Annotated in this window: 48 protein-coding genes, 1 riboswitch and 1 other annotated feature; of the genes, 43 read left to right on the forward strand and 5 right to left on the reverse strand. The window is 54.0% G+C overall.

The genetic code is table 11. The features are described from left to right. The 7 genes from AB4Z33_RS19965 to AB4Z33_RS19995 all read left to right on the forward strand — a co-directional run. The coding region (locus tag AB4Z33_RS19965; protein WP_442051577.1) for a DEAD/DEAH box helicase at positions 1-909 on the forward strand (909 nt) is incomplete at its 5' end. Beyond that, complete coding sequence (locus tag AB4Z33_RS19970) at positions 906-2,957, forward strand: helicase-associated domain-containing protein (RefSeq protein WP_442051578.1); 2,052 nt, start codon at positions 906-908, stop codon at positions 2,955-2,957. The genes AB4Z33_RS19965 and AB4Z33_RS19970, both read left to right, overlap by 4 nt. A gap of 73 nt (positions 2,958-3,030) precedes the next feature. Further along, a complete protein-coding gene (locus tag AB4Z33_RS19975) occupies positions 3,031-3,522 on the forward strand; it encodes a YlbF family regulator (protein ID WP_442051579.1) in 492 nt (163 codons plus the stop codon). Between the two features lie 26 nt (positions 3,523-3,548). After that, complete coding sequence (locus tag AB4Z33_RS19980; RefSeq protein ID WP_337098748.1) at positions 3,549-3,812, forward strand: YlbG family protein; 264 nt, start codon at positions 3,549-3,551, stop codon at positions 3,810-3,812. Between the two features lie 201 nt (positions 3,813-4,013). Then, a complete protein-coding gene (locus AB4Z33_RS19985) occupies positions 4,014-4,451 on the forward strand; it encodes a hypothetical protein (RefSeq protein ID WP_442051580.1) in 438 nt (145 codons plus the stop codon). A gap of 134 nt (positions 4,452-4,585) precedes the next feature. Further along, on the forward strand, positions 4,586-5,497 hold the full coding sequence (locus tag AB4Z33_RS19990) for a selenium metabolism-associated LysR family transcriptional regulator (protein ID WP_442051581.1): 912 nt from the start codon (positions 4,586-4,588) through the stop codon (positions 5,495-5,497). Beyond that, positions 5,488-6,357: a PHP domain-containing protein gene (locus AB4Z33_RS19995; RefSeq protein WP_442051582.1), complete on the forward strand. Its 870-nt coding sequence runs from the start codon at positions 5,488-5,490 to the stop codon at positions 6,355-6,357. Before AB4Z33_RS19990 ends, AB4Z33_RS19995 begins: the two co-directional genes overlap by 10 nt. Positions 6,358-6,439: 82 nt before the next feature. On the opposite strand, the gene AB4Z33_RS20000 is transcribed toward AB4Z33_RS19995, so the two are convergent. Then, a complete protein-coding gene (locus tag AB4Z33_RS20000) occupies positions 6,440-8,176 on the reverse strand; it encodes an Rqc2 family fibronectin-binding protein (RefSeq protein WP_442051583.1) in 1,737 nt (578 codons plus the stop codon). A gap of 200 nt (positions 8,177-8,376) precedes the next feature. Here AB4Z33_RS20000 and AB4Z33_RS20005 point away from each other — a divergent pair, with 200 nt between their 5' ends. The 20 genes from AB4Z33_RS20005 (at position 8,377) to spoVM (ending at position 29,603) form a co-directional block, all read left to right on the forward strand. Further along, positions 8,377-11,157, forward strand: coding sequence for a calcium-translocating P-type ATPase, SERCA-type (locus AB4Z33_RS20005; RefSeq protein WP_442051584.1), 2,781 nt, complete (start codon positions 8,377-8,379; stop codon positions 11,155-11,157). Between the two features lie 118 nt (positions 11,158-11,275). Beyond that, a complete protein-coding gene (gene dapF / locus AB4Z33_RS20010; protein ID WP_442051585.1) occupies positions 11,276-12,106 on the forward strand; it encodes a diaminopimelate epimerase in 831 nt (276 codons plus the stop codon). Between the two features lie 31 nt (positions 12,107-12,137). Beyond that, positions 12,138-14,027 (forward strand): bifunctional homocysteine S-methyltransferase/methylenetetrahydrofolate reductase, encoded by a 1,890-nt coding sequence (locus AB4Z33_RS20015; protein ID WP_442051619.1) that lies wholly within the window; start codon positions 12,138-12,140, stop codon positions 14,025-14,027. Positions 14,028-14,357: 330 nt separating this feature from the next. After that, entirely contained in the window at positions 14,358-14,618 is a 261-nt protein-coding gene (remA, locus tag AB4Z33_RS20020) for an extracellular matrix/biofilm regulator RemA (protein ID WP_005548256.1), read from the forward strand. A gap of 19 nt (positions 14,619-14,637) precedes the next feature. Further along, positions 14,638-15,249, forward strand: a complete 612-nt coding sequence (gene gmk, locus AB4Z33_RS20025) for a guanylate kinase (RefSeq protein ID WP_442051586.1) — start codon at positions 14,638-14,640, stop codon at positions 15,247-15,249. Positions 15,250-15,265: 16 nt separating this feature from the next. Beyond that, a complete protein-coding gene (gene rpoZ / locus AB4Z33_RS20030; RefSeq protein WP_442051587.1) occupies positions 15,266-15,478 on the forward strand; it encodes a DNA-directed RNA polymerase subunit omega in 213 nt (70 codons plus the stop codon). Positions 15,479-15,580: 102 nt separating this feature from the next. After that, entirely contained in the window at positions 15,581-16,120 is a 540-nt protein-coding gene (locus AB4Z33_RS20035; protein WP_442051588.1) for an NUDIX hydrolase, read from the forward strand. Between the two features lie 85 nt (positions 16,121-16,205). Further along, positions 16,206-16,733 carry a YfiT family bacillithiol transferase gene (locus AB4Z33_RS20040; RefSeq protein ID WP_442051589.1) on the forward strand — a complete coding sequence of 176 codons (528 nt, stop codon included), beginning with the start codon at positions 16,206-16,208 and terminating at the stop codon, positions 16,731-16,733. Between the two features lie 14 nt (positions 16,734-16,747). Then, positions 16,748-17,965, forward strand: coding sequence for a bifunctional phosphopantothenoylcysteine decarboxylase/phosphopantothenate--cysteine ligase CoaBC (gene coaBC, locus AB4Z33_RS20045; protein WP_442051590.1), 1,218 nt, complete (start codon positions 16,748-16,750; stop codon positions 17,963-17,965). After that, a complete protein-coding gene (gene priA / locus AB4Z33_RS20050) occupies positions 17,962-20,466 on the forward strand; it encodes a primosomal protein N' (protein WP_442051591.1) in 2,505 nt (834 codons plus the stop codon). The genes coaBC and priA overlap by 4 nt, the downstream gene beginning before the upstream one ends. A gap of 82 nt (positions 20,467-20,548) precedes the next feature. Next, complete coding sequence (gene def / locus AB4Z33_RS20055) at positions 20,549-21,034, forward strand: peptide deformylase (protein WP_442051592.1); 486 nt, start codon at positions 20,549-20,551, stop codon at positions 21,032-21,034. A gap of 4 nt (positions 21,035-21,038) precedes the next feature. Continuing rightward, on the forward strand, positions 21,039-21,989 hold the full coding sequence (gene fmt / locus AB4Z33_RS20060; protein WP_442051593.1) for a methionyl-tRNA formyltransferase: 951 nt from the start codon (positions 21,039-21,041) through the stop codon (positions 21,987-21,989). Further along, positions 21,986-23,479, forward strand: coding sequence for a 16S rRNA (cytosine(967)-C(5))-methyltransferase RsmB (gene rsmB, locus AB4Z33_RS20065; protein WP_442051594.1), 1,494 nt, complete (start codon positions 21,986-21,988; stop codon positions 23,477-23,479). The genes fmt and rsmB overlap by 4 nt, the downstream gene beginning before the upstream one ends. A 98-nt stretch (positions 23,480-23,577) precedes the next feature. Then, complete coding sequence (gene rlmN / locus AB4Z33_RS20070) at positions 23,578-24,624, forward strand: 23S rRNA (adenine(2503)-C(2))-methyltransferase RlmN (protein WP_442051595.1); 1,047 nt, start codon at positions 23,578-23,580, stop codon at positions 24,622-24,624. Between the two features lie 11 nt (positions 24,625-24,635). Then, complete coding sequence (locus tag AB4Z33_RS20075) at positions 24,636-25,406, forward strand: Stp1/IreP family PP2C-type Ser/Thr phosphatase (protein ID WP_442051596.1); 771 nt, start codon at positions 24,636-24,638, stop codon at positions 25,404-25,406. Beyond that, complete coding sequence (gene pknB / locus AB4Z33_RS20080; RefSeq protein WP_442051597.1) at positions 25,403-27,532, forward strand: Stk1 family PASTA domain-containing Ser/Thr kinase; 2,130 nt, start codon at positions 25,403-25,405, stop codon at positions 27,530-27,532. Before AB4Z33_RS20075 ends, pknB begins: the two co-directional genes overlap by 4 nt. Continuing rightward, positions 27,477-28,463, forward strand: a complete 987-nt coding sequence (rsgA, locus tag AB4Z33_RS20085) for a ribosome small subunit-dependent GTPase A (RefSeq protein WP_442051598.1) — start codon at positions 27,477-27,479, stop codon at positions 28,461-28,463. Before pknB ends, rsgA begins: the two co-directional genes overlap by 56 nt. 6 nt (positions 28,464-28,469) lie before the next feature. Beyond that, positions 28,470-29,114, forward strand: coding sequence for a ribulose-phosphate 3-epimerase (gene rpe, locus AB4Z33_RS20090; RefSeq protein ID WP_442051599.1), 645 nt, complete (start codon positions 28,470-28,472; stop codon positions 29,112-29,114). A gap of 11 nt (positions 29,115-29,125) precedes the next feature. After that, complete coding sequence (locus AB4Z33_RS20095) at positions 29,126-29,401, forward strand: hypothetical protein (protein WP_442051600.1); 276 nt, start codon at positions 29,126-29,128, stop codon at positions 29,399-29,401. A gap of 121 nt (positions 29,402-29,522) precedes the next feature. Continuing rightward, positions 29,523-29,603: a stage V sporulation protein SpoVM gene (gene spoVM, locus AB4Z33_RS20100; protein ID WP_040711006.1), complete on the forward strand. Its 81-nt coding sequence runs from the start codon at positions 29,523-29,525 to the stop codon at positions 29,601-29,603. 98 nt (positions 29,604-29,701) lie between these two features. On the opposite strand, the gene rpmB is transcribed toward spoVM, so the two are convergent. Beyond that, the gene (rpmB, locus tag AB4Z33_RS20105; protein WP_337098770.1) at positions 29,702-29,890 is read right to left on the reverse strand and encodes a 50S ribosomal protein L28; all 189 of its coding nucleotides are present in this window, start codon (positions 29,888-29,890) and stop codon (positions 29,702-29,704) included. A gap of 269 nt (positions 29,891-30,159) precedes the next feature. Here rpmB and AB4Z33_RS20110 point away from each other — a divergent pair, with 269 nt between their 5' ends. From AB4Z33_RS20110 to AB4Z33_RS20130, 5 genes are all read left to right on the forward strand, one after another. Next, positions 30,160-30,519 carry an Asp23/Gls24 family envelope stress response protein gene (locus AB4Z33_RS20110; RefSeq protein WP_442051601.1) on the forward strand — a complete coding sequence of 120 codons (360 nt, stop codon included), beginning with the start codon at positions 30,160-30,162 and terminating at the stop codon, positions 30,517-30,519. A 56-nt stretch (positions 30,520-30,575) separates the two neighbouring features. After that, entirely contained in the window at positions 30,576-32,318 is a 1,743-nt protein-coding gene (locus AB4Z33_RS20115; protein ID WP_442051620.1) for a DAK2 domain-containing protein, read from the forward strand. 35 nt (positions 32,319-32,353) lie between these two features. Continuing rightward, the gene (locus AB4Z33_RS20120; protein ID WP_442051602.1) at positions 32,354-33,211 is read left to right on the forward strand and encodes a DegV family protein; all 858 of its coding nucleotides are present in this window, start codon (positions 32,354-32,356) and stop codon (positions 33,209-33,211) included. A gap of 4 nt (positions 33,212-33,215) precedes the next feature. Beyond that, the gene (gene recG, locus AB4Z33_RS20125) at positions 33,216-35,291 is read left to right on the forward strand and encodes an ATP-dependent DNA helicase RecG (protein ID WP_442051603.1); all 2,076 of its coding nucleotides are present in this window, start codon (positions 33,216-33,218) and stop codon (positions 35,289-35,291) included. A 65-nt stretch (positions 35,292-35,356) separates the two neighbouring features. Further along, entirely contained in the window at positions 35,357-35,644 is a 288-nt protein-coding gene (locus tag AB4Z33_RS20130) for a stage VI sporulation protein F (RefSeq protein WP_442051604.1), read from the forward strand. Between the two features lie 234 nt (positions 35,645-35,878). On the opposite strand, the gene AB4Z33_RS20135 is transcribed toward AB4Z33_RS20130, so the two are convergent. Beyond that, positions 35,879-36,577, reverse strand: a complete 699-nt coding sequence (locus AB4Z33_RS20135) for an SOS response-associated peptidase (RefSeq protein ID WP_442051605.1) — start codon at positions 36,575-36,577, stop codon at positions 35,879-35,881. A gap of 165 nt (positions 36,578-36,742) precedes the next feature. Here AB4Z33_RS20135 and AB4Z33_RS20140 point away from each other — a divergent pair, with 165 nt between their 5' ends. After that, positions 36,743-38,071 carry a DUF2515 domain-containing protein gene (locus tag AB4Z33_RS20140; RefSeq protein ID WP_442051606.1) on the forward strand — a complete coding sequence of 443 codons (1,329 nt, stop codon included), beginning with the start codon at positions 36,743-36,745 and terminating at the stop codon, positions 38,069-38,071. Here the strand turns inward: AB4Z33_RS20140 and AB4Z33_RS20145 are convergent. Further along, positions 38,068-38,394, reverse strand: coding sequence for a YolD-like family protein (locus AB4Z33_RS20145; RefSeq protein ID WP_442051607.1), 327 nt, complete (start codon positions 38,392-38,394; stop codon positions 38,068-38,070). The two genes, AB4Z33_RS20140 and AB4Z33_RS20145, sit on opposite strands and share 4 nt — an antisense overlap. Beyond that, positions 38,391-39,656 carry a DNA polymerase IV gene (locus AB4Z33_RS20150; protein WP_442051608.1) on the reverse strand — a complete coding sequence of 422 codons (1,266 nt, stop codon included), beginning with the start codon at positions 39,654-39,656 and terminating at the stop codon, positions 38,391-38,393. Before AB4Z33_RS20150 ends, AB4Z33_RS20145 begins: the two co-directional genes overlap by 4 nt. Positions 39,657-39,945: 289 nt before the next feature. Here AB4Z33_RS20150 and AB4Z33_RS20155 point away from each other — a divergent pair, with 289 nt between their 5' ends. From AB4Z33_RS20155 to AB4Z33_RS20200, 10 genes are all read left to right on the forward strand, one after another. Then, a complete protein-coding gene (locus AB4Z33_RS20155) occupies positions 39,946-41,493 on the forward strand; it encodes a spore germination protein (protein WP_442051609.1) in 1,548 nt (515 codons plus the stop codon). An 18-nt stretch (positions 41,494-41,511) separates the two neighbouring features. After that, the gene (locus AB4Z33_RS20160; RefSeq protein ID WP_442051610.1) at positions 41,512-42,732 is read left to right on the forward strand and encodes a Ger(x)C family spore germination protein; all 1,221 of its coding nucleotides are present in this window, start codon (positions 41,512-41,514) and stop codon (positions 42,730-42,732) included. Between the two features lie 16 nt (positions 42,733-42,748). After that, positions 42,749-43,861, forward strand: coding sequence for a GerAB/ArcD/ProY family transporter (locus AB4Z33_RS20165; RefSeq protein WP_442051611.1), 1,113 nt, complete (start codon positions 42,749-42,751; stop codon positions 43,859-43,861). 73 nt (positions 43,862-43,934) lie between these two features. After that, a riboswitch (TPP riboswitch) is annotated at positions 43,935-44,050 on the forward strand. Between the two features lie 222 nt (positions 44,051-44,272). Further along, a complete protein-coding gene (locus tag AB4Z33_RS20170; RefSeq protein ID WP_442051612.1) occupies positions 44,273-45,319 on the forward strand; it encodes an ABC transporter substrate-binding protein in 1,047 nt (348 codons plus the stop codon). A 28-nt stretch (positions 45,320-45,347) separates the two neighbouring features. After that, entirely contained in the window at positions 45,348-45,650 is a 303-nt protein-coding gene (locus AB4Z33_RS20175; protein ID WP_442051613.1) for a thiamine-binding protein, read from the forward strand. Further along, positions 45,640-46,422, forward strand: coding sequence for an ABC transporter permease (locus AB4Z33_RS20180; protein ID WP_442051614.1), 783 nt, complete (start codon positions 45,640-45,642; stop codon positions 46,420-46,422). Before AB4Z33_RS20175 ends, AB4Z33_RS20180 begins: the two co-directional genes overlap by 11 nt. A 2-nt stretch (positions 46,423-46,424) precedes the next feature. Further along, on the forward strand, positions 46,425-47,288 hold the full coding sequence (locus AB4Z33_RS20185; protein WP_442051615.1) for an ABC transporter ATP-binding protein: 864 nt from the start codon (positions 46,425-46,427) through the stop codon (positions 47,286-47,288). Next, complete coding sequence (locus AB4Z33_RS20190; RefSeq protein ID WP_442051616.1) at positions 47,272-48,099, forward strand: TatD family hydrolase; 828 nt, start codon at positions 47,272-47,274, stop codon at positions 48,097-48,099. The genes AB4Z33_RS20185 and AB4Z33_RS20190 overlap by 17 nt, the downstream gene beginning before the upstream one ends. Positions 48,100-48,299: 200 nt before the next feature. Then, complete coding sequence (locus AB4Z33_RS20195) at positions 48,300-49,070, forward strand: glucosaminidase domain-containing protein (protein WP_442051617.1); 771 nt, start codon at positions 48,300-48,302, stop codon at positions 49,068-49,070. A 58-nt stretch (positions 49,071-49,128) separates the two neighbouring features. After that, positions 49,129-49,387: a binding site (T-box leader), on the forward strand. A gap of 95 nt (positions 49,388-49,482) precedes the next feature. Continuing rightward, on the forward strand, positions 49,483-50,070 hold a 588-nt coding region (locus AB4Z33_RS20200), incomplete at its 3' end, for a glutamate--tRNA ligase family protein (RefSeq protein ID WP_442051618.1).

Consider the following 50,070-nt stretch of genomic DNA (forward strand, 5'->3'; position numbering starts at 1 on the left):
CAGTATTGCGGGGCATTGAAGCAGGTGCGTCCCGTCACGATTGCAACCTATAATATTTTGACCCATCGAAAGTCGAAGGATGAGCCCTTCTCACATATGAAGCTGTTCTCGGAGCGGGATTGGGGACTCATTATTTACGACGAGGTGCATCTGCTTCCCGCGCCGGTGTTCCGGATGACGGCGGACATTCAAGCTACAAGGAGACTCGGCCTAACGGCTACGCTCGTGCGCGAGGATGGCTGCGCGGAGGACGTATATTCGCTTATTGGGCAGAAGCAGTTCGATCTGCAATGGAAAGCAGCCGAACGGGACGATTATATAGCTGCCGTCACCTGTGCAGAGATAAGAGTACCTCTGACGCCAGCCTATGAGGATGAATATAACATCGCGGGAGCACGTTCGCGCTTGCGCCTTGCAGCGGAAAATCCAGGCAAGATGGAAGCGTTGAAGAAGCTTTTGGGAGAGCACGCAGGCAAGCCGACGCTTATAATCGGCCAATATTTGAAACAGCTGCGTGACGTATCGCAGAAGCTTAATGCTCCTTTACTCACAGGGGAAGTGCCGCATGTCGAGCGGCAGAAGCTCTATGATCGGTTCAAGTCGGGCGAGATTGGGGTGCTGATTGTATCCAAGGTGGCCAACTTTGCCGTTGATTTGCCGGACGCGGCAGTTGCGATCCAACTGTCGGGCAGCTTCGGGTCCAGACAGGAGGAGGCGCAGCGCATTGGAAGGCTGCTGCGTCCCAAGGCAGCCGCGAACGAGGCATGGTTTTATACGATCGTTACCGATCACACGAAAGAAACGGAATTCGCGTTGAAACGTCAGTTGTTCATGCTTGAACAAGGCTATACCTATGATCGACTGCTGCTCTCTGATCTGGATGCCAATAAGGAGGTTGTAAACCAGTGAAGCTGAGCGAGTTGTCCAAGAAGTTAACGAAACAGCAACAAATGGACTTCATTAATCATCGCGTCTGGTCGGACGCTAATCGAAGGCGGATGGACTGGGCGGAAGCTGCATCGAATCTTCAAGCAGTAAGGGAGGCTGCGGATAAGCTGTCTTCTCATGCCGCGATGCTGCTTACAGAAATGATCAGGGCATTCGGGGCAGAGCCGATAACCGAGGAGCGTCTTATAAGAGAAGTGCGGAGGCGAACGATGATGTCGGGCGCGGAATGCGATATGGCACAGGCGGAGCTGGAGCAAGCCGGCATTCTGTTCGCTGTCGTTAAAGTATGGGGCGAGCGGATATGCTTCCTGCCTAGAGACAGCTTCCTGCCATGGCAGCAATCGTTGTTTCCGGCCGAAGTGCAGCAGGTCTCGTCTAGCGATATGCTGTTATCAGGCGCAGTGACGGCAATGCCGGTCAACAAATCGCTTGGCAAGCAGTTAATGGATGCGCTGGCTGCGATGGGGCAAAGCAGTATGTCGTTGACAGCAAAAGGCGTATTAGTGAAAAAAACAGTTGCCGCTATCGTGCAGAAGGCGGTGTTCGATGAGCATACGTTGATGGCCTCCGGATTAAGCTGGTCTAAGCGAGAGCACTATTCCTTGAAGGCGGCATTCCTCTTAGAAGCAGCAGCGGCATTCAATTTGATTCGAATCGATAATGATATGGTCCGTTGGAGCGAGGATCGTCTAGCCGCTTGGCTATGGCAAGACGAAGAAGAACGAGAATGGAGTCTGCTGCAATGGTGCTTGGATCTGCTGCTGCCCGTGGATGCCGCATCCGCGCATCTTGTTTCTGCCCTATGTGCGCTGGAAGTCGGCAAATGGTATCGAACCGATGATATTCGAGGTTTGCAGATTCAATGGAAGCTGGATAAGGAAGCGGGAGGGAAGACGCTTGATTGGCCGACGCTGCTGCTAGCATTCGGATGGATGGAAGCAGCCCAAGCAACGTCAAGCGGAAAGACAACGGAGTTTATTAGATGGAAGCTGAACGCAAATGCAAGGAATATAGATGCAGTGGAGGGATCTGCTGCTAGTGTCAATTATGGTGATCGCCAGCTGCGTGTGCAGCAGAATGGTGAAATCATCGTAGAGCCTGGCTGCCGCTTGGCGGTTCATTGGGAGCTCGCGCTTGTCGCTGAGCTGGTCGCTGATGAAACGGTTGCTATATATCGATTGACAGCAAGCTCCGTGACGCGTGCGCTGGAGTTCGGGCGAACGAAGCTGTCAATGATCTCATGGCTGGAGCAGCAGAGCGGACAATCGGCGCTGCCCGAAACCGTCGGTGTGATGCTAGAGGAGTGGACGAGCAGAGCTTGCCGCACTTGGTTCGAAGAAGTAACACTGCTGCGATGCGATAATAAGCAGATGGCAGATTGGGTTCGTATGAGCAGTGAGCTTGCCCCGATGGTTGTGCATGAAATCGGCTCAACCGATTTCATAGTGGATGCATCACTAGTTCCTGATATCAGAAAGCTGTTGCAGCGTGCCGGTTATCCGGCGCAGAAGGCGCTGCGCTCTAAGGAGACAGTAGCATCTTACGTATCAGCCTTGTATCCTGTTATTAGCGAGGCGGTATCCGGTTCGGATAAGGAAGCCGAAGCGGATGATGCTGAAGCAAGACGCACTGGCGCGTATTCGTTCCTATACGAGCCGAGCACGCTCGCGCACTTTGAGCTCGCGAGCGCTAAGGTACGACTGAACGATCAATTGCATTCGCAGGAGCAGACTGTGCCTGCAATGTGGACGAAGCAACTGCGCGCATACCATCATTCCACGCGCAAGGAGCTTATTGAGAGAGCGTTAGCCTGGCAATCTCCTCTTCAGCTTCGGATGGACAACGAGCTGCATTCATTCGTTCCTGAACGTCTCGAGCAGCAAGGCGGAGACTGGGCAGTTGTGGGCATACTCAGAAATGATAAGGCGACGGATCATAAGCCGATAAGGCTGACACCGGATATGTGGGACGAGATGAGGATCGTTATTCCTGGCCGTCCATATCCATAATAATCTCTACCTATTGGCTAAGCGGTTATGATATGATAGTGTAGAAGTAAGCAAGTGGAAAAGAGGTGGACGAATGCCAACTGTCGAAGGGGTGCAGGAGACTCTGTATGAGCAGCCCGAAAGCGGCGTGTCTTCGCTCGATATGGCGTCGCTGCTGCTTTGTGCCTATGAATTAGGTGATTGGATCAATGAATCGGCGGAAGTTGCCGAATATTTATATTGGAAGTCGGCTGTGAATGCCGACGAGCAAGTGAAGCAAATGTCCAGGCAGTTCGCGAAAGCGAAGGAGCTGTTCGAGGAATGCGAGCGCTTCGGAAGATTCCATCCGGATTATAATGCCGCTAAGGACAAAGTAAAGTTGATCGAGCGGAGCTTAGGCGATATTGAGAGCGTACGCAATTTCAAGCTTGCCGAGCAGGCAGTCGACGAAATGCTGTATGAAGTGTCGCGTATGATCGCCGAATCGGTATCCGAGAATATCAAAGTGCCTAGCAACGAGAAAGCGTCTGGCGGCGGCTGCGGAAGCGGCGGCTCTTGCAGTTGCGGAAGCGGCGGCTGCGGTTAATATATGAAGCAGGAGGTAAGCGAGCGATGCTGCCGGAGAGAACAGGTTATATCGTATGGGTAAGTGATTTGAAGGCGGCAAGGTCGCTGGAGCGCTTCGGAACGGTTCATTATATGTCGCGCAAGATGCATTACGTAGTGATGTACATGAATGCCGACCGTGCAGAGGAAGCGGTGCGCCAGATGGATAGATTGCCTTATGTCCGCAAGATCGAGCGCTCCTACCGCAATGAGATCAAGACGGAATACAGCAAGGATAGCGAAGATAAGACAAGATCCTATAGCCTGTAAGCGGATGAGGTATAAGTAGAATAGAACGCGTCTAGCATCTTAAAGTTGCTAGACGCGTTCTTTTTTGTTAGGGTAGATTTACATATAATTACATATATGTATCGTCTTTAATTTAATGTTGAAAAATCGGACGAGCGTGTTAGAATGGAATTAAATTCATAGTAAAAAAGCCCTGGTTCGTTAGGAGGAGTAGGTTGCGTAATGAAGGATAAAATGACGAGAAGATGGAATACATATGAGTCGTTTTATTTCGGTCTTGGCGATAAAAAAGTAGCTGATATCGTAATTACGAATCACGCCAAAAGCCGCTGGATCGACCGTATTGAGAGTGAGAAGACCGGATTTGAAGATATTGCCGAGTATTTGTGGGAATGTCTTAAGAACGGACGGATCGAGCCGTACTACCGCAACGAGCAGGACGTTTATTTGATTGATGACGATTTAGTATTTGTGGCCGAATTCGCAGATTCCTTCACGGAAACCGATATTACGGGCCGCCCGCTGCAGAAGATGATTGTTGTGACGTTTCTAGGACGCATGTCGGAGACAATCGAGCTGCGTGACCTTAAGTCCTATTACTCGTGGCTGCGTCATTCGCGCCGCATGACTTTAGTGAAGAACAGCAGAAAGCGCAAGTAATGGCAACAACATAGATGTACAGCCCTCAGGCATGCGATCTTTTACGGATTGCATGCTTTTTTTGCATATACGATACGACTATGCAAACGCTTTGTAGTATAATAACGGGAATACAAAGGAAGGATGACTTACCAATGGCGCTTAATTTTCATCAATTGCATATTTTCTTTACGGTTGCGGAGAGGGGCAGCTTCTCGGCAGCGGCACAGGCGCTGCATATGACCCAGCCGGCCGTGACGATGCAGGTGCAGTCGCTTGAGGATTACTTCGGGACGAAGCTGCTGCAGCGTTCGACCAAGCGAATCGATCTGACCGAGGCGGGCCGAGCGCTTATGCCTTACGCGGAGCGCAGCATTGATTTGATACGAGATACCGATCAGGCGATGTCAGCCTTCACGAAGCAGTTGAAAGGAAGACTGCAGCTAGGCTCAAGCTTAACGATCGGAGAGTATATATTGCCGAGGCTGCTAGGGCCGTTCGGTCAGGAATATCCGCATATAGCAATCAGCATGAAGGTTATGAATACCTCTCAAATAATGGAAGATATTTTGAATCATCAATTAAATTTCGGCCTAATCGAAGCGCCTGTTAATCATCCCGATATGCATATGGAAGCGGTGATGAGCGACGAGCTGCGGCTTATCGTCTCGAAAGATCATCCGCTTGCGGACCGAGAGTCGGTAGCGCTTGAGGAGGTCATGGAGTATGCGTTCGTCTTGCGAGAGCAGGGATCGGGAACGCGGATTGTCATGGAAGAGCAATTGAAGCGGAAGAAGATTGATCCGGCAAGCATGAAGATCGTAATGGAGCTCGGGAGCACAGGTGCAGTGAAGTCGGCGGTGGAAGCGGGTCTTGGCATCTCGTTCCTCTCTGCGTCGTCAGTCAAGCACGAGGTAGCGCTTGGACTTATCCGGATGATAAAAATTCCTGATGCCAACTTCCAGCGGCAATTTTATTCGATCTATTTGAAATCGGCGCTGCTGCCAATCTCAGCGGTTACTTTTTTGACGTTTCTGAGAGAGAGGGACTTGCAGCAATGGTTATAAAAGATGGGTTAGCTGATCTTCATACACATACGACGGCATCGGACGGCCTGCATTCACCATCGGAAATTGTTCAGTTCGCTAAGGCTGCTGGACTGGCTGCTGTCGCGATAACCGATCATGATACAGTGGCTGGAGTAGACGAAGCGCTGGCCGAAGGCGAGCGTCTTGGCATAACGGTCGTGCCGGGCGTGGAAGTAAGCACCGTCGCAAGCGGCAACGATATTCATATTCTCGGCTACTTCACGAATGGATCGGATGCAAAGTGGCTCGCGAGGCTGGAGAGCTTAAGAGATGTCCGTAATCGCAGGAATGATATGATCGTTAATCGGCTGAATGAGCTCGGTGTAGACATTACGATGGACGATGTGCGTGAAGCAGCACGGTCCAAGCAGGCTTCAAGCGAGGCCTCGGCAAAGGCGTTCAGCATTGGACGGCCGCATATTGCGGAGGTGCTCCTTCGCCTAGGTGTCGTCTCTTCGATGAGCGAGGCGTTCGATAAGTATTTGGGGAGCGGCGCTGCCGCTTATGTCAATCCACCTCGGCCTACGCCTTTTGATGCGGTCGATTGGATACGTGAAGCCGGCGGAACGAGTGTTATCGCACACCCAGGTTTGTATGGGGACGATGAGCTTGTTGAAGCTATTGTGAAGCACGGAGTGAACGGAATCGAAGTGTTTCACTATGATCACGGAGAGAAGGAAAAGTCCCGGTTTGCTGCAATGGCGGCTCAATATAACCTGATCGTTACAGGAGGCTCGGACTTTCACGGCTCTAGGCAAGGGAAAGTGTTCCATGGCGCGGTCGGCAGCCGTACAGTAGATGCAGGCACGATTGCATATTTGCGTCGACCGAACGTATGAAGGATCCATAACGCCAAAAAAAATCACGGCAGCTTGTTCAGTAGAACAAGTCCGTGATTTTTTTTGCGATGATGGTGGAAGGTTAGCTGCTTACGGATACCAGGCTCTTGATCCGCTCTTCATCCGGCGTAATAAACAGCGTTTTCTGATTATCGTAAATGACGAAGCCCGGCTTAGCGCCATTCGGCTTGCGGACATGACGGATGAACGTGTAGTCGACCGGAATCAAGCTCGAGTCTCGCGCTTGGCTATAATGCGCCGCAAGCATTGCCGCTTCCTCAAGTGTCGCATTGCCGAAGTCTCCGCCCCGAATGACGACATGGGATCCGGGAATATCCTTTGTATGCAGCCAAGTGTCGGACGGAGAGGCTAGACGATTCGTTAAAAATTCGTTTTGCGTGTTGTTTTTGCCAACGTATACTTCTACGCCCTCAGAAGAAGTGTAGCGCAGCAGCGTAGGCTTAAGCGATTTTTTCTTCTTAGGGCCTCGCCGGCCGCGTTCCTTCATATAACCTTGCTCTACGAGCTCATCGCGTATTTCTTCAATGTCGGTAATGGCCGCATTATCGAGCTGTTGGAGCAGCGATTCGAAGTATTCAATCTCCTTCTGGGCGATCTCCATTTGCTCGGCGACGATCGTGAGACTGTTCTTATGTTTCGTATAACGTCTAAAGTAGCGCTGAGCATTGTCTGAAGGGGTGAGCTGCGGATCAAGCTCGATCGTAACGACGGCTTGCTCCTCGTCATAGAAGTTGACAAGCTCGATTGTCGTATCGCCCCGCTTTATCTGATGCATATAAGCGGTCAGCAGTTCGCCGAGCACTCTATATTTCTCCGCATCCTTCGCTTCTACGAGCGTATCTTCCAGCTTCGTGATCTTTGAGATGTTCTTCGCTTTCTCATTCTGTACGAAGCGGATCAGATCGGCTGCGCGTTGCTTGACAGTATCCCGCTGCGCCTTGTCCCCAAAGAACGCCTGCAGACATTCGCTAACGGCCGGATAGGAGGCCAGGGCACCGTTAATATGATTTAGTTCGGTAACGGAGAAAAACATTTTGCCGCTCGTTTCATCGGTCTTGATGACGGGGGAGTATCGGTGCGCTCTCATTTCACCTATAAACGACTCGAAGCTGCGCCATATTGCGCCCGTGTCCTCCGCCTCTGTTCCAGCGCGATAAGCGATTTCCTTGGCGATAAGCGGGCTTAATCCGCTGAATGCTTCAACAAGCCTTTTGCCTGCTGCCGAGCCTTCCGTTGTATGTTCGTACGCTTCTCGGAATTGTTCCTCGCTGTTAATGACGAACGGATTTGTCTTGCTTTGGTCAGGCGGCGGTGTATAGTTGCTGCCCGGCATGACGATCCGATAGCTGCTGATCGAGGGCGTGACATGATGAATGCCGTCGTGAATCGTTTGTGTGGCAGGGTCCACTAAGATGATATTGCTATGACGGCCCATTATTTCGATAATAATCGTCTTGACTGAAATATCGCCGAGCTCGTCCCGATGCTTCACATCGATATGAATGACACGCTCGTTATCGATTTGGCGAATGCCTTCTATAATGCCGGATTCACAATATTTGCGGAGCAGCATGCAAAACATCGGCGCTTCCATCGGATTCAAGTAGCTTGAAGTCGTCCAATGCACCCTCGGATATGTCGGATTCGCCGACAGCAGCAGCTTGCCTTGCACGCCCGCACCTCTGATGCTGAGTACAAGCTCATGCTCGGTTGGTTGATGGATCTTATGTATACGCGCTCCTATGCAGCGCTGCAGGTCATGGGTTATTGCTCTGGTGACAATGCCGTCTAAAGCCATAGCTGTTATTCCTCTCTTCCTTCGCGTAAGTCTTCTCCTATCATGCCATAGTTAAGCCAAAAACTTAAGTCCCTTTTGGGATAATTTCCGGGATGTCCGAATACATTTACCCTAGAAAGGCTGTCCGAAGGGCCGGCGTCGGCCATTACGCTGCTTCGCTTGCAGCGGGTAGCGGGTACAATATGGGAGGGAGTTATACCATGGAACAAAAGAATTGGCATCAAATGGGGACAAGCGAGCTTGTCGACATGCTGTCCATCTCCCCTGAGAAGGGGCTGACCGCGTCCGAAGCGGCGCAGAGGCTGGAGGAGAACGGGCGCAATGAGCTGTCTGAGGGAAAACGCGTTTCTCCGATCATTCTATTTCTAAATCAATTCAAAGACTTTATGGTGCTTGTGTTAATGGGCGCAACGCTTATATCGGGGTTGCTCGGCGAGTACTTGGACGCTATTACGATTATCGCCATTATTGTCATTAATGCGGTGCTCGGATTTGTGCAGGAATTTCGGGCGGAACGTTCGCTGCGCGCGCTTAAGGAGTTATCTGCCCCGGCAGCCAAGGCGATGCGCGGAGGCGAATGGGTTACGATACCGGCTAAGGAGCTTGTCGTCGGCGATATCGTCAGTCTGGAGAGCGGGGACCGTATTCCGGCCGACCTGCGGTTGATCGAAGCAAACAGCTGTTATGCGGAGGAGTCGGCGCTCACCGGCGAATCGGTCCCTGTCGGCAAGCATGCCGGCGCGATCGATGACGATGAGCTGCCGCTGGGCGATCAGCGCAATATCGGCTTCATGGGCACGATGCTGACGCGCGGAACGGCCAAAGGCGTTGTCGTCCGAACGGGCATGAATACCGAAATGGGCAAAATCGCCGATTTGATCCAGCAGACGGAGTCGATGGAGACGCCGCTGCAGCATCGGCTGGAGCAGCTTGGGAAGCTGCTTATCATCGTCGCCATAGGGCTAACGATTATGGTCGTCGTTGCAGGCATTTTGCACGGTCAAGAGCCTTACGGCATGTTCCTTGCAGGCGTCAGTCTTGCAGTCGCAGCTATTCCTGAAGGACTGCCGGCCATCGTGACGATTGCGCTTGCTCTTGGCGTACAGCGGATGATAAAGCGAAAGGCGATCGTGCGCAAGCTGCCTTCCGTTGAGACGCTTGGCTGCGCCTCTGTCATCTGTTCCGATAAGACGGGTACGCTGACGCAAAATAAAATGACGGTTACGCATGTCTGGCTTGGAGGCCGCCAATTGGAAGTGAGCGGCGAAGGCTATGAGCCGGTCGGCAACATATACGAGGACGGCAAGGCGCTTGACGTGAAGCATGACCAGTCGGTCAAGCGGCTGCTGCAAGTTGGCGCGTTATGCAATAATGCGCAGGTTGTGAAGGTTGAGGCGGAGGAGACGAAGCGCCGCAAGAGCAAGGAGCCGCAGGAGGAATGGGTTCTGAAGGGCGATCCGACAGAAGGAGCGCTTGCCGTTCTTGCCGCGAAGCTAGGCTCATCGGCGAAATCGTTGGAAATGCTCTATAAAAGGGAGCAAGAGTTTCCGTTCGATTCCGAGCGCAAACGAATGTCTGTCGTTGTATCTCATCAGGGCGGCAGGCTTGTATGCACGAAAGGCGCGCCGGATATGCTGATGGAGCTGTGCAGCTACGTACTGTGGGACGGCAAGGTCGTGCCGTTCACGCAGACGCTGAAGCGCAAGTGCGCGGATGCGGGAGAAGTGATGGCGCAATCGGCGCTTCGCGTATTGGGCTTCGCTTACCGCGACCTGCGAACGACCGACAAGTGCGATTCGGAACAAGATGTCGAGAGCCAGCTCGTGTTCGTTGGTTTGACCGGCATGATCGATCCGCCTCGCCGCGAGGTGAAAGACGCGATTGCAACTTGCCGCCGCGCGGGCATCAAGACGGTTATGATTACAGGCGATCACCAATTGACGGCGGAAGCTATCGCCGGGCAGCTTGGCATTATGCCGCGCGGAGGTATCGCAATGAGCGGCAAGCAGCTTGAAGCGATGACTGACGAGCAGCTTGATCGACTCGTCGATAACACTTACGTCTATGCGCGAGTATCGCCTGAGCATAAGCTGCGTATTATTAAGTCGCTGCAGCGTCAAGGCCATGTCGTGGCGATGACCGGCGACGGAGTGAACGATGCTCCTGCAATCAAGGCGGCCGACATCGGCATTGCGATGGGCATAACGGGCACGGACGTATCGAAGGAAGCTTCGGCGCTCGTGCTGAGCGATGACAACTTCTCCACAATCGTAGCTGCTATCGAAGAGGGCAGGGGCATCTATGAGAACATTAGAAAGTTTATTCGTTACTTGCTCGCATCCAACGTTGGCGAAATACTCGTTATGTTCCTTGCGATGATGGCGGGTCTGCCGCTGCCGCTCGTGCCGATCCAAATCTTATGGGTCAACCTCGTAACCGACGGCCTGCCTGCCATGGCGCTTGGCGTCGATCAGGCCGAGAAGGATCTGATGCAGCATAAGCCGAGAACGTCCAAGGAAAGTATATTTGCCCGCAGGTTAGGCTGGAAGATCATAAGCAGGGGCATTCTGATTGGCGTCTGTACGCTGGGCGCTTTCTGGATTACGCTCAGGGAGGCGCCAGGAAGCGCCGACCACTTGATAAAGGCGCAGACAGTCGCATTCGCCACTCTCGTTATGGCCCAGCTCATTCACGTATTCGATTGCCGCAGCTCGCGCTCGATTTTCCACCGCAACCCGCTGCAAAACAAATATTTGGTGCTGGCCGTGCTCTCGTCGCTCATCCTTATGCTAGGCGTACTCTATATCGACGCGTTGCAGCCGATCTTTAAGACCGTTCCGCTTGGCTTCCGCGAATGGTGTCTCGTCTTCGTCGCGGCAGGCATTCCTACCTTCCTCATGGGTATCGGCAGCGTCATGGGCACGCGAAAAAACAAGTCGCAATCGAAGACGCCATTCCGTCCGCAAACGGCAGCCAGATAACGGAATAATGCAAATGATGATACAAATTATGAATAGCCTTTCTCCTTTCTTTACGGTATGCTAATAGCATTATTAATAGCTTATTAGACATACGTAAGGTTAAGGAGAGGGCTAATAGATGAACTTTACAAAGATGAACGGACTAGGAAATGACTTTATCGTTGTCGCAGGCGAGCAGCAGCTTCCAGGCAACGCTGCTGAACTTGCTGCCCAGCTATGCAACCGATTTTTCGGTGTCGGGGCAGACGGTCTCGTCTATATTTTGCCATCAGAAATCGCTGATTTCCGTATGCGCATCATTAATTCGGACGGCTCAGAGGCCGAGCAATGCGGCAATGCGATTCGTTGCGTCGCGAAGTACGTCTACGATAACGGTCTTACGAATAAAGAAGAGATTACGATCGAGACGCTGGGCGCAGGGGCACAGAAAGTGCAACTGACGGTTAGCGACGCTAAAGTACAAAGCGTACGCGTCGATATGGGCGAGCCGATCCTGAATGGTCTGCAAGTGCCGACGACGGTAGACGCAGAGCGCGTTATCGAGCATCCGATCGAGGTTGACGGACGCGAATTCCGCTTTACTGCCGTATCGATGGGCAATCCGCATGCCGTGATCTACGTGGACGATGCGGTGAACTTCGATCTGAATACTTGGGGACCGAAGCTGGAAACGCATCCGATGTTCCCGCGCAAGATCAACGTGGAATTCGTTACGGTCAATTCGCGTACGCAAACCGATATGCGCGTATGGGAGCGCGGCGCAGGTCCAACGCTCGCTTGCGGAACAGGAGCATGTGCGACTGTCGTAGCGTCCGTGCTTAACGGAGCGACAGACCGCGAGGCAACCGTATCGCTTAAAGGCGGCGATCTGTTCATTGAATGGAATGAAGCGGACAATCACGTATATATGACAGGACCTGCTGCGGAAGTTTTCCGCGGGACGCTGTAGGCGTCCGCGCAGGATGGGTGAAAGAGAAAAGATGAAGCCGGATTTGCGACAAGCTCTGCAAGAGCGCATATTGACCGGAGACGGCGCGATGGGAACCTATCTGTATCAGATGGGGTTCCCTGTTGGCGTTTCTTACGAGGAATTCAATACGCTTAGACCTGATGTCATTGAACATGTTCACCGCAGTTATTATGAAGCGGGCGCAAGAGTGATTGAGACGAATACGTTCTCGGCCAATACCGAGAAGCTGTTGAAATACGGCCTTGAGGCAGAGATGGAAGCGATTAACCGCGCAGGTGTCCGAATCGCGCGTTCGGCCGTCGGAGCGGATGCGTATGTTGTCGGCGCTGTCGGCTCGATCCGCGACGGCAAGCTGAGAAACATGCGTACGGCGATCGTAAGCGAATCCTATGAACGCCAAATCCATGCTTTGCTTGAGGAGGGCGTGGACGGCCTCTTGTTCGAGACGTTCTACGATTTGGACGAGATGCTGCTTGCCCTGCGGATTGCAAGAAACGTGTCGAAGCTGCCTATTATTTGTCAATTCGCAGTTGACGATATCGGCCGCACGCAAGACGGCATCGGCCTAAAGGATGCCTATGAGACGCTTCGCCAGGAAGGCGCAGACGTTGTTGGCCTTAATTGCCGAAGCGGCCCTAACGGGATAATGCGGGCGATCGATACGATAGACGGTCCGATCGGACTTCCTTTGTCCGTATTTCCGAATGCGGGCTTCCCGGATTATGTGGACGGCAAATATACGTACTCGGCAGGACCGCAGTACTTTGCCGAGACGGCGCTTCGCTTCGCGGACCGCGGCGCGCGTATTATCGGCGGCTGCTGCGGTACGACGCCGGAGCATATCGCCGCTATCGCGCAGGCGTTAGACGGCTATGTGCCGCAGAGCGGAAACGCTGCCCCGCTGCGTACGCCTGCGGCGCCGCAAACAGAAACGATCACACCGCGAACCGCTAACGACGGAGCGTCTCAAGAGCAGCCGGCTGATCAGTCGGCGGTTGAACGCGAGCCTTCGATCGTAGATCTCGTTAAGCAGCGGCATACGGTCATCGTGGAGCTTGATCCTCCGCGCGATCTAGACATTCGCAAGTTCATGGACGGTGCGGCGGCGCTTAAGGCGGCGTCCGCGGACGCCGTTACGATGGCGGACAACTCGCTTGCGGTTACGCGAATGAGCAACATCGCATTGGCCGCGCTCGTTCAAGAGCGGGTCGGCATCCGTCCGCTCGTTCATATTGCCTGCCGAGACCGCAATCTGATCGGCACGCAGTCGCATATGATGGGACTTGATGCGCTGGACATCGACCATGTGCTCGCCGTAACGGGCGATCCGGCACGCTTCGGCGATCTGCCTGACTCCAGCTCGGTGTATGACTTAACATCGTTCGAGATGATTCGAATGATTAAACAGCTTAACGACGGAACGGCATTCAGCGGCAAGCCGCTGAAGCAGAAGGCGAAGTTCGTGGTCGGAGCGGCGTTCAATCCGAACGTCAAGCACTTGGACAAAGCGGTTCAGCGACTTGAAAGGAAGATTGCTTCCGGCGCCGACTATATCATGACGCAGCCTGTTTATGATCCCGATCTGATCGTGAAGGTTGCGGAAGCGACGAAACAACTGTCCGTGCCGGTATTCATCGGCATCATGCCACTGGCCAGCGGACGGAACGCCGAATATTTGCATAACGAAGTGCCGGGCATTCAACTGTCGGACGAGGTGCGGCAACGGATGGCTGGGCTCGAAGGCGAGGCAGGCCGCGCGGAGGGTGTTAAGATCGCAAAGGAGCTGCTTGATTGCGCTTTGCCTCATTTTAACGGCATTTACTTGATTACTCCGTTCATGTTCTATGACATGGCGGTTCAATTGACGGAATATGTATGGCGCAAAACAGAGAAACAATGAGCACCATTGCCTAAGAGAGAGCGAATATGAGCATTTTGTGCTCTTTTCGCTTTTTCCCTTGTTCGTAAGCGGAAAATCAATTAGAATATAATAAAGTTTGGATACCGTTGCCATGCTCCTTCCAATTCAGACAAGCACGAACATGTGCCCCAGCACGAAGCGGGCAGCAACCGTATCACGTATGCTCCGAGGTTTTTTCGTCAACAATAGTGCAGTAGTTCTGTCGGTATTTGGCAAGAACGCAAACTTCGTCGTATTCACATTATTAATAATAGAAGTTTATTAGAGGCAGAAGCATAAGGATTAGTGGGGGCGAAGGGGGAACCTGGGTTGGCTATAAAGCTTATTAATATCGGGTTTGGCAACATTGTATCGGCAAATCGCATTATTTCGATCGTAAGCCCGGAATCGGCGCCTATTAAGCGGATCATCCAAGAAGCGCGCGACCGTCACATGCTTATCGATGCGACATATGGACGCCGGACGCGTGCCGTTATTATTACGGACAGCGACCATGTCATTTTATCGGCTGTACAACCGGAGACGGTGGCACACCGGTTATCCACCAAGGATGACGATAACGACGAATAGTACGGGGAGTATTAAGAATATGGGATTGCTAATTGTTTTATCCGGACCGGCCGGTGTCGGCAAAGGAACGGTGTGTACGGCTCTTCGGAGCAAGATGCCGGATATCGTCTACTCTGTGTCAGCTACTACGAGGCAGCCGAGACAGGGAGAGGTTGACGGCGTCAACTACTTCTTCAAATCGAAAGAGCAGTTCCAGGACATGATCGCGCGCGACGCGTTGCTTGAACATGCCGAGTATGTAGGCAACTACTACGGAACGCCAAGAGACTTTGTCGAACGCACGCTTGCGAGCGGCAAGGACATTATTCTGGAGATTGAAGTGCAAGGCGCCCTTAAGGTGAAGGAGAAGTTCCCGCAAGGGATATTTATTTTCCTAATGCCTCCTTCCATGGAGGAATTGAAGCAGCGTATTACGGGCCGAGGCACGGAATCGCAGGATACGATTAATCATCGGATGAACGTTGCAGTGGAAGAGATGAACCTGCTTCGCCATTATGATTATGCAGTCGTGAACGATCAGATCGACTCGGCTTGCCATCGTATTCAGAGCATTGTTGTCGCTGAGCATTGCCGCAGTGAGAGGGTTATGCCTTACCTAGCGGAAGCGCAAGCGGCTATTGAGAAAGCATGAGTGAGGAGAATGAATAATGTTATATCCGTCCATTGACGAAATGGTTAAGAAGGTAGACAGCAAGTACACGCTGGTCGTTGCGGCTTCCAGACGCGCACGCATGCTTCGCAACGGTGAGAAATCCGAGCTTCGCAACCCGCGTTCCCGCAAATATGTTGGTGTAGCGCTTGAAGAAATTTATAACGATATTTTAATAGTGGAATCCAACGTCACCAAAGACGAGCAATAAGGCACGGAATATGGAGGCTGTCCGATGGTCATTGACCTTCGGACAGCTTCTTTGTATTTTCATAGAGTCGTCGCGTAATAAAGAGGGCAGGAGGAAAAACGAATGTACACAGACTTGGAGCAGTATAAAGCTTTATCGCAGCCTATTGTATGGGGAGCGGTAGAAAATTGTTTTACGCTGGATATGGAGATCGATGAATCGCTTGTAAGCAACATTAGCATCATACCGACAGTCGGTGAGCATTACGCGGTCATTCAGCTTGAGGATGGACGGTGGGAGCTCGCGGGGGGGACGCTTGAGCCCGGCGAGCATTATCAGGATGCGCTTGTGCGGGAAGTGCGGGAGGAGCTTGGAGCCGAGCTGAAGTCGTATACGCGGTTTGGCTGCTTCAAATGCCGATCTTCGGCTGCCCAGCCATATCGGCCGCATATTCCGCACCCTAGCTTTATTAGGCTTGTCGGCTATGGCGAGGTAGAGCTTGTCGGCAAGCCGCTGAACCCGCCGGATGGGGAACAGATTGCCGTCGTCGACGTCGTAGATATTGATGAAGCCGTGCGGCGTTTCGAGGAGATCGGGAGACATGATATCGCCGAACTTTACTTGCTGGCGCATCAATTAAGGCAGGCGGAAAGACGTCTGTAATCGGCCAAAAAAAGATGAAAGCGCAGTTAGATTTTAAATCGGCATATGGTATGATAGGGAAAATAGGTGTCAGGAGGCGAAGCGAATGGAAAAGCTGCGTTACCCGATTGGCAGATATGTGTACGAAGGTATGACGACGAAGCAGAAGGATCAATGGATTTCCGATATGGAAAAATTGCCCGGTCAGCTTAGAGAGGCGTTATCCGGATTGACCGAGGAAGGGCTTGATACCGCTTATCGAAGCGGAGGCTGGACAGCCCGTCAAGTCGCACATCATCTTGCAGACGCCGCAATGAACTCTTTCTCCCGCTTCAAGCTTGCCTTGACGGAGAAAAATCCGACCATTAAGCCATTCGACGAAGAGCAGTGGGCGGAAACAGCCGATAGCTTGAACGCATCGCCGGATATTAGCCTGGCAATCGTCGAAGGCATTTATGCGCGCTGGGTGCTGCTGCTTCGTTCAATGGAGCGTTCCGATTACGATAAACAGTTTTATCATCCCGGGGAAGGTAAGCAGATCGGTCTTGCTTATTTCCTAGGTTTCGTAGCCTGGCATGGCAAGCATCATGTAGCGCATATCAATATAGCGAAAGAACGGACGAATGGGCAGTGACAGGAGACATAAGCATGCTAAGAGGAAAATCTATTATTCTTGGAATTACCGGCGGAATCGCCGCTTATAAGGGAGCAGCGCTATGCAGCAAGCTTGTGCAGGCTGGCGCTAACGTTCGCGTCATCATGACGGAGTCCGCGACGAAGTTCATTACGCCGCTAACGTTGCAAACGCTGTCGCGAAATCCCGTATATATCGATACGTTCGATGAGCGCGACCCGGCTGTCGTCTCGCATATCGACCTCGCCGATCATGCCGATCTTATTATTATTGCTCCAGCGACCGCGAATGCGATTGCCAAGCTTGCAGGAGGGCATGGAGACGATATGCTGAGCACGACGCTGCTCGCTGCGACGTCTCCGATCGTTATTGCTCCGGCCATGAATGTGCATATGTATGAGCATCCGGCCGTTGTTGCGAATATGGAGCTGCTTGCCTCGCGAGGCGTTATGTTCGTCGAGCCTGGTACCGGGCAGCTCGCTTGCGGTTATGTCGCGAAGGGGCGTCTTGCCGAGCCGGAAGATATTGTGGCAGCGGTTGAAGATTGGCTCTCCAGCGGCAGCCTGCTTGCCGGCAAGCGGGTCATCGTGACGGCTGGCGGAACGATGGAGCGACTTGATCCCGTTCGTTATTTGACGAATGATTCCTCCGGCAAGATGGGCTTCGCTATTGCAGAGGCTGCCCTGCTGATGGGCGCGGACGTGACGCTCATTGCGGGCAGAACGTCTGCCGCCCCGCCTGCGGGGGTTAAGCTCGTTAGAGTAGAATCAGCCGAGCAGATGCTGGCTGCCGTTACTGCGGAATACGACGAGGCTGATATTGTCGTGAAGGCGGCGGCTGTGGCCGACTATCGACCGGTCGTTGTCAGCGGACAGAAGATTAAGAAAAACGGGGACCGGCTCACGCTTGAGCTGGAGAGGACAACCGATATTTTGCAGAAGTTAGGCGAGAGGAAGCGGCATCAATTTCTTGTTGGCTTTGCTGCCGAGACGGAGCAGCTGGATCATTATGCAATGGACAAGCTGCAACGCAAAAACTGTGATCTGATCGTAGCGAACGATGTGAGCGAGAGCGGAGCGGGCTTCAACGGAGAGACGAACATCGTTAAGCTGTTCGATGCCGGAGGGCTCGTGGAATCGTTGCCGTTGCAATCGAAACGGTCGATCGCCCGCAGGCTTCTAGAGGTTGTCGCGGAACGGTTGCCGCGCAGCAGCGGGGGAATGAAGTCATGATTGCCAAAGTGATCGTAGACGTGCCGAGCCGCCAGACGGATCGGCCGTTTGACTATTTGGTCCCATTCGAGATGGAGACGTGGATCGAGGTCGGCAGCAGAGTCGGCGTGCCGTTCGGCGGACGCGTGCTGCAAGGCTTCGTTGTTGGACTTGCCGGTGAGGCGGATATTGATCCGAAACGTCTTAAAGCCGTGTCTGAGCTGCTTGATCCGATGCCGCCGCTGCTGCCTGATCTAGTAGAGCTCGCGAAGTGGCTTAGCGATAAATACTGCTGCTCATGGACGACTGCTCTGCAAGCGATGGTACCGGGAGCCCTGAAGGGGAAAGCCGAACGTGTAATCGAGCTAGGGGAGACTTCCGAGGAAGACGAGCAGGAGCTTCCGGATGAATTGGTGGACTGGCTGAACTCGCAAGGAGGCGCAGCGAAGCTTGATTCGCTGCTCGCGCTGTTCCCTCACTATGCGAAGGAAGTGAAGAACGGACTTCGAGCTGGCGAGCTCATCGAGCACGCCTCAATTAAAGATCGGTTATCTATTAAGAAAGTGTTAACCGTCTTCCTCGGCACAGCGGGAGAGGCGGCCATTAGGGCCGCAGCAGAGGAACTGCCCGCAAGAGCGGCGAAGCAGCGCGATATGCTGCTTTATATGCTCAGTCATGGCAAGCCGCTCCAACTGCAGGCGTTAATTGCGGCGACCGGAGGTTCGGCATCGACTGTTCGGGCACTGGAGGGCAAAGGGTTGCTCGAGCTTCACGAGGTTGAGCAGCAGCGCGATCCATATGCCGGCCGCGAGTTCGAGCGCACGAAGCCGTTGCCGCTCATGCCGGGGCAGCAAGCGGTGTTCGAGCGTATTGTTCGCTCGGTACAATCGGGCGAGCCGGATACGATGCTGCTGCACGGCGTAACGGGCAGCGGCAAGACCGAGGTCTACCTGCAATCGATTCAATATTGCTTGGAGCTCGGCAAGCAAGCGATCGTGCTCGTGCCGGAGATATCCTTGACCCCGCAGATGGTGGAGCGGTTCAAGGGACGCTTCGGCGATGCGGTAGCCGTTATGCACAGCCGGCTGTCGAATGGCGAGCGGTACGATGAATGGCGCAAAATCCGCAGCCGCCAAGTGCAGGTCGCCATCGGCGCACGATCGGCGATCTTCGCTCCCTTCGAGTCGATCGGTCTTATCATTATCGACGAAGAGCATGAATCCTCCTACAAACAAGAGGAGAGTCCGAAATACCACGCGCGCGATGTTGCGGTGCGCAGGGCGAGGCAGCATGGCGCAGCCGTTGTGCTTGGTTCGGCTACGCCTTCGATCGAGTCTTTCGCGGCAGCGAACCGTTCTGCGCAGCTATCGGGTACAACTGGCGGCCGGGAGCCGGCGCTGCTGCCGATGCCGGAGCGGGTAGGCGGACGTCCGCTTCCGCCGGTTGAGGTCATCGACATGCGCGAGGAGCTTCGCGAAGGCAATCGCTCGATGTTTAGCCGCAAGCTGCACGAGCTGCTGACCGATCGTCTAGAGAAGGGCGAGCAATCGGTGCTGCTGCTTAATCGGAGGGGCTACTCGACCTTCGTGATGTGCCGCTCCTGCGGGTACACCGCGCAATGTCCGCATTGCGATATTTCTCTTACATATCATCAGAAGACGCGCGTCATGCGCTGCCATTATTGCGGCCATGCCGAACAAGCGCCTGCCAATTGTCCTTCTTGCGAGAGCGAGCATATTCGCTACTTCGGAACAGGCACGCAACGGGTCGAGGAGGAGCTTGCCAAGCTGTTCCCCGGCATACGCGTAATTCGGATGGACGTGGATACGACGACTGAGAAAAACGCCCACGAGAAGCTGCTTAAGCAGTTCGGCGAGCGCAAAGCCGATGTGCTCCTAGGCACGCAAATGGTAGCCAAAGGGCTGGATTTTCCATACGTTACACTAGTGGGCGTTATCGCGGCCGATACGTCGCTTAACTTGCCTGACTTTCGCGCGGCTGAGAGGACGTTCCAGCTGCTTACACAGGTGGCGGGACGCGCGGGGCGGCATCATTTGCCCGGGGAGGTCGTCATTCAGACGTATTCGCCTGAGCACTATGCAGTTACAACCGCTCAGCACCACGATTATGCTGCGTTCATCACTGAGGAACTGCGCCATCGCGGAGCAATGGGATATCCGCCTTATTGCCGCTTGATCCTCATAACGATGTCGCATGAGCAGCTTACGCTGCTGTCCTCGGTAGGCGAACAATTCGCTTCGCGCCTGCGCGATCTGGCGGAAGAGCAGGGCATTCTCGTTCCGCTCAGCAGCGGCTTGCAGAGAGCTTTCGACGTGCTTGGACCGGTCGCATCGCCAATCTCTAGAATGAAAGATCGCTACCGTTTTCAATGTGTGATAAAATATCGTGGTAGCATTGACGCTTCCGCGCTTATTAAGGAGGCGCTCGCACCGTTTAGCGACGGTCCGCCCCAGCGTCAGGTGCAATTCAGCGTCGATGTGGATCCGCAAGTTATTTTATAAACATAAGCATGTTCAAGATTTACGTCCATACCATATAGACGTTATATTCTCACTATTAACATGAGTAAAGGAAGGGAATACCATGAGTATCCGTATCATTGTGAAGGACCCAGATCCTGTATTGCGGGAAGAGGCAAAGGAAGTAACGAAGTTTAATCCGAACTTGAAAAAATTGCTCAAGGATATGGCGGAGACGATGTACGATGCGGAGGGCGTTGGCCTTGCTGCGCCGCAGATCGGCATTTCGAAGCGCGTTATCGTTGTAGACATAGGCGATGAGACAGGTCTGATCGAGATGGTTAACCCGGTAATCGTCGAGCAAGAGGGCGAACAGCTTGGACCTGAGGGCTGTCTAAGTATCCCGAACTTGAACGGCGAGGTTATGCGCGCCGATCGCATTGTCGTGAAAGGGCAAAACTCCGACGGCGAGTACTTTACCGTAGAAGCCAGCGGCTACTTGTCACGCGCCTTCCAGCATGAGGTCGACCATCTGAACGGCATTTTGTTCACCGATCTTGCCGAGAGCATTTACGACATTTCGGAGAGACCAAGAAAAGGCGGCGAGTAGATTCATGCGTATTGTATTCATGGGAACGCCTGAGTTTGCCGTTCCCTCCTTGAAGCTTCTGCTGGAGCAGAACTACGAGGTTGTTGCTGTCGTATCGCAGCCAGACCGGCCGAAGGGCCGCAAAAAAACGCCTACGCCGCCGCCTGTGAAGGAAGCGGCGTTGTCGCTTGGACTGCCTGTGCTGCAGCCGGAGAGGATGCGTAGCGCAGAAGCGGCAGCTGCGATTGCCGAGCTGGCGCCTGATCTGATCGTTACGGCAGCTTATGGGCAAATACTGCCGAAGGCCGTGCTTGATGTTCCGCGTCTCGGCTGCATTAACGTGCACGGCTCGCTGCTTCCGAAATACCGCGGAGGAGCGCCGATTCAGCGTTCGATCATTAACGGCGAGGACAAAACCGGCGTTACGATCATGTATATGGCTGAAGGGCTGGACACCGGCGATATGATCAGCTCGGTAGAGGTAGCTATCGAAGAACATGACACTTCGGGTACATTATTCGAGAAGCTAAGCGCGGCAGGAGCAGAGCTGCTGGGCAGAACGCTGCCTTCTATCGTGGACGGTACGGCAGTTGCCGTACCGCAAAATAACGAAGAAGCGACCTACGCCCCCAATTTGACCCGCGACGACGAACGTATAGATTGGAGCAAATCAGCTCGAGCGATATACAATCAAGTGCGCGGACTTTCGCCGATGGCGGGGGCTTTCACTTATTTGGGCGGTGAGGTGTTCAAAGTTTGGTCTTGCTCTCCTGCAGCGAACGGGGACAAGGCTGGAGCAACGCCGGGAACGATTATTCGTACCGATAATACGGGAATTACCGTTCAGACGGGACAAGGCCAGCTGCTGCTTACTAACATCCAGCCAGCAGGCAAGAAGGCGATGGCTGCCGCAGAGTGGCTGAAGGGAGCCCGCATCGAAGCTGGCAGCAGCTTTGATGACGGAGGTGCGCAATGACCGGTGCAAAGAACGGCAAGCCCCAAGGCAGACGGCAAAGTGGCGGCCATTCGCCTCGGAAGGCTCCGCAAGGAGCGGCTGTCTCTTCATCAGCGGCTCCGCAGACGCAATCCCGCAAGGCGAAGTCGCCCCGTGAATTGGCGATGGACGTTCTCGTCAAAGTAGCCGAGACCGGCGCATACAGCAATCTGCAGCTTAATCGTACGCTGCAGGATGCGAAGCTGGAACGCGCTGACGCAGGACTTGTTACCGAGCTTGTCTACGGCACGATCCAGCGTCAGCTGACGCTCGATTATTGGCTCGATAAGTTCGTAGCCAAAGGAGTAAGTAAGCTGCAGCCTTGGGTGCATCAGCTGCTTCGCCTGAGCGCTTATCAGCTTCTCTATCTAGACCGGATTCCGCCGCATGCAGCGGTGAACGAAGCGGTTACGATTGCGAAGAAACGCGGACATATGGGGATCTCCGGCATGATGAACGGCGTCTTAAGAAGCATGGATCGCGGCAAAAGCGACCTAACGCCTGACCATATTAAGCATGATGATCCGGCTGTGCAGCTGTCGCTTCGCCATTCGTACCCGGAATGGCTCGTTAGACGGTGGCTGGCTTCATACGGCGCAGAGACGACGGAAGCCATATGTGCGGCAGGCAATGAACAGCCGCATTCCAGCATACGCGTCAATACGCTTCGGTCTACCCGCGAAGCGGCGCTTGAACTGCTGCGCGAGAGCGGTTACGACGCCGAAGCGTCCAAGCTTGCTCCGTCCGGCATTAACGTGGGCAAGGGCGGCAATCTGGCCGATACGATCGAATTCCGTGACGGATTATGGTCGGTGCAGGACGAGAGCTCCATGCTCGTCGCCGAAGTTGTTGCTCCAGAAGCGGGCATGAAGGTGCTCGATTGCTGCGCGGCGCCGGGAGGCAAGAGCACGCATCTTGCGGAGCTTATGGGCGGCAAAGGCAAAGTATGGGCGAATGATCTGCACGAACACAAGCGTGAGCTGATCGTATCGCAGACGGAGCGCCTGAAGCTGCGCAACGTCGAAGCGATTACGGAGGATGCAACAAAGCTGTCCGAACGGTTCGCACCGGGGTCGATGGATGCGGTGCTGCTGGACGCGCCTTGCTCCGGGTTCGGCGTCATTCGAAGAAAGCCGGAGATCCGGTGGACGAAGACGGCGGGAGATGTTGCAGAGATTGCAGCGGTGCAGCATCGGCTGCTCGATGCGGTATGCGGGCTTGTACGCATAGGCGGCGTATTCGTCTATAGTACGTGCACGATGGAGGCGGAAGAGAACGAGGAGCAGGTTGCGGCATTTTTGCAGCGTCATCCTGAATTCAAGCTCGATGCGGCCGGCTGGAATGAAGCTATCGTGGACAGCCTGCGGGAGGCGCGAGCAATCCGCGAAGATTTTGACGGGCAGGCACAGCTTCTTCCGCATCATTTTGGCAGTGACGGATTTTTCATTGCGAGGATGATTCGGCGCGCTTAGGACGATTATGGCTGAATATGGGCGTTTGTGGTAAAATAAATCGATGGCGGCTCGCAATAGTTCGAAGCCGCCCTACTTTAAGGTACAGGTGTGATGAGATGAAACCGTTCATTTATGACTATACGCTCGAGCAGCTTCAAGAATGGGTGAAGGAAAATGGTGAGCCTGCGTTCCGCGCGGGACAACTGTTTGACTGGCTCTACGTGAAGCGGGTCAAGAGCTTCGAAGATATGACCAACTTGCCGAAGCAGCTTCGCGATAAGCTGGAGGATCAATTCCAATTCGTGACGCTGACGGAGATTACGAAGTTCGAATCGAAGGACGGCACCGTTAAGTTTCTGTTCGGCCTTCATGACAACCATGCAATCGAGACTGTAATTATGAGACATAATTACGGCAACAGCGTATGTGTAACGACACAGGTTGGCTGCCGTATCGGCTGTACGTTCTGCGCATCTACGCTCGGCGGACTGAAGCGCAATCTGACTGCAGGCGAGATTATCGCACAGGTTGTTACTGCGCAGCAGATGCTCGACGCAACAGGAGACCGCGTATCCAGTATCGTTATTATGGGCTCTGGCGAGCCGTTCGAGAATTACGAAGCAACGATGACGTTCCTTCGTAATATGATTCATGAGAAGGGGCTCAATATTGGCCAACGCCATATTACCGTCTCCACGAGCGGTATCGTGCCTAGCATGTACAAGTTCGCGGACGAGAACACGCAGATCAATCTGGCGCTCTCGATCCACGCGCCGAACGATACGCTTCGCTCGAAGCTGATGCCGGTTAACCGCCGCTTCCCGTTCGAGGACGTAATGGCCGCTTGCCATTACTATATTGCGAAGACGGGACGCCGAATTACGTTCGAATACGCTTTGATCGGCGGCGTCAACGATCGTCCTGAGCATGCGCAAGAGCTGGCAGACGTGCTTCAAGGCATGTTGTGTCACGTCAATCTAATTCCGGTCAACCATGTGCCGGAGCGCAATTACGTGCGGACACCGCGTGAGGATATATTCGAATTCCAACGCATCTTGGAGCGCAATAAGATTAACGCGACGATCCGCAGAGAGCAAGGCCATGATATAGCGGCCGCATGCGGCCAATTAAGAGCCAAACATATGGAGTCCCAAGCGAGGTAGGTGAAGATCGATTGTTGACTGCAAATCGCAGCGATATTGGACGAGTTCGGCAAGTTAATGAAGATTATTCATGGGTGAGCCAATTCAATAACGGAGTTACGCTTGCCATTGTGGCCGACGGCATGGGAGGACACAAAGCGGGCGACGTTGCCAGTCAGAAGGCGGTTGACGCCTTCCGCAGCACGGTCGAGCATGGCGCAGCCAAACCCGATCTATCGCTGCAGGAGGGCAAGATGCTTATTCGACAGGCGATTTCGTCTGCGAACGAGGCTGTCTATGACTTGGCCTCCCGAAACGAGCAATATTCCAATATGGGCACGACGATCGTAGCGGCGCTTGTAAAGAGCGACAATGCGATCATCGGCTATGTCGGCGACAGCCGGGCCTATAAGATTGCCGAAGGTGACATTACGCAATTGACGGTCGATCATACGCTTGTCAATGAGTTGGTCAAGTCGGGACAGCTAAGCGCCGAGGAAGCGGCTCATCATCCGCGCCGCAACGTGCTGACGCGCGCAGTGGGAACGGATTCCCATGTAGATATTGATATTCAAACGGTTGATTTGTTGCAAGGTGACGTATTGCTGCTATGCAGCGACGGTCTCACGAATATGGTTACCGATCAGCAGATGCTGGAGACAGTAATGAATGAGCATTTAGAGCTGGACGCGAAGGCGGAGCATCTCATTTCGCTGGCGCTGCATGCAGGTGGAGACGACAATATTACGATTGTTCTTCTACAGGATGCGGCTGGTGCGAATCGAGAGGAGCGAGTTGGATGATCGGACATGATCTAGGCGGACGCTATGAGATACTGACTAGAATCGGCGGCGGCGGCATGGCGCTCGTATATAAGGCGCATGACGTGCTTCTGAACCGCAAGGTGGCCGTTAAAGTGCTGCGGCAGCAGTTCGTGCACGACGAAGAGTTTATTCGCCGTTTTCGCCGCGAGGCGCAATCGGCTGCGGCTTTGTCTCATCCGAACGTCGTAAGCATCTATGATGTAGGGCAAGAGGACGATACGCATTACATCGTCATGGAATACGTGGAAGGCAATAATCTGAACGAAGTCATTCAAGAGCGAGCGCCGCTGCAAGCTGATGAAGCGGTGCGCATTGCCATGCAAATTTGCGATGCGCTTGATCACGCTCACCAGAACCATATTATTCATCGCGATATTAAGCCTCATAACATATTGATCGGCAAGAACGGCCGCGTTAAGGTAACCGATTTTGGTATTGCCCGTGCAGTAACCTCCTCTACGATTACGCAGACGGGTTCGGTTATCGGCTCCGTCCACTATTTCTCTCCGGAGCATGCCAAGGGCATCAATACCGGCGAGAAATCGGATATCTATTCGCTGGGTATCGTTCTGTACCAGATGCTGACGGCAAGACTTCCGTTTCTTGGGGAAAGCCCGATTAGCGTAGCTCTTAAGCATCTTCAGGACAACTTCGAGGAGCCGCGCGTGGCTAACCCGCATATTCCGCAAAGCGTGGAGAATATCATCCTCAAGGCTATGCGCAAAAACCAAAGCGAGCGTTATAGCTCGGCTCGCGAAATGCTGCTCGATCTGGATACATGCTTGCGCCCGGATCGGCTTAAAGAGAAGAAAATTACGTTTAACAGCGACAGCGATATGGAAGAAACGAGAGTCATGCCCGCGATTCGCGACATGCAGGTGTCGAAGCCGATTGGGGGCAGCGAGCGGTCGGAGCAATCCGCCGCGGCAGCAAATGCGAATACGGATACGCAATGGAACGAGAAGGGCTTATCGGCCAAAGAGAAGGGCTGGAAGAAGCCGGTTACGATTGTTGGCGTAACGCTCGTCGTGCTGGCGCTCATTATCTGGGGCTTCATAGCGCTGCTCGGCCGACTTGACGTTCCAGAGGTTAAAGTACCTTATGTTGTAGACAAATCATTCGAGGTCGCCAAGGCGGAGATCGAGGCGGCTGGTCTGAGGGTGCAAGATCCGGTTACTCGGGAGTTCAAGAAGGACATTCCGAAGGATCAAGTATTCCAGCAGTCGAAGGCGAATATGTTTGTCAAGGAAGGTTCCCTTATCGAGCTGTGGGTTAGTGACGGGCCTGAGATGGAGAAACTGGATAATTACGTTGACAAGCTGCTTCAGGACGCCAAGGACGCGCTTGCTGCGCTTGGTGTTGAGGAGGGTCAGATCAAGACCGATCCTGTGTTCAGCGAAGAACCCGAGGGTACGATTCTGAAGCAAACACCGGAAGCCGGCACGGACTTCGATCCGGAGCAAGTGGAGATCACGTTCATGGTCAGCAAAGGCAAGGAGGAGGTTTCGATGCCGAATCTTATCGATCGATCGCTAGATGAAGCGAAGGACCTGTTGAAAGCGAGCGAGCTCGTTCTAAACAATGATGACATCCTCTATGAGCCGAGCTATCTGCATCAGAAAGGCTATGTCATTAGCCAAGGGCCATATCAGCCGAATGAGAAGGTTGGCAAAGGTGAAAAAATTACGATTACCGTAAGCTCCGGATCGCCGGCTGATGCGAAGGAGCATAAGTTCAATTTCATTATCTCGCCTGCTGAAGCGGGCAAGACGAGCCAAATACGAATCATGTATTCCGACGCGCGCGGCGAGGATTTGGAATGGGACAAACCGCGGCAAATTGACAGCACGCGGACATTCGCGGTAACGGTTGTCGTCGCGCCGGATACCGAAGCGAGAGTAACGATCATCCGCGATAATCAATTCGTCGAGACGATGACGATTACGTATGATGAAGTTGCGGGAGGGTCAACCTCATCGAACGTGACGATTCCGGGCAACGAGGCGCCTCCATCCGAGGAGCCGACCCAAGCGGAGGTAGGCGAAGGCAATGAGCAGCCAAAGCAAGAAGAACAACAACAGCAAGAGCAGCAAGACCAACAATAACAATAGTAATGGCACAGATAAGCTGAGAGGCACGATCGTCAAAGCGCTTAGCGGATACTATTATGTTCGCGCGGAGGGTGTCTCCACCGATACAGCGCCGGTCCAATGCCGTGCGCGCGGCATATTCAAGAAGCGGGGAATATCCCCGCTTGTTGGAGACGAGGTGCTTTACAGCATGACGGATAACGGCGAAGGAACGGTTGAGGAAGTGATGCCTCGCAGCACGGAGCTCATTAGGCCCCCGGTAGCTAATATCGATCTTGCCATTCTCGTGTTCTCAGTGACGGAGCCGGCGCTTAACTTGCAACTTCTGGATAAATTTCTAGTCCATATCGAGCATGCAGGCATCGAGCCCGTTCTATGCTTAAGCAAGCAAGATCTTGAAAATGACGGTATGGAGACGGAGGAGGCGCAGCTTGCGGCCTCCTCCGTTAACCGTATTTACCGTTCTATCGGTTATGAGGTGTTTGGTACAAGCTCGCGCAAGGGCGAAGGCATCGAAGCGCTGCATGAACGTCTTAAAGGCCACTTGGCCGTCTTCGCAGGTCAATCAGGCGTCGGGAAGTCGTCGTTGCTGAACGCAATCGTACCTGGGCTTACGCTCGAGACAAATGAGATCAGCAACAGACTTGGCCGCGGCAAGCATACGACACGTCATGTTGAGCTGATCGCGATTGGCGGAGGTTATGTCGCGGATACGCCGGGCTTCAGCCAGCTTGACTTTGCTGAGCTGGGTATTGAGGATTTAAGCTACTGTTTCGTAGAGATGCGTCATCTTGCTTCCGACTGCAAGTTCCGCGGCTGCACGCATCTGCATGAGCCGGGCTGTGCGGTGCTTGCCGCGGTGGATAAAGGCGAGATCGAGCGGAGCAGATATGACAACTATGTATTGTTCATGAATGAAATGAACGACAAGAAACGGAGGTACTAACCTATTATGACTATTATTGCGCCTTCTATATTGTCGGCCAACTTCGCCAAGCTTGGCGATGAGATTAAGGATGCGGAGAGAGCAGGGGCGGATTGGATTCACGTGGACGTCATGGACGGACATTTCGTTCCGAACCTAACCTTTGGCCCGCCGGTTATTGCCGCGGTTCGCAGCGCAACGAAGCTGCCTTTCGACGTTCATCTCATGATTGAGCGTCCTGAGCTGTCGTTATCCGATTATATTGCCGCAGGTGCGGATCGAATTACCGTACATGCGGAAGCGTGCGTTCATCTTCACCGTACGGTTCACTTTATTAAAGAAAAAGGATTGCCGGTTGGCGTTGCCCTTAATCCGGCTACGCCGGTGTCCGTACTTACGCCGATTCTACAGGATCTCGATCTGGTGCTGATTATGACAGTGAATCCGGGCTTTGGCGGTCAATCGTTCATTCCGTATTCGCTCGTCAAGCTGCGCCAGCTGCGAGCCGCTCTGAATGAGCGCGGTTTGGACGGGGTGCATGTTCAAGTTGACGGGGGCGTTAATCGCGAGACGGCTCCGCTTATCCGTGAAGCAGGCGCCAACGTGCTTGTGGCGGGTAATGCGGTGTTCGCCGAGAACGATCGCGCTGCGGCGATTGCGGCTCTTAGATAGGGGATGTAACGATGAGCGATAGATTCAAGTCGATTGTATGGATGATTCTTTATTCGTTCGCGGCTGGGGCACTGCTGGCTGCTTTCAGTTTTACACCCGGATTTATGAAATACTTGTTCTCGCTCTTGGCCTTATATATCGGCATCCGCTTCTTTCGCAAGTACGATAGCATCGGCCTGCGAATCGCTTTCTTCGTTGTTGCGATCCTTTTTTATCTCGTTGTCGCGATCATCGTCTCAATCGTTACGTATATGCGCGATAATCCGGATTTGATAAACAACGTATAACAGCCCTTTCAGAGCACGCTCACGATGGAATAGGACAGACCAGGGACGCATAGGATGGTTACATAAGCGTATGTTCTGGTCACGGTACAATTCGATGAGCGTGTCTGAGGAGGGATGAGGCATGAAATTTTACACGATCAAACTGCCGAAATTTTTGGGCGGTTTCGTAAAGGCGATATTGAATACCTTCCAAAAAAGCTGATAGTGTTCCTGGCTGCCGCCTTACGACCGCGATCGCGTAAAGGGATAACAAAAAGCACCTGAGGTCTCAGGTGCTTTTATCTATGGCCAAAGCCATGATTATACGCGTGTAACTTTGCCGGATTTCAGTGCGCGAGCACTAACATAAACACGTTTCGGTTTACCATCAACAAGGATGCGAACCTTTTGAACGTTTACGCCCCAAGTACGACGCGTTTTGTTGTTGGCGTGGGATACGTTGTTCCCTTTGCCCGGTGCTTTACCTGTAAGAAAACATTTGCGGGACATGACTACACCTCCTTCAAGATTTGCGTATGCAAAAACTTAAGTTCGTTAGCGGATATTCATTAGAACGCATTTGAACACACTTGAACATCGTATCATAAACTAAGTTTCTGTTCAACCCAATTCTAAAGGATCCAGCGTGTAAAATATAATGAATAATTAAGCATTTTGCTTGATTATGACCGTATTTGGCGTGTACACTTCTATAAAGACGCTGTTTATAGTACAATGATACATAGTCCATAATACTTACAGTAAGGGAGTGTAGTTCTATGCCTCTGCAGCTTAGCACCGAGCTTGGTTCCATTCACGTTACAGATCACTGCATTGCCGTTATTGCTGGCTCCGCAGCTTTGGATTGTTATGGACTTGTCGGAATGGCTTCGAGAAAGCAACTGAAGGACGGTATCGCCGAGCTATTGGGAAGAGACAATTATACGCGCGGGGTAGAAGTGCGGCGGGAGCAAGAGAAGCTGCATATCGATCTTCATATTGTCGTGAGCTACGGCACGAAGATTTCCGAAGTTGCCCATAATATTCAATCAAAAGTGAAATATGTACTTAACAATGTATTCGATCTACAAGTGGAACAAGTCCATATATTTGTTCAAGACGTGAGGGTATCCATGTAGCGGAAGGGGAATTTTCTTTGAGTAAGCGCTTTATTAACGGATCTGATTTTGCCGCAATGGCACTGCTAGGTGCAGAATATTTACAGCGTAACGCCGAACATGTTAACGCTTTGAATGTGTTTCCTGTGCCGGATGGCGATACGGGAACCAACATGAATTTAACGATGACCTCCGGTATTCGCGAGCTGCGCAGTAAACCGTCCGCAGGGGTGGGCAAAGCGGCAGAAGCTCTTTCGAAAGGGCTGCTCATGGGCGCGCGCGGCAATTCCGGCGTTATTCTATCGCAGCTGTTCCGCGGCTTCTCGAAGTCGCTGAGCGGGGTGGAAGAAGCGGGAGTGCTCCAGCTTGCGAACGCGCTTCAGCACGGTGTAGACATGGCCTATAAGGCGGTTGTTAAGCCGGTCGAAGGAACAATACTTACGGTTGCCAGAGAAGCAGCCAAACATGCGGTTCAGTATGCGCGCAGAACGAATGATGTTGCCGATCTGATGCGTGAAGTGCACGCGAAGGCGCATGAAGCGTTGCAGCGCACGCCTGATCTGCTGCCTGTCCTGAAGCAGGTCGGCGTAGTCGATTCCGGCGGGCAAGGGCTCGTATTTATTTATGAAGGCTTCGTGCATAGCTTGAACGCTGGTTCTGGAAACGCAGAGCAAGAAGGCTACACATTGCCTTCTGAAGCCGCGCCTCCTGAGGAAGTGGCCGTTCCCGGCTCAGCGCCAAGCATTCGCAAGCAGGAGCCAAGCTCTGCGCAAGCGAGACTGTCGACGGAAGCCATTGAGTTTTTATACGACATGGAATTTTTTATCAATCGCAAGCTGATCGGCAATAAAGCGGCGTTTTTTGATGAATCCGCTTACAAACGTGCGCTCGAGAAGGACGGAGACTCCATTCTCGTCATTACGGACGACGACATTATCAAAGTGCATGTTCATTCGCGCAAGCCTGGCGATGTGCTTAACTTATCTCTGCCTTACGGCGAGTTGACCGATATTCATATCTTAAACATGAGAGAGCAGCACCGCGAGCTGCTGGAGCAGGAGCATGAAACATCCAATTATGCGACTGCAAGCTTAGCTGCAGCGGAATTGCTGGCGGGGCAAGTGCCGGATGCGGCGGTAGCGCCTGGACAAGTATACGAACGCGCTCCTTACGGCATCATCGCAGTAGCTCTTGGCGACGGCATTGCCGACATTTTCCTCGAAAATGATGTGGATACCGTATTGTCCGGCGGACAAACGATGAATCCGAGCACGGAAGATTTCGTGAAGGCAATCGAGGCGCTCTCCGCTGAGCATATTTATTTGCTTCCGAATAACGGCAATATCATTCTTGCCGCTGAACAAGCTGCCGAGCTTAGCGAACGCAGTGTGACGGTTATTGCTACACGTACGATTCCTCAGGGGCTGGCGGCTGTGCTTGCCTTCAAAGAGGATGAATCGATGGAGCGCAATACGGACTGGATGCGGAATGCGGCTGAACAGGTCGTTTCCGGCCAAGTAACGAAGGCCGTTCGGGATACGACGATCGAAGGGGTCTCGATTCGCGAAGGCGAATATATCGGCATTAAGGAGAAGACGATTGTTGTTTCTGATCCGGCTGTGCTGGGCGCGTGCCAGTCGCTGCTAGCCAGCATGCTGGCGGACGGCGGCGATCTCGTAACCGTGCTTACAGGCGAGGATGCCGACCCGAGCGTAACCGCGGCATTGTGCGAATGGATTGCCGAGCAGTACCCAGAGCTTGAGACCGAGGTGCAAGAAGGCGGTCAGCCTCTTTACCCTTATTTGTTCGCCGTTGAATAATTGGCAATCGTTATTATGTCCGGGAGGGGATTCCTATGGGGAAGGTTCGAATTGTAACGGATAGTACCGCTGATATTCCGCTCGAGGTAAGAGAGAAGCTGGGTATTTCGATGGTGCCGCTCAAGGTTCTGTTCGGGGAAGAAACGTATTTGGACGGCGTGACGATCCAGAACGAGGAGTTCTACGCGAAGCTGACCTCATCGTCCGTTCTGCCGACGACCTCGCAGCCGTCGCCGAACGAGTTCTCCGAGATGTACGAGCAATTGCTCGCCGAGGATCCGGAAGGGCCGATTATTTCGTTGCACTTATCGGCAGCGCTGAGCGGAACGTATCAATCGGCGGTTATTGCGCAGTCGATGCTGGAGGACGCCGGCGATATTACGATCATTGATTCCAAGTCGGCTTCGTACGGCTTCGGCATGCGTGCTATTCGGGCGGCCGAGATGGCGCTGGCCGGTGAATCGAAGGATGTCATCCTGGCCGAGCTGCAGCGTCTCGAAGGCGAGATGCAAATTTATTTTTTGGTGGATTCGCTTGAATATTTGCAGAAGGGCGGACGGATCGGCAAAGCTTCGGCACTTATAGGTTCGATTCTTAATATTAAGCCGATTCTGTCGCTGGACCCGGACGGAACGGTCTATCCTGTCGATAAGGTGCGCGGAACGAAAAAAGCGATGGCGCGCGTGCTTGAGATGCTGAAGCAGCGCTTCGACGCGCAGGAGCCTGTGTCGATGACGATTGCGTGGTCTTCAGGTCATGATACAGCTATGGAGCTGTGTGAATACTTGAAGGGCCATTTCAATATTCAGCATATAGGCTTCACGACAATCGGAGCGGTTATCGGAACGCATACGGGACCGGGGTTATCGGCCGTATTTATGTACAAGGTGTGAGTGAATGATGATTAGCTTAGATCAAGTTTCCGTTAAACAAATTAAAGGCGTGAGCGCTCCTAAGGAACAGGAGCTTCACGCCTTTGGCATTCAAACCGTCGCCGATCTGCTCGACTATTTTCCATATCGGTACGAGGACTATCGCATTCGTAATTTGGCAGATGCCAAGGATGGCGAGAAAGTGACTGTGCTTGGCCATATCCGCGGTAATCCGCTGCTTCAACGATACGGAAAAGGGAAGTCGCGGCTGACTTGCAAGATTGAGATTGACGGATGGCTTGTGACGGCCGTCTGGTTCAATCGGCATTACTTGCAGGAGCAGCTTACGCTTGGGCGTGAAGTGATGCTGACGGGCAAATGGGAGCAGCATCGGCTGCAGATGACGGTATCCGATTCGGAGTTTCAGGATGGCGGCAGCACGGCTACAGGAGGCAAGGCGGCTAAGAGCGGTACGCTTCAGCCCGTCTATTCTGTAGGCGGCAGCATTACGCAGCCGTGGATGCGAAAGACGATTCGCCAAGCGCTGACGCAATACGAGACGATGATCGAGGAAGTGCTGCCGCATGAGCTGGTGCAGCGTCATCAGCTTATGGCTAGGCGCGACGCTGTGCGCCATATTCATCTGCCGGAGGACGCGAAGGAAGGACAAGCTGCCAGGCGGCGCCTTGTGTACGAGGAGCTGTTCCTGTTCCAGCTCAAGCTGCAAGCTTATCGCGCGCTGAATCGCAAACGCGGCGACGGCTTGGCGATGCGTGTGGAGAGCGAATGGATACGGCAGTTCGCGGCAACGCTGCCATTCGAGCTCACCGATGCGCAGAAGAAGGTCGTCAACGAAATATTGATGGATATGCGCCGTCCATCGAGCATGAACCGGCTGCTGCAGGGCGATGTCGGCTCGGGCAAAACGGTCGTTGCTGCTATCGCGCTGTATGGAGCGGTCAAGACCGGTCATCAAGGCGCGCTCATGGTGCCGACGGAAATATTGGCCGATCAGCATATGCGCTCCCTGCAGAAGCTGTTCAGCGGGATGGGGATCGAGGTCGGCTTGCTGACGGGAAGCTTGACGGAGCGGAAGCGCCGCGATGTGCTTGCCGGCTTGCAGATGGGGATGATCGATATCGCGGTTGGCACGCATGCGCTTATTCAAGACGACGTATTCTTCCGCAGTCTTGGACTTGTCGTGACCGACGAGCAGCACCGGTTCGGCGTTAATCAGCGCAGCGTGCTGCGGCGCAAGGGGATGAATCCGGACGTGCTGACGATGACGGCTACGCCGATTCCGCGAACGCTTGCCATTACGGCGTTCGGGGATATGGACGTGTCAACGCTTCGCGATCGCCCTCATGGGCGCAAGCCGATCAAGACGTATTGGGTGAAGCACAGCATGATGGACCGCGTTCTGGAATTCATTCGCAAGGAAGTGGATCAAGGGCGCCAAGCGTACATTATTTGTCCGCTTATCGAGGAGTCGGAGAAGCTTGACGTGCAGAACGCGATCGATCTGCATATCCAAATGCAGCAAGCGTTCCCGCAGTATAAGGTTGCGCTTCTTCACGGGCGGCTGACGGCAGCCGATAAGGATGCCGTCATGAGCGCCTTCGGTGCGAACGAGACGCAGGTGCTCGTCGCGACGACCGTCGTCGAGGTTGGCGTCGACGTGCCGAATTCGACGTTAATGGTCATTATGGATGCGGAGCGCTTCGGCCTGTCGCAGCTCCATCAGCTTCGCGGACGCGTTGGACGCGGCGAGCATCAGTCGCATTGCATTCTCGTGTCCGATCCGAAGTCGGAGACCGGACGCGAGCGGATGAAGGTCATGACGGATACCGATGACGGCTTCGAAGTATCGCGGCGAGACCTGGAGCTTCGCGGACCAGGCGACTTCTTCGGAACAAAGCAGAGCGGGCTCCCCGAGTTCAAGCTGGCCGATATGGTGGCTGATTACGAGACGCTGGAAGAGGCGCGCGATGACGCGGGCGAGATCACGGGACAAGACGATTTTTGGACCAATACATCCTATGCAAGGTTGCGCGCGCTGCTGCAGAAGGATCAAATTTTTCAAGGGGAGCAATTGGACTAGGCAATAATTCCTTAATTCCGGCATATAGTTAACCGTTAACACTGTCGGTTGGAGGTGTCTAGACTGTGAGTTACCAAAAGTACGGCATTAAGCCGCAGTTGGTCGAGCGCGTCAAATATAAGTTGAAAAATCCGGTCACGAAGGACCGGATTCGAGAGCTGCTGGGCAACGTAACGAAATATGATTTGCAGGAACGTCCGAAGGTGCGCAGGCTGGTGAAGGCTGCTGCCGTTATTTTGCAGGAGCCGCTCACCGATGTGCAGGAGGATCAAATCGTCGCTTTCGTTCTGGGACAAAAGATTGATCCGAACAATACGTTTCATTTGCTCAAGCTTTGGGGCATGTTTCGCTGACCTATCCGGTCGGCGATTTTTTTTTGTTGTGGGGCAAGCTTAGCTTGCATTAAATTGCATTGCAGTGCCGTTGGTGCCGTTGCGGACTCATGAGTCCCCTATAGGAGGGGCTGGAGTCCATTAGGGACATCGGTGTTCGCATGATCCGTCAAATGATGCGAAACCCATTATTAAGGCCTCAGGTGTCCTCAGCTCCACCTTACTATGAACTAGATGATGCGTGTACGCCCGAGCTTAGAACAGCCGCAACTGCTCGTCCACCATCATTTGCTCAATTAATTCGGGGGAGTCGTTGCGCACGTTGCCTACAGCGGAAGAGACGGCGTAAGCGACCATGTCGCGCTCGTCATATGGGCGCAAGAGCGGCAGAATGGCTTCTACGTCCTGCGTCTTGCGATCAAGCCATAACGCTTCATTCTCTGGCTTTAAAATGACCGGCATTCGATCGTGAATAGGAGCCATTAACGGATTGGGTTCTGTCGTAAGGATGGTACAGCTGTTTATTTTGGCACCATCGGGAGAGATCCAAGTTTCGTAGAGACCCGCCATGCTGAATATCTCACGGCTCTTCAACGTAATCCGCATCGGCTGCTTGCCGCCGCCGCTTAGCTTCTTCCACTCATAGAATCCGTCCGCGGGAATGAGGCAGCGCTTGCTGCGAAGCGGCTTCTTGAACGCTGCCTTCGCGGCTGCCGTCTCTGCTCGCGCGTTAATCATCATGAAGCCGACCTTCGGATCATCGGCCCATGGCGGAACGAGACCCCACTTCAGCTCGCCGAGCCGATTGGCGCTCCCATCGTTAATGACTGCGAGCACTTGCTGGCTCGGGGCTACGTTATATTTTGGACGATGGAACGGAATGCCTGTCTCGTCTACCATATACCGCACCATTAGCTCTTCTATCGTTATTGTGAGCGTATATCTTCCGCACATCGCTTCCAACCTCCGTCTGCTGCTGCTCGCTTAAGGCAGAGCGTAAATTTGGCTCTATTATACTATGACTTCCCCTGTATGCCCAACTTGCACGCCCGCTTCCGTATGGCAGCCTGCGACTTGGAGGATACTGGTCTTATAAGGTGATGATCGGGAGGGGCGTGTATGGACAAACAGGGAAGTTTCCGAGGGCGAAGGCAGCAGCGGGGAAGCGGCGAATCGTTTCTCGGTCGGCTGCTTGCGCTTCCGCGCGCTGCTGTCGCTTATGCTGTCGGGAAGTGGAAAGCAATGAGCGTATCGGAGCAGATGATCGCGGAAGCATCTCCGCTCCTGCTGTCGCCAGCTGCGATATCCCGGCTGACGGCTGCGTGGAGAAGGCTGGAGGAGGAGGCGGAGACGTCGCCCCTTCATGCTTCCGAATCGTGGACGGATGAGGAACTGGCACTCATCTCACAGATTCGCACGGAGACGGACAAGTGCAATCGGAATAACGTAACGCGGACCGAGGCGTACCGGACCGTCTATTTTCGCACGCCAGTGCTTCATTGGGCGCTGCTTGCGCATCTCGTCTCGCGCAACGGCGGCTGGAATATGACGGATCTGCAAGGGGAGTGGCTGCCCTATTTGCTTCGGGACGATCAGCGGGAGGAGCTGTTCTCTTTCCTGGAACGCGCGAATGCGCTTATTTTCCAAGATGCCTACCCGCAGTTGCTGCTCTACGAGCGCAGCCTGAGGGAAGGGAGAAGCCTATTCCATCTGTTGCCGGCGTTTGACGTTTCGGTGTTCATGGCGCCTGTATGGCGGCAGTTCTGGAAGGAACGGGATCCGGTTCCCTTGACGGTGGCGCTTATCGTTAACGAGCAGCATTACATCGAACAGCGCGTTATACAGAACGAGCATTTCAAAGAAAAGGTGCTGCAAACGCTGTTCTTCGGTCTGCAGTCCGTGCTGCAGTTGAACGGCGTCGTCTTTCCTTACGGCAGCGGCGGCAAATCAGCTGCCGACGGGGATTGCAGCACGGAGGCAGGCACGCAGCTGGCGGGTATCATTATCGAGCGATTCGAGAATGTAGAGGAGCGGGTTGAATTCGGCAAGCAGCTCTATGCGATGCTGTTCGGCATCGCTCCTGTTCTCCACGGCGCGCGCTGCTTCGCTGCCGCCGTGAAGCATACAGGCTCGCGGGCCGACTTCGCGCCCCAGCTCTATGCCCGCATCCGGCAGTTGCCGCCGCAGCGCGTCTATAAGGAGCGGCTTATCGGCGGCGCGTTGAAGCCGGGCGCGAAGCCGCTGTATAGCCCGGAGCTGCCGTCAGCTTGGGGGGATCGCCCTGTCGCTCCTGCCGAGAAGGGAGATTGGTTTCATTCGGCAGATCAAGTGCTGCCTTACTTCCGCAAGTTGCCGCTGCCGCCGGTGTTCGAGCTGACGAACGAATACGGACTCATCCTGAATAAGCTTGAGCTTGCCGTACTTGCGGCGCAGCGGCAGAAGCTTTAGTCGCTGCTCGCGACGCCTTCAATATCCCGGACCGCGAACCACTCGCCGTCGATCATGAACCGGCCCTTCTGTGAATCGACCCGATCAACGATGCCGATAATCGTGAGCTCCTCCAGCGGGTGGAACATCCGCAGCGTGATCGGCAGCCGCAGCTGCAGCGATTCGGCGACGGCGCGGGAGACAGCTTCCCATTCCTGCTCATCGAGCGAGGCGCGCGTGCGCCGCTTCAACGCTTCGTTGTTCCGGACAATCTCGGCTTTGTGCTCAGGCAGCATCATGCGGCTCGATTCCCACAGTCCGTTTCCCTCAAGCTTCTTTCTCATTTGTAATGGCCTCCAATTTTGGCGGAGCGGTCTCGCGCTTGGCCGCTCGGTGTGTGCGATACGGCGCGTATAATGCTGGCGTCGCCGTATTTTTGCTTAATAGCGTCGGTCGTCTTCTCCAGCGCGATCAACTTCTCCCGGTGCAGATCGAACAAAGAGAGCTGGTATTCGTCATCCGCCGAAAATTGCGAGAGGCTGACGCCGACCTTCCGGACAGGCAGGCCGTCCCAATGCTTCTGCAGCAGCGTCACGGCGGATCGATATACTTGGTTCGTAATATTGGTCGGGTCCTCCATCTTCATCTGCCGGTTGAAGCCGCTCGGACGGTCGTAGTCGGCGCCCATGCATCCGACGGAAACGACATGTCCCATGTAGCCCTTGCTGCGGCAGCGCTGGCATACAAGCTCGACGAGCTCCAGCAGCACGACCTTAATCTCCGCCAGGCTGCCGTAATCGCGAGGCAGCGTCATCATATGGCCGACGGTCGTAGGCGCGACCTGATGCGTGCCGGGCGTTACGGGGCTGTCGTCGATGCCGCTGGCAATGCGCCAATACAGCTCGGCGTTGATGTCCGAGTTTTTGCCGAATTTGCGGCGCATCATCGCTTTCAGCTTATCCAGCGGCGTTCGCGCGATATGGCCGATGGTCGGCATACCCATCGCATTGAAGTGGGCGTTCATCCGGTTGCCGACCATGAACATCTTGCCTACCGGCAATGTCCATAGCGTCTCTTCCAGCAAATCCTTGGTTAGCGTGTAGATGCCGGATTCGTTCTTCTTGGCATAATTGTCGCAGGCGGTCTTCGCCAAAATTTTGTTCTCGGCGATGCCGAAGCGGGTGTAGATGCCGGTCTCGGCCAGTACGCGCGCCTGTATGAGCTCGGCGAGCTTCTCCGGCGGGCCGTACAGCTGCAGCGATCCCGTCACGTCGAGAAACTGCTCATCGATTGAGTACGGCTCGACCAAATCGGTGAAGCTTTCGTAAATTTGCGTAATTCTCATCGACGTATCAATGTAAAGCTTCATGCGGGGCTTTACGATGACGAGATTCGGGCATTTGGCGAGCGAGTCGCCTAGCCGCTCGGCGGTTGTGACGCCGAATTGTTTCGCCAGGGGGCAGGCGGCGAGAATAATGCCGGATCGGCGCTCGGGATCGCCGGCGACGACGAGCGGGAGATCCTTGTATTCGGGATGCTCCGCCTTCTCGACGGAGGCGTAGAACGACTGGCAGTCCGCCAGCATGACAACTCTTTGACGGGGCATCGTGTTCCTCCTATACTGTGCAGAACGTTTGTTTAAATATAAGAAAGCATAAAATGGGATGCTTATACTGTGCTTATATTTCTCCGGAATGAAACGCGCCTCGCCGCCAAAGTACGGCGTTAGCCGTTTCACCTTGCCTTATTATATACAGAACATACGTTCTTATGCTATAGGCTCCGCTATGGTTATTATTTACAATCATAAGGAGACGGGATGATCTTACATATATTCAACCAGTTTGCGCCAAAATAGAGGCAACATGGAAACGGAAAGGTGTCCGAATGCCGCTATGAAAAAAAATGCCCAGAAGGCGCGAACGCCGCTTAGTCCGTCGCTTCAGGCTAATGCAGATGCGATCCGAAGCCGCTTCGGCGGCAGCTTCGATCTGGTCGTTCGTATGTTCCGCAGCGATGCGACCCCCAGCCGGGAGCTTGCGCTTATCTATATCGACGGCATCGTCGACGCAGAGACCGTGAACGTTAGCATTATGGAGCCGCTGATGTCGATGCAGCTTCCGCAGCATGCGCATACGAAGGAAACTAAGCTGCTGGAGGCTTTGCGCGATTGCATTGTATCCGTTGGCTCCGTAGGAGAAATGTTCACGCTGGAGGAGGCGCTGCAGGCGGTGTCTGACGGCTTATGCCTGATCGTAGCTGAAGGCTGCACGTCGGTGCTGACGGCCAGCGTTACAGGCGGCGAGCAGCGGTCCGTAACGATTCCGCAGACGCAGACGGTCATACGCGGTCCGCAGTATGGTTTTGTCGAAAATATCCGGACCAATATTAGTCTTGTTAGGCGTATTATCCGCTCAAGCGATCTTCATGTGCAGATGCATAAGATCGGCCGCCAAACGCATACCGACGTCGCGGTGCTTTATTTGAACGGCGTCGTCGACGAAGGCGTGCTTAAGGAAGTGTATCGCAGGCTTGGCGATATCGATATTGACGGCGTGCTGGAGAGCGGCTATATCGAAGAATTTATTCAAGACGAGACATTCACGCTGTTCCCGACCATTCTGAACACCGAACGTCCCGATACGGTAGCCTCGATCCTGCTGGAAGGACGAGTGGCGATTATGGTGGATGGCACGCCGATTGCTCTGATGGCGCCGATAACGTTCTTCAGCTTCTTCCAATCGCCGGAAGATTATTATCAGCGGTTCGATATAGCAACGCTTGTGCGGGTGATCCGATATGTGGCGTTCATTGTATCGATCTTGCTGCCGGCCTTATATATTGCCGTTACGACCTTTCATCAGGAAATGCTGCCGACGACGCTGCTTATTAGCATAGCGGCTCAGCGAGAGGGCGTCCCTTTTCCAGGACTCGTAGAGGCGCTGCTGATGGAGATGACGTTCGAGGTGCTGCGCGAAGCGGGGCTGCGGATGCCGCGGGCCATCGGACCTGCCATATCGATTGTAGGAGCCCTCGTGCTTGGGCAATCGGCCGTGCAGGCCGGCATTGTATCGGCGGTGATGGTAATCGTCGTCTCGTTCACGGCGATCTCGAACTTCGTCATGCCAGAGTTCAATATGGGCGCGGCATCGCGCATTATCCGGTTTATCTTCATGGTGATGGCGGGCATGTTCGGCTTCTTCGGCATCTTCATCTCCGTGCTGCTTATGCTCGTTCATCTCGTGTCGCTGCGCTCGTTCGGCGTGCCCTATATGTCGCCGATGGCGCCGGGGTCGGCAAGCCAGTCCGTATTTCGTGACGTATTCATCCGCCTGCCATGGTGGGCCATGGTATTTCGCCCATTCGATCTTAAGCTGCGCAATCCGCGACGGCTGCCTAATCGCCGGAAGCCGCCGGCACAGAGGCATTCAGACAATCCATAACGGAAGGAGGGGGGGCGTGTGATCGGAAGGAGGCTGCTATCCGGACTGCTGGCGCTGCTCATTTGCTTGCCGCTGGCGGGCTGCTGGGGCAAGGTTGAGTTAAGCGATATCGCGATCGTATCGGCAACGGGCATCGATTGGAAGGATGGGCAGTGGCAGTTGTCCTATCAGGTCGTCATTCCGCAAGCAATTTCCGGCCAAAGCGCTGCGGCGGGCACGAACGCGGCGGTTAATGTGTTCTCCACCAAAGGGGACAACTTTCGGATTGCGATCAGCAAGGCGAGCCTGGAGACGCCGAGACGGCTTTTTTTCGCTCACAACCAAGTCGTTATTATTGGACAGGATGCAGCGCGCAAAGGCATATCCGCGCTTGCGGAAGCCTATCTCCGAAATCCCGATTCGCGCGAGACGGTCAGCGTATTTCTGACGAAGGGCAACGCGCGCCGCGTACTGGAGCAGCTCATTCCATTGGAGAAAATACCTGGGGCCGCCATTCAGCAGATGATCTTCAATGAGCAGTTGAACGGCTCGACCTTCCAGGAAACGACGATGCATAAGGTGCTTAAGGATTTGCTTGGCGGGGCACAGGTTGTTGGCATACCGAGTCTGGCGATCTCCGGAACGGGAGAAAGTCTAGACCAGGTAGACAAGCTTAGCCGAACGAATACGTCCTCCAAGGTGAGGCTGATGGATCTGGGCATCGTCTCCGGCGATAAGCTCGTAGGCTGGATTACGAAGGAAGAAAGCTCAGGTCTGATGTGGATCAAAAATCAGATCAAGAAGACGACGGTAGCGTTCGGCTGTCCGGATGACGGAAAGGAGGGCAAAGTCTCCTCCATTCGTATTACGAAGGCGAAAACGAAGCTTCGCCCGCAACGTTCCGGCAGCAAGTGGACGATGCATATTGAGACAAAAGCGGAAGGCACGCTGCTCGAGTACAACTGCAGCGGCGACATGAATAAGCCGAAAGAAGTAGACCAGACCGCGCAAGTGATAGCCGAGACAATCAAAGCGACGATGGAAAACGGTTGGAAAGCTGTTTTGGGATATAAGGCGGATGTGGTTGGTTTCGGTAATATCATTCATCAGAGGCATCCGGACGCTTGGAAGCAGATGAAGGGGGATTGGCCTGACTTATTTGCAGAGATGGAAGTGAAGATTGACGTAAAGGTGAAAGTGAATTCAGCGGGCATGAGCGGCGGCGGATTTAAGAAACTGCAGGAGAAGGCGCGTTCATAGACGGAAAGGAGATGCCATGCAGCAGATCGGCAAACAACAGTTGTATATTCTGATTATTGTTTTCTTAATCGGCAGCACGCCGCTGTTCGAGCTCGGCATCAAAGCGAAGCCCGATTCATGGCTTGCGATGACGATGGCTGCGGTCATCGGATTGCTGTTGACCGTTGTTTATGTGACGGTGCAGAAGCGCGCGCCCGAAGCGGGACTCGGCGAGCTGATCTTGATGCATTTTGGCAAATGGCTCGGCGGAGCGGTTGGACTTGTCTATGCGCTATGGTTCGCCTATGAATCGATGCGTAATGTGCGAGACGTAGGGGAACTGACGAATATGGCACTCTTGACCGTGACGCCCAAATGGATGATTATGCTGCTCATTCTGTTTGTCGCTGCGTACACGGTCAGCAAGGGGCTTGAGGTGTTCGTGCGTGTTACACAGCTGCTGTTCCCGATTGCGGGGATCAGCTATTTGTTTATTATTTTGCTGTTGTTTATCGCGAAGCTGCCTGATATTCACCAGTTGCTACCGCTGATGGAGAACGGGATAGGCCCGATTGCGAAGGCGGCGTTTCCGGATCTGGTTTCGTTTCCTTTTGGGCAAATGGTCATTTTTCTTGTCTATTGGAAATATTTGAAGGAGAAGCAAGTGCTGCGGAAGGTCACCTTCTGGGCGCAAGTGGGCGTATCTGCCTTTTTGATTTTTATGAATATGCTCGTGATGAGCGTACTGGGCCTCTCCTTGTCTGAGGTTACGGCGCTGCCGCTGCTGCAGGCGGTTCAATTGATTCGGTTGGCGAATTTCCTCGAGCGGCTGGACGTTATCGTTACGCTGCTGCTATACATCGGACTCTATGTAAAAATGACGGCACTGTACTTGGCGGCGGTCCTTACGCTTAAGGAAGTGACGGGGGCGGCTTACCGTCATTTGGTCTGGCCAGTCGGGATGGTCATCTACGCTGCATCGTTTCTGGAACCGAATAATACGTATCATATATGGCTAGGGTTCGATGTGACGCTGAAAATCGTTCCGTTATTCCAAATCGTGCTGCCGCTGCTTCTGCTGATCGTCGGTGTGCGCAAACGGTACAAGAAGGCGGCGCAGCAGCATTCCGACGCAGGGCAAACGGGTTAATGCCGACCTTCTAGCTTCAAAAAAAGATAGCTATTTAGTCGGGATTTGCTATAATAGGCATATTGACGAAACCGAATATGTTCCGGGGAGCTGGTTAGGCCGGCTGAGAGGGGATTTATGTATATGCAATCCCGACCCTATAAACCTGATCTGGATAATGCCAGCGTAGGGAAGATAAGCTTTGCGCGTTTCATGCAAGGGACGACCGTTAGATCGTGCTTCTAACGTCATGCCGAAGCAGCGTGCATAGGCGCAGCCGAATTTCAGGCGTCCTTCCATACGGGAGGACGCTTTTTTGCATGCGGCAGCGGCCGATCGCACGGGGGCAACCAACCGGACACAGACAAGATATCCTTTCGATTCGTTTCGTTTCGACAAAATAAAGAGATACAGGGAGAGGGAGACAGCAGGATGAAGAAACAAACTGGACGAATGACTTGGAGGCTTACGGCGCTGTTAATGGCGCTCGTTATCGTACTTGCAGGCTGCGGCGCGAACAGCAATAAGCCGGAGAGCGGCAACGCGGGAGAGAATGAAGGGAGCGGCGCGGATAAGCCGCTGACGAAAGTACAGGTCGTGCTCGACTGGACGCCGAACACGAATCATACGGGGCTGTATGTGGCTCGGGATAAAGGGTTCTTCAAGGAGCAGGGGCTTGACGTTGAAATTATTCAGCCGGGCGAGAGCGGCGCTGACCAAATGGTCGCTTCCGGCAACGTACAATTCGGCGTCAGCTATCAGGAGTCGATCACCATGGCTCGTATCGCGGGCGTACCGCTCGTATCGCTCGCGGCAGTCATTCAGCATAACACGTCGGGCTTCGCTTCGCCTGTCGATAAAGGCATCGATTCGCCGAAGAAGTTCGAAGGCAAAACATACGGCGGCTGGGGCGCTCCGCTTGAGGAAGCGGTCATTGATTCACTCATGCAAGAGGAGCAAGCGGATGTGAAGAAGGTTAATATTATGAGCATCGGCGACGGCGATTTCTTCACGGCTGTTAAGCGTGATATCGACTTCGCTTGGATATATTACGCGTGGACGGGCGTCGAGGCCGAGCTGCGCGGCGAGAAAATCAATATGGTATATTTGACCGATTATAGCGACAAGCTGGACTATTATACACCGGTGCTTGCGACAAGCGAGAAGCTGATCGCTAAAGATCCGGAGCTCGTTAAGGCGTTCGTTGCGGGCGCTGCGGCAGGCTACCAATATGCGATCGACAATCCGGAGGATGCGGCCGAAGTATTGATTCAGGCAGAGCCGGATCTGAATGCCGAGCTCGTTCGCGCGAGCCAAAAGTGGTTGAGTCCGAAATACCAGGACGATGCCGCGCAATGGGGCGAGCAGAAGCTGAGCGTATGGGAAAATTATGCGAACTGGATGTTCGACCACAAGCTGCTGGAGAAGGAGCTTGAGGCGGACAAAGCGTTTACGAACGACTTTTTGCCTAAGAAATAATTCATACTGACGAAAGCAGGGGAAACGAATGGCTAATGCACTGGTAAGCATACAAATATTGCCGACGACGCCGGGCGGAGAAAGCGTCATTCCGTACGTCGATCGGGCGATTGACATCATTAAGGCAGCGGGCGTGCCCTACCGGGTAGCTCCGCTGGAGACGACAATGGAAGGCGAGCTGAGCTCTTTGCTAGGGGTTGTGCAGCAGATGAGCGAAGCGATGGCAGAGATGGGCTGTCCGTCCGTTATTTCGCAAGTGAAAATCTACTATAATCCGGCAAACGGCGCTTCGATGGGCAGATTGCTGGAGAAATATCCAGATGGGCAATAAGTCGGGCGTATGGGCAAAGGTATGGCCGCCGGTAATCGTTATCGCTGTACTGCTGGCTTGCTGGCAGGCGGTGACGATGTGGGGACAGGTCGATCAATGGCTGCTTCCCAGCCCATTATCGATCGTACAGGAGGCGGCCTCGGCGAACGTATGGCCGCGGTTAGCGGAACATACCGGTGCGACGCTGCGGCTTACGCTGCTCGGATTTGCAGGCGGATCGGCGGCGGGCTTCTTGCTCGCCGCTTTGCTGCATCTAATTCCGGGTTTGCGTACCGCAGTCTACCCGCTCCTCGTCGTTTCGCAGAACGTCCCGATCGTCGTGATCGGCCCGCTGCTTACGATGTGGCTCGGCTACACGCTGCTGCCGAAGGTGCTGCTCGTTATGATGGTATGCTTCTTCCCAATCTCGGTAGCCATGCTTAGCGGCCTCACGAATACAGATCCGCAGTTGCGCAATTATTTGCAAATGATCGGCACGGGCAAGTGGCAGCTGTTCTGGAAGCTGGAGCTGCCCCATGCCGTCATTCATCTGTTCTCGGGGCTTAAGCTTGCGGCATCCTATAGCGTACTTAGCGCGATTGTCGCGGAGTGGCTCGGCACGAATAAGGGACTGGGCTACTTCATGCAGCTGTCGGCCAAAGGGTTCATGCCGGAGCGGGTATTCGCGTCGGTATTCATCATCGTGGCGCTTAGCCTGTCGCTGTTCGGCTTGATGACGCTGGCCGAGAAGCTGCTCTTGCGCTGGCGTCCTGCCAAGAAGGAGGGAAACTAGCAATGAGCGATATAACAGATCAAGAGCGACGAACGACGATGGCTGCAGGTGCTGGAGCGGCTGGAGCTGTTGCCAAAGCGCTGGAGGTTAAATCGGTCAGCAAAAGCTTCGGCAAAGGAACAGCCGTGAAGGAAGTGCTCGGAGGGCTGTCGCTGACGGTCGGCGAAGGGGAATTCGTCTCCATCGTCGGGCCGTCAGGAAGCGGCAAGTCGACGCTGTTCCAGGTCATCGGCGGCTTGGAGCGTCCGACTAGCGGCGAGATATGGATCGATGGCCAGCAGGCGACGGGACAGACGGGGCATATCTCGTATATGCCCCAGCAATCGTCGCTGCTGCCGTGGCAGACGGTAGCCGGCAATATTGAACTGTCGCTGACGATCGCTGGCATGGAGCGCAAGGAAGCGAAGCGCAGCACGGAGGAGTGGCTGCGCCGCATCGGGCTTGAGGAATATGCAAAGAGTTATCCGCATGTTCTCTCGGGGGGCATGCAGCAGCGCGTATCCTTCTTGCGGGCGCTGTTGTCGCCGCAGCGGCTCATGCTGCTTGATGAGCCGTTCGGTTCGCTCGATGCGCTGACGCGGCTGCAGATGCAGAAGTGGCTGTTGTCGATCTGGGAGGAGAACCGCAGGTCGGTGCTGCTTGTCACGCACAGCATCGATGAGGCGTTGTTCTTATCCGATCGGGTTATCGTGCTGTCGTCCTCGCCTGCAGTTGTGCTCGAGCAATTCGACGTGCCGTTGGCAAGGCCGCGCAGCGAAGCGATGTGGTCGGAGCCTGCGTTTATTGACCTGAAGCAGCGGATCTATGAGCTGCTTCAGGCAGGAGCGGGAGAGAAGGGGGAAGCGGAATATGCCAAACGCCGTTAACGGGGAAACAGCAGCAGGGACGTGGATCGATGCTCATATCCATGTCGATCATTATGAAGCAGCGGAACGGGAAGCGATGCTGGAGCGGGCGTTTGATGCGGGTGCGGCTGCTGTCGTAGCCGTGTCGATGCACTTGCAATCCTCGATTGTCAATCGAGAGTTGGCGCTAGCGCACCTGCCGAATCGCGTTCATCCCGCATATGGCTTCCACCCGGAGCAGCCGATACCGTCTGTTGGTGAGCTGGATGAACTGTTCGCTTGGATTAGAGCGCGTCATGCGGAAGGCGAGAGCTTCGCAATCGGCGAGGTCGGATTGCCGTATTATACGAGAACGGAAGCGGAGGCTGCGGGGCAGTCGTTCGACGAAGCGCCTTACCTCGCGCTGCTCGAACGGTTCGCAGCGCTTGCCGCGGAACTGGAGCGGCCGATTGTGCTGCACGCCGTCTATGAGGACGCGGACAAGGCTTGCGACATACTTGAGCGGAGCGGCGTACGGAGCGCGCACTTCCATTGGTTCAAGGGAAGCGAAGCAACCGTGCGGCGAATGATCGCCGCAGGCTACTTCGTGTCGATGACGCCGGATATCGCCTACGAAGCGGAAATTAGGGTGCTGGCGGAGCAATATCCGCTTCACTTGCTGATGGCTGAGACGGATGGGCCATGGCCGTTCGAAGGACCGTATGAGGGGCGAAGGACCGAGCCTGCCATGTCGCAGGATGTCGCGGTACATATTGCGGCCATTAAGCAGCAACCGGTGGAGCTTGTGCGTACTGCTTTATTGCAAAATACGAAACGGTTGTACGGAATATAGCGGGAATACGACAACAAGCTGGCGTTTGCGCATGATGCGACGCCAGTTTGTTTTTGGTTTCGCCTGAGGACAGCAGAGGCGTTAATTGCTGTCTATCGCCTTTAATGCCCTTGCCGATTCATGCCATTTTGTCCGTTGCGCCGTTCTACTCTACCGCATACAAAGATAGCATTAGGGTTGAGAGAAGGGAGAGTTCTAAGATGGCAGCTTTGACTAGAGAACAGTTTTTTGCGGCACTTGCTCCAACCGTCATTCGGGTAAGAGGGGAAGGCTCGACGATGTTTCCTTCCGTACGGTTAGCCCAAAATTTGCTCGAAACAGGCGGTGTTATTCACCCTTGGAACAATCTGAGCGGCATTAAGGTCGGCAGCGGGCAGACGAATGCTTACTGGCATGGCGAAGCAGTGGTGAAGGGGACGTGGGAGTATGTCGATGGCCGCAATGTCAACACGAAGGCGGCGTTCCGCGCTTACACAAGCTTATATCACTTCTATAAGGATCTCGATCTGCTGCTTGCAACGCCGCGTTACGACCGCGTTCGGAAGGCGGAAACGCCTGAGCGCCAAGCTCAGATGCTGCTCGCTTGCGGTTATGCGACGGATCCGAATTATCCGCTCAAGCTAATGGCAATTATTAAGCAGTACTCGCTCATGAAGTACGATCTAATGGGCAAACCTCCCGTTAAGCCGGAGAAGTTCAAAGACGCTGAAATCGTGGCGGTTGTGCATGGCGGGCAAGCGGTGTCGGATGGTTACTTGGTTCATGGCGCTACCTGGGTGCCTGCTAGACTGGTTGGCGAGCGGCTTGGAGCGGTCATTGACTGGAACGGAAAGCAGGTTACGGTGAACGGGGTTGCAATCGAGACCGTACTGTCTAATGCAAAGGGCTACGTCAAGCTGCGCGATCTGGCAGACCAGCTTGGACTTGCGGCCAGTTGGGACGCTATGGCGCGAGTAGCATCGATCGACTAAAGTAGAAGATTCGCCGGTTTACATCGAGGTTGCTCTTTTGGTATTCTATAGGCAACATTGAAACGCGATGACGAGAAGAGTAAGGGAATAGGTTGTTGCACAGAGAGCCCTCGGCAGCTGAGAGGGGGCGAACGACGTTTCCCTGAACCAAGCCTCTGAGCGGCATGTCGGAATCGCCCCCGGGCGAGGATGGCATGACGGGAGCTCCCGTTACAGAGCTAGAGTATAAGCATTGCCTGCAATGCCGTACTTGAAGAGGTTAATATGGCGACATGTTAATGAACCTGGGGTGGCACCGCGAGAACTTCGTCCCCAAGACCAACGTCTTGGAGGTGAGGTTCTTTTTTGCGTTTATTAGGCGCATTTGGCGGTAGCTTGGCTGTTACAGTTATTCATTAAGGAGGAGCCGACAATGGAATCGGATAATAAGAAAGAGCATTCAAGCGACAACTTTTTATTTAGGCTGATAACGGAGGAACTGGAGCAATATCCGTTCACGAGGGAGATGCGTACGCGGTTTCCGCCCGAGCCGAACGGCTATCTTCATATCGGCAGCGCCTACGCGATTCAGACGAATGACACGATAGCAAGGCAATTCAACGGCAAGTTTCATTTGCGCTTTGACGATACGAATCCGCTTAAGGAGGACATTGCTTACGTGGACGCGATCATCGAGGACATCAAGTGGCTTGGCTACGATCCGGGCGAGCACATCTATTACGGGTCAGATTACTCCGAGGAAATCTACCGTGCAGCCGTTCATCTAATCGAGCGCGGGCGTGCATACGTATGCGATCTGACGCCGGAGGAAGTATCGGAATACCGGGGAACGTTGACGCAGCCGGGCAAGAACAGCCCGTTTCGAGAGCGCTCCACTCTAGAGAATCTGACGCTTTTTGCGAAAATGAAAGAAGGTGCTTTTCCGGCCTCTTCCAAAGTACTCCGCGCCAAAATCGATATGGGCTCGCCTAACATGAATCTGCGCGACCCTGTTATTTAC

The sequence above is a fragment of the Paenibacillus sp. 2TAB19 genome, assembly GCF_052115185.1.
Taxonomy (GTDB): domain Bacteria; phylum Bacillota; class Bacilli; order Paenibacillales; family Paenibacillaceae; genus Pristimantibacillus.

Coding starts and splice junctions, on each gene's coding strand:
- AB4Z33_RS19975 (WP_442051579.1), top strand. CDS start 3,031: ATGCCAACTGTCGAAGGGGTGCAGGAGACTCTGTATGAGCAGCCCGAA.
- AB4Z33_RS19980 (WP_337098748.1), top strand. CDS start 3,549: ATGCTGCCGGAGAGAACAGGTTATATCGTATGGGTAAGTGATTTGAAG.
- AB4Z33_RS19985 (WP_442051580.1), top strand. CDS start 4,014: ATGAAGGATAAAATGACGAGAAGATGGAATACATATGAGTCGTTTTAT.
- AB4Z33_RS19990 (WP_442051581.1), top strand. CDS start 4,586: ATGGCGCTTAATTTTCATCAATTGCATATTTTCTTTACGGTTGCGGAG.
- AB4Z33_RS19995 (WP_442051582.1), top strand. CDS start 5,488: ATGGTTATAAAAGATGGGTTAGCTGATCTTCATACACATACGACGGCA.
- AB4Z33_RS20000 (WP_442051583.1), bottom strand. CDS start 8,176: ATGGCTTTAGACGGCATTGTCACCAGAGCAATAACCCATGACCTGCAG.
- AB4Z33_RS20005 (WP_442051584.1), top strand. CDS start 8,377: ATGGAACAAAAGAATTGGCATCAAATGGGGACAAGCGAGCTTGTCGAC.
- dapF (WP_442051585.1), top strand. CDS start 11,276: ATGAACTTTACAAAGATGAACGGACTAGGAAATGACTTTATCGTTGTC.
- AB4Z33_RS20015 (WP_442051619.1), top strand. CDS start 12,138: ATGAAGCCGGATTTGCGACAAGCTCTGCAAGAGCGCATATTGACCGGA.
- gmk (WP_442051586.1), top strand. CDS start 14,638: ATGGGATTGCTAATTGTTTTATCCGGACCGGCCGGTGTCGGCAAAGGA.
- rpoZ (WP_442051587.1), top strand. CDS start 15,266: ATGTTATATCCGTCCATTGACGAAATGGTTAAGAAGGTAGACAGCAAG.
- AB4Z33_RS20035 (WP_442051588.1), top strand. CDS start 15,581: ATGTACACAGACTTGGAGCAGTATAAAGCTTTATCGCAGCCTATTGTA.
- AB4Z33_RS20040 (WP_442051589.1), top strand. CDS start 16,206: ATGGAAAAGCTGCGTTACCCGATTGGCAGATATGTGTACGAAGGTATG.
- coaBC (WP_442051590.1), top strand. CDS start 16,748: ATGCTAAGAGGAAAATCTATTATTCTTGGAATTACCGGCGGAATCGCC.
- priA (WP_442051591.1), top strand. CDS start 17,962: ATGATTGCCAAAGTGATCGTAGACGTGCCGAGCCGCCAGACGGATCGG.
- def (WP_442051592.1), top strand. CDS start 20,549: ATGAGTATCCGTATCATTGTGAAGGACCCAGATCCTGTATTGCGGGAA.
- fmt (WP_442051593.1), top strand. CDS start 21,039: ATGCGTATTGTATTCATGGGAACGCCTGAGTTTGCCGTTCCCTCCTTG.
- rsmB (WP_442051594.1), top strand. CDS start 21,986: ATGACCGGTGCAAAGAACGGCAAGCCCCAAGGCAGACGGCAAAGTGGC.
- rlmN (WP_442051595.1), top strand. CDS start 23,578: ATGAAACCGTTCATTTATGACTATACGCTCGAGCAGCTTCAAGAATGG.
- pknB (WP_442051597.1), top strand. CDS start 25,403: ATGATCGGACATGATCTAGGCGGACGCTATGAGATACTGACTAGAATC.
- rsgA (WP_442051598.1), top strand. CDS start 27,477: ATGAGCAGCCAAAGCAAGAAGAACAACAACAGCAAGAGCAGCAAGACC.
- rpe (WP_442051599.1), top strand. CDS start 28,470: ATGACTATTATTGCGCCTTCTATATTGTCGGCCAACTTCGCCAAGCTT.
- AB4Z33_RS20095 (WP_442051600.1), top strand. CDS start 29,126: ATGAGCGATAGATTCAAGTCGATTGTATGGATGATTCTTTATTCGTTC.
- spoVM (WP_040711006.1), top strand. CDS start 29,523: ATGAAATTTTACACGATCAAACTGCCGAAATTTTTGGGCGGTTTCGTA.
- rpmB (WP_337098770.1), bottom strand. CDS start 29,890: ATGTCCCGCAAATGTTTTCTTACAGGTAAAGCACCGGGCAAAGGGAAC.
- AB4Z33_RS20110 (WP_442051601.1), top strand. CDS start 30,160: ATGCCTCTGCAGCTTAGCACCGAGCTTGGTTCCATTCACGTTACAGAT.
- AB4Z33_RS20115 (WP_442051620.1), top strand. CDS start 30,576: ATGGCACTGCTAGGTGCAGAATATTTACAGCGTAACGCCGAACATGTT.
- AB4Z33_RS20120 (WP_442051602.1), top strand. CDS start 32,354: ATGGGGAAGGTTCGAATTGTAACGGATAGTACCGCTGATATTCCGCTC.
- recG (WP_442051603.1), top strand. CDS start 33,216: ATGATGATTAGCTTAGATCAAGTTTCCGTTAAACAAATTAAAGGCGTG.
- AB4Z33_RS20135 (WP_442051605.1), bottom strand. CDS start 36,577: ATGTGCGGAAGATATACGCTCACAATAACGATAGAAGAGCTAATGGTG.
- AB4Z33_RS20140 (WP_442051606.1), top strand. CDS start 36,743: ATGGACAAACAGGGAAGTTTCCGAGGGCGAAGGCAGCAGCGGGGAAGC.
- AB4Z33_RS20145 (WP_442051607.1), bottom strand. CDS start 38,394: ATGAGAAAGAAGCTTGAGGGAAACGGACTGTGGGAATCGAGCCGCATG.
- AB4Z33_RS20150 (WP_442051608.1), bottom strand. CDS start 39,656: ATGCCCCGTCAAAGAGTTGTCATGCTGGCGGACTGCCAGTCGTTCTAC.
- AB4Z33_RS20155 (WP_442051609.1), top strand. CDS start 39,946: ATGAAAAAAAATGCCCAGAAGGCGCGAACGCCGCTTAGTCCGTCGCTT.
- AB4Z33_RS20165 (WP_442051611.1), top strand. CDS start 42,749: ATGCAGCAGATCGGCAAACAACAGTTGTATATTCTGATTATTGTTTTC.
- AB4Z33_RS20170 (WP_442051612.1), top strand. CDS start 44,273: ATGAAGAAACAAACTGGACGAATGACTTGGAGGCTTACGGCGCTGTTA.
- AB4Z33_RS20175 (WP_442051613.1), top strand. CDS start 45,348: ATGGCTAATGCACTGGTAAGCATACAAATATTGCCGACGACGCCGGGC.
- AB4Z33_RS20180 (WP_442051614.1), top strand. CDS start 45,640: ATGGGCAATAAGTCGGGCGTATGGGCAAAGGTATGGCCGCCGGTAATC.
- AB4Z33_RS20185 (WP_442051615.1), top strand. CDS start 46,425: ATGAGCGATATAACAGATCAAGAGCGACGAACGACGATGGCTGCAGGT.
- AB4Z33_RS20190 (WP_442051616.1), top strand. CDS start 47,272: ATGCCAAACGCCGTTAACGGGGAAACAGCAGCAGGGACGTGGATCGAT.
- AB4Z33_RS20195 (WP_442051617.1), top strand. CDS start 48,300: ATGGCAGCTTTGACTAGAGAACAGTTTTTTGCGGCACTTGCTCCAACC.